A 57,671-nucleotide genomic window follows, 5' to 3' on the forward strand; every position below is an offset into this window, starting at 1 on the left:
AGAAGTGAAACGCCGTAGCGCCGATGGTAGTGTGGGGTCTCCCCATGCGAGAGTAGGGAACTGCCAGGCATCAAATTTAGCGTGCTGATATGGCTCAGTTGGTAGAGCGCACCCTTGGTAAGGGTGAGGTCCCCAGTTCGACTCTGGGTATCAGCACTGCCGAACTCAGAAGTGAAACGCCGTAGCGCCGATGGTAGTGTGGGGTCTCCCCATGCGAGAGTAGGGAACTGCCAGACATCAAATAAAAACAAAAGGCTCAGTCGAAAGACTGGGCCTTTTGTTTTATCTGTTGTTTGTCGGAGAGCGCTCTCCGGTAGCGAAAAAGCCCATCCTGACGGATGGGCTTTTTTACGTCTGTCGCCAGCCAATCGGATCGCTGCGCTTGTATGTCGACAAATATCCTGTCCGGATGCCAACACAGGATTGATTAAGTGCCTCTTGTCGGCTTTGCCTTCCTTGCTGATTTGATACATAGCGATTGCTAATACAGGGCATCTACATCGCGTAAAGAGTGTCATCACCTTATATTTAACAGGGCGTCATAGCGCCTTTGAAATAAAATGTAGTGCTATCTCTTTATTATATCTGGTGATTTTTATGCGATGCTGAATAAGAGGAGAATACGCGCAAGGAATAAAATAAACCCGCGTCAGCGTTATTAATAAAATAACAACTAGCGCGGGGCAAAAAACGTAGGTACGAGCCTTTACGACCGTTCTGTTACTTGGTCAGCGCGACGATACCCAGCGTCAGCCCTGCCAGAGCCGCTGCACCACCGGCGATGGCTCCTGCGGTTTCCCAGTTGTCTTGCGTTGTCCCTTTCATACAGGTGTTGGTGTGAACCAGACGGCCCTGGTCATCATAGACCGGAACGCAAGGTGAATCATGTGCACAGCCCGCAAGCAGAGTTGCCAGCAACGTCACCAGAATAAATTTTTTCATGATATAGCCTCTAAAGAGTCCGTTTCATTACGCCATCATGGACGTATTACGGAATGGCTTATTTTATCACCTGCATAGCCATGGTCTGATAGGGGAAATAATCTCAATTTATGAGTTACGTAAATATCGTGGAGAAGAAGTGATAAATGGGGGGGATTGTGTAGAAATGATGCAGATGAAAATAATGAAATAATCTGATAGTCAGAGTAATAAGCGAAATCAGCGATAACGTATTGAGTCTCCTGTCTTTATCTGGCGCTAAAAAAGGCGTCCGAAGACGCCTTTCACAGGATAGTTGCTGAGGTTAGTCCGTATGTTTGGTAAAGCGACGTCTGACGACCACGAAGAATACCGGTACGAAGAAAATGGCCAGCAGTGTTGCTGTTAACATTCCCCCCATAACCCCGGTACCTACCGCATTCTGCGCGCCGCTACCGGCACCATGGCTGATGACCAGCGGCATAACGCCAAGAATGAAGGCCAGCGAAGTCATTAAGATTGGACGTAGACGCATGCGTGATGCCTCAAGCGTTGCCTCAATGATCCCCTTGCCCTCTTTTTCCATAAGATCCTTGGCAAACTCAACGATCAAAATCGCGTTCTTCGCTGATAAACCAATCGTGGTTAACAGCCCTACCTGGAAGTAAACGTCGTTATTCAAACCACGTAGCGATGCTGCCAGTAGCGCACCGACAACCCCCAAAGGCACGACCAGCATAACGGAGAATGGGATAGACCAGCTCTCATAGAGTGCCGCCAGACACAGGAAGACGACGATCAGCGAGATCGCATATAGCGCAGGTGCCTGGTTGCCGGATAAACGTTCCTGATAGGACATACCCGTCCAGTCAAAGCCAATACCAGACGGCAGCTTGCTGGCCATTTGTTCCATCAGCGTCATGGCCTCACCGGTACTTTTACCCGGTGCGGCTTCACCCAAAATCTCCATGGAAGGCAAACCATTATAACGTTCCAGACGCGGTGAACCGTAAACCCAATGTGAAGTGACGAAGGCAGAGAACGGCACCATCTCGCCGTTAGCGCTTCGCACGTACATATTGTTGACATCACCTGGCAGCATACGGAATTTAGCATCCGCCTGAACATATACCTTCTTCACGCGGCCATGATCGATAAAGTCGTTAACGTAGTAACCCCCCAGCGCCGCTGAAATGGTTTCATTGATATCCGACAGAGAGATGCCCAGTGCCTGCGCTTTTTCCTGGTCGACATCCAGCTTGAACTGCGCGGTGTCTTCCAGTCCGTTTGGACGTACGCGAACCAACTGGTCTGGATGCTGCTGCACCATGCCCAGTAGCTGATTACGTGCCTGAGTCAGCGCGGTATGGCCAAGGTTACCCTGATCAATCAACTCGAAGTCAAAGCCGGTAGCCGTACCGAGTTCGATAATGGCTGGCATATTGAACGGGAAGACCATGGCGTCTTTAATCTGGCTGAAGGCCATGGTCGCACGTTTGATGATGGACTCTGCGCTGTTCTTATCACCGCTACGTTCATCCCACGGCTTGAGACTAACAAACGCCATACCGGAGTTTTGCCCCTGACCGCTGAAGCTGAAACCGTTAACGGTAAAGACGCTTGCCACATTGGCCTTCTCGTTATTCAGATAGTAGTGGGTAACGGTATCCAGTACCTTCTGCGTGCGTTCCTGCGTAGCGCCAGCCGGGAGCTGAACCATGGTCATGAATACACCCTGATCTTCATCCGGCAGGAAGGACGTAGGGAGACGGACAAACAGCACCGCCATCCCAACGACAATAAGAACATAGATAACCAGATAACGACCGGTGCAGCGCAGAATGCCGCTCACGCTGTTGGTGTAGTGGTTAACGCTCTGATCAAACTTATTGTTGAACCAGCCGAAGAACCCTTTCTTCTCATGGTGATCGGCTGACCCTGGTTTCAACAGCGTGGCGCACAGTGCGGGGGTCAGAATCAAGGCAACCAGAACCGACAGTGCCATGGCCGAAACGATGGTAATTGAGAACTGGCGGTAGATAGCGCCGGTAGAGCCGCCAAAGAAGGCCATCGGCACGAACACCGCCGATAGCACCATGGCGATACCGACCAGCGCGCCCTGAATCTGCGACATGGATTTCTCCGTCGCTTCAACCGGCGAAAGCTGTTCTTCGACCATCACACGCTCAACGTTTTCAACCACCACGATGGCATCATCGACCAATAGGCCTATTGCGAGCACCATCCCGAACATCGTCAGGGTGTTTATCGAGTAGCCAAACATCTCCAGTACGGCAAAGGTCCCCAGCAATACCACCGGCACGGCGATTGTGGGAATGAGCGTAGCGCGGATGTTCTGTAAGAACAGATACATAACGAGGAAGACGAGGATAATCGCTTCAAACAGCGTTTTGACCACTTCGTGAATCGAGATGGTGACGAATGGCGTGGTGTCGTACGGATAGACCACTTTCATTCCCTGCGGGAAGAAAGGCTGTAGCTCTGCCAGCTTGGCCTTAATTGCGTTCGCCGTATCCAGCGCATTCGCGCCCGTGGCAAGCTTAATCCCCAGCCCTGAAGCCGGTTTACCGTTAATACGGGCAACGACGTTGTAGTTTTCGCCACCTAGCTCAATGCGCGCGACATCGCTCAGATGAACGACAGAACCATCGGCGTTAACACGTAGGGTGACTTTACCGAACTCAACCGGATCTTTCAGACGTGTCTGCGCAATGATAGAAGCGTTAAGCTGCTGACCTTTCACTGAAGGTGTGCCACCCAACTGACCGGCAGCAATCTGATCGTTCTGTACCTTCAACTGATTGATCACGTCGACCGGCGTCAGGTTGTATTTGTTGAGCTGATTCCCGTCGAGCCAGATACGCATCGCGTATTGTGCGCCAAAAAGCTGGACGTCGCCGACGCCGTTCAGACGGCTGATCGGATCTTTAACGTTAGAGGCGATGTAGTCAGAAATGTCGTCCTGCACGGTATTCGGGTTATCGGAGATAAACCCGGCGACTAACAGGAAGCTGCTGCTTGATTTCTCTACGCTGATCCCTTGCTGCTGCACTTCCTGCGGCAGCAACGGCGTGGCCAGCTGCAGTTTGTTCTGCACCTGAACCTGGGCGATATCCGGATCGGTCCCTGAATTAAAGGTCAGAGTGATAGTCACCGAACCGGCTGAATCGCTGGTAGAGGACATATACATCAGATTATCGATACCGTTCATATTCTGTTCGATAACCTGAGTAACGGTGTCCTGCACGGTCTGGGCGTCAGCACCCGGATAAGTGGCGGAGATCGCCACGGCTGGCGGTGCAATCGTAGGATATTGCGCGATAGGCAACTGCAAAATAGCCAGCCCGCCGGCGATCATCAAAATGATGGCCAGAACCCAGGCAAAAACTGGACGATGGATAAAAAACTTAGACATGGGTTTGGTACCTTATTGCGCAGCCGGAGCCGCGGTATCCTCTTCTGCCTTCACGGTCACGCCAGGGCGTACTTTCTGTAGCCCACTGACGATAACTTTATCGCCAGCCTTCAGGCCGCTGGTGATCAGCCACTGGTCGCCAACTGCCTGCGCGGCCACAACGTTACGGGTTTCCACCTGATTTTTGTCATTGACCAGCAGCACGGTGGCATCGCCTCGCGGCGTACGGGTGACACCCTGCTGTGGAACCAGCATTGCGCTCGGATTTACCCCTTCATCGATGCGTGCTCGCACAAACATGCCCGGCAGCAGCGTATGCTGCGGGTTAGGGAAGATGGCGCGTAGGGTGATCGAGCCGGTGCTTTCATCAACAGTGACATCAGAGAATTGCAGAGACCCTTTCAGCGCGTAGGGCTGACCATTCTCCATTACTAACTGGACGCTCTTCGCATCGCTACCCTGTTGCAGGCTCTCCTGCTTCAGACGCATAAAATCGCTGCTGGACTGGGTCACATCGACGTAAATCGGATCGAGCTGCTGCACCGTGGCCATCGCGTTGGACTGCCCGTTGGTCACCAGCGCGCCTTCCGTCACGCTGGACTTGCCAATGCGACCGGTGATAGGAGAGGTCACTTTGGTATAAGCAAGATTGATCCGGGCACTCTCGACAGCGGCTTTTGCCGCCATGACGTCGGCATCGGCCTGACGCGCAGTCGCCACCGCCTGGTCATAATCCTGCTGACTGATGTATTTCGTCCCCAACAGCGGGACATAGCGTTTTACCGTCAGATGGGCAATGGCGGCGGCGGCCTCTGCTTTTGACTCGTCGCCTTTGGCGCTGTCATAAGCTGCCTGATAGGTTGCAGGGTCGATTTGGTAAAGCGATTGCCCGGCTTCAACGTCACTACCTTCCACAAAGTTACGCTTCAGGATAATACCGCTGACCTGTGGGCGAACCTCTGCGACACGGAACGCGGAGGTGCGGCCCGGCAATTCAGTGATGATGGAGAGTGGCGCATTGTTCACAACATGAACAGTAACCTGAGGCATGGGGGCATGCGCTTGCTGATCGCCTGAATTATCGCAGCCGCTTAATAATGCCGCAGAGATAATTAAGCTGGATAAGAGTGTAACTCTGGCGTGGCTCGTCATTGCGGTTCCTTATAGATTGATAGCCAGATTTGACTACAAATCTGTGAAAGAAAGGGTGAATAAAAAACAGTTCGTTATCCTACAAATAAACACCGTTGGATGTAAGAGATAGTTATTTTTGATGGAGTGGCAAGGCACGGAAACACAAAAATAGCAGGATTGGAGAATAAGCCAAGGCATAATACGGATGATTATATTCATATAGTGAATGATAATTTAATAAAACATGGATTCACTGTATTTATCTATTTTTCGGAGGCTATCAAACTTTTTGGTAAACACAGCGGTTAATCTGAATGGTAGATTGAATAGAGTAATATAAATTATTCACCGCTCATCCAACGGTAAGCGATACATTTCATGGCAAGAAAAACGAAAGAAGAGGCGCTCAAGACGCGTCAGATGCTGCTCGACGCGGCAATCGAACAGTTTGCGCGGCGCGGCGTCAGCAACACCACGCTGACTGATATTGCCGATGCTGCTGGCGTCACGCGGGGGGCGGTTTACTGGCATTTTTCAAGTAAGAGTGAGCTATTTAACGCAATGTGGCAGGAGCAACTCCCTCTGCGTGATTTAGTTCATCATAAATTGAAACAAATAGAGACTGGAAATCCATTATTGGACTTAAGGAATAAATTTGTATTAGGTTTGCAATATATTGCGGAAACGCCGCGTCAGCGTGCTTTGATGCAGATTCTGTATCATAAGTGCGAATTTAATAGCGACATGATGTCGGAGTGCGAAATCAGAAAGAAAATAGGATTTGGCTATGATTCCGTACGTAATATACTGCAGGGCTGTGTACGTAACCAGATCTTACCTAAAGATACAAATATTGAGATTATATTAATCGTTTTATATAGCGCGTTTAGCGGTTTGATTAAAAACTGGTTAATGGACCCGCAGCAGTTCGATCTCTATCAACAAGCGCCACTGCTGGTGGACAATATTATGTCCACGGTCTGCGCCCAAAGTTTCTGGGCGAGCCGACCTGCTCTGGTGGTTAATCAGTAATTCTGCACGCTTTCGGTCAGGGATGGCTGAAAAAATTTCATCTCACCATTCTCCCACTGTTTTCCATACGCAGTATCTGTCATCTTATTTGTTACTTACCGTGATCATAATGAGGTGTTTATGGACTTTATTTCCCGCCAGATTGGGGATTTTCAGGTAACCGCGCTGAGCGACGGGAATATGTCCGCCAGCCTGGATCTGCTCTCGGGTATCACGACGACCGACGCGGGAGAGATTCAGCGCAGCGCCGGCGTGGCTGAACCCGGCAACCTGCATATTTATGGCTATCTGATTCGCGGACGCGGGCGCACGATTCTGGTGGATTCCGGCACGGGGGGCGCAAACAACGTGGGTGGGCTGTTCAGGGATAATCTACAGGCGTTTGGCGTTGAGCCGCAGGCGGTCGATACGTTGCTGTTAACCCATGCGCATCCCGATCATATCGGCGGCTTGCTGGATGAAGCCGGAGCGGCTGTTTATCCGAATGCCCGGCTCTACATTCATCCGCTCGAAATCGCGTTCTGGCAGAATGATGAGCGTCTGGCGCAGGCTAACGAACGTGCGCAGCGTAACTTTATCCGGGCGCGCCAGACGTTGGCGGTATACGGCGAACGCGTTTCTTTACTCGACGACAAGCCGATTATCGAGGGGATTCAGCCGGTTCATCTGCCTGGTCATACGCCAGGGCATACGGGCTTCAGAATCGATACGCCGCAGGCCAGCCTGCTTATCTGGGGAGATATCGTCCACTTCCCCTATATTCAGACGGCACATCCCGATGTGTCCATTGCGTTTGATATCGACCCTGAGCAGGCAAAGTCTTCACGTAAACGCATCCTGGCGCAGGCGGCGCAGGAAAAACTGCTGGTGGCGGGAATGCACTTTGGGGGGAGTGGTTTTGCGCAGGTCATCCCTGAGGGACCAGGATACCGTATCGTCTATATGAAGGCGTAAAACAGGCAATAAAAAAGGCGCTTCCCCATGCCGAGTAGCGCCTTCAAAATCAAGCAATTAACTGATTAGTATCAGTTCATGCCGTATTTTTTCAGTTTCTTACGCAGAGTACCGCGGTTGATGCCCATCATCAGGGCTGCGCGGGTCTGGTTACCACGGGTGTATTGCATCACCATGTCCAACAGGGGCTGTTCTACTTCAGCCAGTACCAGCTCATACAGGTCATTAACGTCCTGACCGTTCAGTTGAGCAAAATAGTTCTTCAGTGCCTGTTTAACCGAGTCACGCAGGGGTTTTTGGGTTACCTGATCCTGAGAGTTAACGGTAGAAACGGTCAGTACGTCAGAATTTACGCGTTGTTCGAACATAGTTCTGTCAGCTCTTTATTTCTATTACGCAAAATTTTCGAAGTATGCCTCCAACGCCTCCAGCTGTTCGCTGGCATCCTCAATGGCGTTGAATGTGCGCCGAAACTGGTCATTTGGAGCGTGCTCCTGGAGATACCAGGAGACGTGTTTCCGCGCGATTCGGTACCCTTTTGCCTGACCGTAAAAGTCATGCAGTTCCCGAACGTGCGCACAAAGCAAGCGCTTCACCTCTGCCAGAGGCAGTGGAGGTAGCAGCTCCCCAGTGTCCAGATAATGCTGGATTTCCCGAAAGATCCAGGGTCTTCCCTGAGCCGCACGTCCTATCATCAGGGCATCAGCCCCCGTATAGTCGAGTACAGCTCTGGCTTTAAGCGGGTCAGTAATGTCGCCATTCGCGATAATCGGAATGGAAACGTTCTGCTTAACTGTCCGAATGCTGTCGTACTCAGCGTCTCCGTTAAACAAGCAGGCGCGGGTGCGTCCGTGAATAGTCAGAGCCTGAATGCCACAGTCTTCAGCCAGTTGGGCAATTTCTACACAGTTACGGTGCTCAGGAGCCCAGCCAGTGCGAATCTTGAGTGTGACAGGAACGTCCACCGCCTTAACAACCGCGTTCAGGATAGCCTTCACCTGATCCGGATATTGCAGTAGGGCTGAGCCTGCTAGCTTGCGATTCACCTTTTTTGCCGGACAGCCCATATTAATATCAATAATCTGGGCGCCGCTTTCCACATTAATGCGGGCGGCTCCGGCCATCTCTTCAGGATCGCTACCGGCGATTTGCACGGTACGAATACCTGGTTCATCCACGTGCACCATACGTAACCGAGATTTATCGCTCTCCCACACCTGCGGGTTGGAGGACATCATCTCTGATACGGTTAAGCCTGCTCCCATCTCGTAGCACAACGTCCGGAATGGTCTGTCAGTGATGCCAGCCATGGGCGCTGCGATCAGGCGATTTCTGAGCTGGTGTTGTCCGATACGCATGAGTTAAGAAATGACCATACTGTGACTGCAAGGCGGCGTATATTACGCATTTTTTGCACGAGATGAAAGGCCAAACTTTGAGCAATCCGATGTTGTAGATCAATGAATCTCAGTACTGAAAGCGAATCGACGATAAATTTCCATATTAATCATCAGATTATACAAAAGTGAATGTTTTGTGCGCATTCAGAAAATCATCAAACTTCTCTCGTATTCTTGCGCAACGGCGAGCGCTTGAGCGATAAAATGATGATTTAATGAACAATATTGGTTCGGTAAATGCGATCTGTCTCGCATTTATGAGGGGGATAAAACGTTCGGGGAGGGGAAAATGCGGCCAGCAGGCCGCATTCAGAGACGATTATTTTTTGCGGCCAGTAATGCGGCACCACTCTTCTTTTTCGACGACGGCGTCGAGGTCGAAGAGGTCGGCATACGCTTCACATACGCTTTCCGCCTGGCTGGCCAGGATGCCTGACAGGCCCAGCAGGCCGCCTGTAACCGGCAGCACGCTGATTAACGGCGCGAGTTCACGTAATGGGCCGGCCAGGATGTTGGCGACCACCACGTCGGCTTTCATGGCTTCTGGCTGGTCCTGCGGCAGATACAGCTCCAGGCGTTCGGAAACGCCGTTACGCTGGGCATTGTCGCGGCTGGCCTGAATGGCCTGCGGATCGATATCGATCCCGATGGCTTTCGCCGCGCCCAGCTTCAGCGCGGCGATCGCGAGGATCCCGGAACCGCAGCCGAAGTCGATCACCGTCTTGCCGGTCAGATCCAGTCCATCCAGCCACTGCAGGCACAGCGAAGTGGTTGGGTGGGTACCAGTGCCGAAGGCCAGACCCGGGTCGAGCATCACGTTAACCGCGTTCTCATCCGGCACGTCGCGCCAGCTTGGGCAGATCCACAAACGCTCGCCAAAGCGCATCGGGTGGAAGTTGTCCATCCACTCGCGCTCCCAGTCTTTATCTTCCAGCTGTTCGATTTTATGCGCAAAACCCGCGCCCAGCAGCGGATGTTGCTCAAGCAGGGAAACGACCTCTTTCATGTCGGTTTCTGCATCAAACAGGCCGATAACGTCGGTATCGCCCCACAGGCGAGTTTCACCCGGCAACGGCTCGAAGACCGGCGTGTCATGCGTATCCTGGAAGGTGATGGAGACCGAACCGGCTTCCATCAGCGCATCGCTAAGATCTTCGGCATGGGCGCCGGTTGTGTTCAGTTTCAGTTGGATCCACGGCATGGCAAAACTCTTTATTTATCAGTAGAAATTACGGCTGCTTGTGGGGCAGGTTGACCAAAACGGTTCCCGACCACAAACGCCAGCAAACTTAGCAGTAACGAAGGCACAATCGGATGGAAGCCCAGGTACTGAATATTAAACGTCGCCAGTACGGCGTACAGCACGCCACCCACGATCATCCCGCTCAGCGCTCCGGCTGCATTGGCACGCTCCCAATACAGGCCTAACACCAACGGCCACAGGAATACGGCTTCAAGCCCGCCAAAGGCCAGCAGGTTTAACCAGATAATCATCTCAGGCGGGCGCCAGGCGGCCAGCAGCAGCAATGCGCCCAGAATCAGCGTGATTGCTGCCGACATGCGCTTCAAACGACGCTCATTCTGCATCTGTTCCGGGTGCAGATTCAAATAGAGATCTTTGATGATCGTAGCGGAACTTTGCAGCAGTTGGGCATTAATTGTCGACATAATTGCCGCCATCGGCGCCGCCAGGAAAATCCCTGCCGCGAAGGGGGGGAGCACTTTCACCATCAATGTAGGAATGACCAGATCCGGCACCGTGAGGTCCGGAATAACCGCGCGTCCCAGCGCGCCGGCAAGGTGCATACCGAACATCAGGATCGCGACGACGATCGTCCCGATAATAATACCCCGGTGCACCGCCTTACTGTCTTTATAAGAGATGCAGCGCACTGCCGTGTGCGGTAAACCAATTACCCCAAAGCAGACCAGCACCCAGAACGAGGTCATAAAGGTCGGCGACAGAATATCATCCGCCCCTTGTGGCGAAACGAGTTTCGGGTCAATCGCTTCCAGTGTTTGCACCGCGTGGCTCAACCCGCCCGCTGCATGCACAATGCCAACCAGCAGTACGATGGTGCCGACAAGCATCACCAGGCCCTGCATGGTGTCGTTCAGCACGCTGGCGCGAAAGCCGCCGAACGCGGTATACAGTGCAATGCTGATACCAAAAATGAGCAGGCCGGTTTCATAGGGAATGCCCGCGGCGGTTTCCAGCAGGCGCGCGCCGCCGATAAACTGGACGGTCATCGCGCCGACAAAAGCAACCAGCAGACTCAGGCTTGCCAGCCAGACCAGCAGGCGGCTCTGATAGCGAGCAAACAGCATATCGTTGAGCGTCACGGCGTTATAGCGACGAGCAAGAATAGCGAACTTTTTGCCCAATACCCCCAGCGAGAGCCAGACGGCGGGTAGTTGAATCATCGCCAGCAGCACCCACCCAAGCCCGTACTTATAAGCCGCGCCCGGCCCGCCGATAAACGAACTGGCGCTGATATAGGTGGCCGTGAGCGTCATCGCCAGGACGATGCCCCCCATTGAGCGGCTACCGAGAAAATACTCATTGAGGAAGTTTCCGGTCGCTCGTTTACGCATGGCGTAAATCGACAGACCAAAAACGACGAGCAGATAGGCGATAAGCGGCAGAATGACTTCAAGCTGCATGGTCGTCATCCTCCAGCGGAATATCGCGATAGATAAATTTCACCATCGCCCAACACAACAAAATAAATACCAGCGGAATCAGCAGGCAGGCCATCTCAAACCAGTGCGGCAGGCCAGTGAAGCCCTGAACAGAGTTCGGTATGTAAGCGCTTGCTAACCACGCGGCAAGATAGAGAAGGGTTAGCCACAGCGCCCAGCGCGCCTCTTTATGGGCCTGAACAAAACGCTTGTCCATTTTTTGTCCCTTGTGGATGAAGAAAGCGGGGATTGTACCGCAAGGAAAAGATGAGGGGAGAGAAAAAGAAAAAAGGCCGGAAAATCCGGCCTTTTGCTGCGAGAACAGGATTATTTTTCCTGCAATCCGAGTTTTTTCTCCAGATAGTGGATGTTGGTACCACCATGCTGGAAGTTCTCGTCGCTCATAATGCGCATCTGCAGATCAACGTTGGTTTTGATACCGTCGATGATCAGCTCCTGCAGCGCATTCTTCATGCGAGCAATCGCCACGTCACGGGTCTCACCGTAGCAGATGAGTTTGCCGATCATTGAGTCATAGTACGGCGGTACGGTGTAGCCGGCGTAGATATGAGATTCCCAACGAACGCCAAAGCCGCCCGGCGCGTGGAAGCGGGTGATTTTACCCGGGCTTGGCAGGAAGGTGTCCGGGTCTTCGGCGTTGATACGGCATTCCACCGCATGGCCGCGAACCTGCACTTCTTCTTGCTTGATGGACAGCGGCTGACCGGCAGCAATACGCAGCTGCTCTTTGATCAGGTCAACGCCGGTGATCATCTCGGTAACCGGGTGCTCTACCTGGATACGGGTGTTCATTTCAATGAAGTAGAACTCACCGTTTTCAAACAGGAACTCGAAAGTACCCGCGCCGCGGTAGCCGATATCCACACACGCTTTCGCGCAGCGCTCGCCGATGTAGCGACGCAGTTCCGGGGTAATGCCCGGTGCCGGTGCTTCTTCGACGACTTTCTGGTGACGACGCTGCATGGAGCAGTCACGTTCAGCCAGATAGATAGCGTTGCCCTGACCATCAGCCAGTACCTGGATCTCGACGTGGCGAGGATTTTCCAGGTATTTTTCCATGTACACCATGTCATTGTTGAAAGCAGATTTCGCTTCCGCTTTGGTCATGGCAATGGACTGGGCCAGGTCGGAGTCGCTGCGCACTACGCGCATACCGCGACCGCCGCCGCCGCCTGAGGCTTTGATGATGACCGGGTAGCCGATGCGTTTCGCATGTGCGCGGTTAGCGTCCATGTCGTCGCCCAGCGGGCCGTCAGAGCCCGGAACGGTCGGTACGCCTGCTTTCTTCATCGCGGTGATCGCAGACACTTTGTCGCCCATCAGGCGGATGGTGTCGGCTTTCGGGCCGATGAAGATAAAGCCGGAACGTTCAACCTGCTCGGCAAAGTTGGCGTTCTCAGAGAGGAAGCCATAGCCTGGGTGAATCGCCACAGCGCCGGTGATCTCAGCTGCGCTGATGATAGCCGGGATGTTCAGATAGCTTTTTACGGATGGCGCCGGGCCGATACAAACCGTCTCATCCGCCAGCAGTACGTGTTTTAAATCGCGGTCCGCAGTCGAGTGCACAGCGACGGTCTTGATGCCCAGTTCTTTACAGGCACGAAGAATACGCAGTGCGATCTCGCCGCGGTTAGCGATGACAATTTTATCCAGCATCTTCGCCTCGTTACTCGATGACGACCAGCGGCTCGTCAAATTCAACCGGCTGACCGCTTTCTACCAGGATTGCTTTCACAGTCCCTGCTTTGTCAGCTTCAATCTGGTTCATCATTTTCATCGCTTCAACGATGCACAGGGTGTCGCCCACGTTAACTTTCTGACCAACTTCCACGAATGCTTTAGCATCCGGGCCTGGAGTGCGATAGAAAGTACCAACCATCGGGGAACGTACGATGTGACCACTGATTTCAGCTTTAGCCGGGGCTTCAGCTGCGGCTGGTGCTGCTGCCGCGACAGGTGCCTGCTGTTGCATAACAGGCGCTGCATAAGCCTGCTGCATCACTGGAATACCGGTGTTCGGCGCCGTGCGGCTGATGCGCACAGACTCTTCGCCTTCAGAAATTTCCAGTTCGTTGATGCCAGACTCTTCGACCAGCTCGATCAGTTTTTTAATCTTACGAATATCCATGAGTGGGTTCCGTACTCTTTGTTTAGTTTGATTGTGACAGGCGTTTTACCGCCGTCTGTAAAGCGTATGAATAGCCGTCAGCCCCGAGCCCGCAGATAACGCCGGAAGCGATATCAGACAGATACGAATGATGACGGAATGGTTCGCGCGCATGGACGTTGCTGAGGTGAATCTCGATAAACGGGATGCTCACCGACAGCAACGCATCGCGAAGGGCAACGCTCGTGTGCGTGAACGCGGCCGGATTGATCAGGATATAGTCAATATTGTCTTTAGCCTGATGAATACGGTCGATGAGGACGTACTCGGCGTTGGATTGCAGGCTGTCGAGCGTGACGTTCAAGGCTTCGGCTTCCGCGGTTAAGCGGCTTACGATCTGGGAAAGCGTCAGCGTGCCATACTTCTCTGGCTCACGGGTGCCTAACATATTCAGGTTCGGGCCGTTCAAAAGCAAAATGCGAAACTTGTCAGTCATTGTGCTGCTATCTCCTGCAATTCTCGGGTAAAAAACAAAATATACCTTCGATGCGCGATTGTCACCTTTTCAGAGGCTTAAAACCCCCGTCAGGAAAACCAAGGTCGCACATTATAACTATTTCGTAGCATTTGGCAGCTAAATACTGGTCTTATCAGGGAAGATTATCAACTGCTATCGTGTAAAGAACGTCTGACTATAAGTGAATTGTGGTAAACCGCACATATCGCGACATCATCGCCACCACTGGCGAAACTTCTTATAGCGACAGGCTAATAACACGATGGCGCAGCCGGCATAGATGAGCGGTTGTGGTGAGATAATCTTCACCGACCACAGATAATGTATCGGCGCGAGGATCGCGACAAGATAGACGAAGTTATGCAAAAGCTGCCAGCGTCGCCCGAGTTTTCGTTGCATCGCCTGCGTTGAGGTGACCGCCAGCGCCAACAGGATAAGCCAGCAGGCTAATCCCAGCAGCAGATAGGGTCGAGTTACAATTTCTTGCCCTAATAGCGACAGATTCTGGATCCCCAGTTCCAGCAGGCTGTAGCTGGTGAGGTGAATCGTCGCCCAGGTGAAACACCACAGACCCAACAAGCGGCGTGTGCGAATCAGCAACGGCTGTTTAGCGTAACGCGCCAGCGGGGCGACCAACAAGGTCGCCAGCAGCAATTTCAGAGCCATCCTACCGGTAAAGTGCTGGATATCCTTGACCGGATCGGCGCTGAGCTGCCCTTGAGAGACCGCCCAGAACAGCCACGCAAACGGCAAAAATGCGGCAAGATGCAGGCAAACTTTCAGCCAAATTATCTGTTTAGCCGTGAAACGCATTAAAAATTCTCCCGCAGATTCATCCCGCGATACAGCGAGGCCACCTCATCGGCGTAGCCGTTAAACAGCAGCGTCGGTTGGCGCTGTACGTCGAGAATGCCGCCAGAACCGATAAACCGTTCCGTTGCCTGAGACCAGCGAGGGTGATCGACATGCGGGTTCACGTTGGCGTAAAAACCGTATTCATCAGGCGCCGCCAGGTTCCAGGTGGTATCGGGGCGATCGCGGGTGAGCGTAATACTGACAATCGACTTAATGCCTTTAAAGCCGTACTTCCATGGCACCGTCAGGCGGATCGGCGCGCCGTTTTGCGGCGGTAATGCTTTGCCGTAAACGCCCACGGTGAGCAGCGTCAGCGGATTCATCGCTTCGTCCAGACGTAGCCCTTCTATATAAGGATATGCCAGGCCGCCGCCGATAAAGCGATCCTTCTGTCCGGGCATGGTTTCTGGCGAGTAGAGGGTTTTAAAAGCCACGTACTTCGCGTTGCTGGTGGGTTCGACGGCAGCCAGCAGCTTATGCAGCGGGAAGCCAATCCACGGCACCACCATCGACCACGCCTCCACGCAGCGCATTCGATAAATTCGTTCTTCCAGTGGAAAACGTTTGGTCAGGTCATCATGATCGAGCGTCAACGGTTTCGCCACTTCGCCACCGATCGTCAGTTTCCACGGGTTGGTCTGTAAACTTCCGGCGTTCGCTGCCGGATCGGCCTTATCCAACCCAAATTCATAAAAGTTGTTGTAGCCGGTGACTTTATTTTCTGGCGTCAGCGTCAGTTTGCTTTGCCATTGGGCGGGTTTATCGAAGGTAAGCGGCGCGCCTGAAGGGGCGGCAGGGCGGTCATTGCCCTTAAACCAGTCGGTCAGACTGGAGGCGTGCAGGGGAAGCGAGGCGGCAGCGGTGCCAATGCCCAGCATTTTCAACACCTGGCGGCGTTTGAGCATAAACACGGACTCGGCCGTGACGTCTGCTTCAGTCAGTTTTTTGCGATTCATAATGCTCTCCGTCATGCTTTTTTCTAAGCATGACGGAGGCCAGACATTAATGCGAATATGTCACGAAAAATTGCATTTTAGGCGATTTTGACCAGCGTACGGCCCTGAATCTGGTTGTTAATGATCTTGTCGGCAAATGCGGGCGCCTGGTCGAGGCTAATTTCCGTTGCGCTTTGGTGATAGAACGTTTCCGGCAGATCCGCCACCAGACGTTTCCATGCTTCGGCGCGACGGGCTGCTGGCGTCATGACTGAGTCAACGCCCTGCAAACGTACGTTACGCAGGATAAACGGCATGACCGTGGTGGGGAGTGCAAAACCGCCAGCCAGGCCGCAGGCTGCGACGCAACTGCCGTAGTTCATCTGTGCCAGTACTTTAGCCAGCACTTTATCACCCACGGTGTCTACCGCTCCGGCCCAGAGCTGTTTCTCCAGCGGACGGGTTTCGGCAAATTCGTCACGGCCCAGAATACGGCTCGCGCCCAGCGCGCGCAGGTAATCATGAGTGCTTTCGCGTCCGGAAACGGCGGCCACCTGATAACCCAGCTTATGCAGCAGAGCTATCGCGGTGCTGCCTACGCCGCCGCTGGCGCCGGTCACCACGATTTCGCCATCTTCCGGGCGCACGCCCGCGTCTTCCAGCGCCATCACGCACAGCATCGCGGTAAAGCCCGCGGTGCCGATAATCATGGCCTTACGTCCGTCCAGGCCTGCCGGCAGCGTTACCAGCCAGTCACCGTTGACGCGCGCGCGCTCGGACAGCCCGCCCCAATGGTTTTCGCCAACGCCCCAACCGGTCAGCAGCACCTGCTGGCCCGGTGTGAAGCGTGCGTCGTCACTGTGATGAACCGTACCGGCAAAGTCGATACCCGGCACCATCGGGAAGTTACGGATAATTTTCCCTTTGCCGGTGATGGCGAGCGCATCTTTATAATTCAAACTGGACCACTGGATGTCGACGGTGACGTTGCCCTGCGGCAGCAGACTGTCGTCAACGGCCTTCACTGCGGCGAGGGTTTTGCCATCCTGCTGTTCTAAGATGAGTGCCTGCATAACCTTTCCTTACATGGTCTGATAGTGAAAAAATTTACCGGGGACTATACTCGCTTATCATCATTTGATATCGATTTGGCGCAATAAATTGCCAGATCCGCCAGGTTTGGTAGTATGCCAGCCTGGTTTGATATGTTAGTGCTTACTTCTTGTAAGACACGGACGCTGGCACCCGGCCTCTGTCGGGGATGATTAACCCACGGAGTTAACTCAGGGATGCGATTAACGACGAAGTTCTCAGCCTTTTTTACGCTCTTAACCGGGCTTACCATCTTTGTGACGTTAATTGGCTCCTCACTGAGTTTCTATAACGGCATACAGTATAAGATAGCCACGCGCGTGCAGGCCGTCGCGACCGTGCTGGATAATCGACTGGTCAACAGCTCGTTTGAGACGCTCGACAACCAGCTCGATGAAATCATGGTGCCGCTCGACATCGTGCGTATCGACTTTACCCTGAACGACAAATCACTGTTCCACCATACCCGCAGCAGTAGTTATCTGCCGATGGGCAGCCACTATCAGTATCGCGAAATCACGGTGGCGTCGCTCAAACATCCCGGCATGAAGATTCATCTGGTGTATCTGGACCCGATGGCCAACTATTTCCGCTCGCTGATGACCACCGCGCCGTTGACTATCACGATTGCCTTTATGGTGCTGGTGGTCTTTATTGCCGTGCGCTGGCTGCGACGCCAGCTGGCGGGTGAAGAGCTGCTGGAGATGCGCGCCACGCGGATCCTTAACGGCGAGCGCGGCGCGAAGGCGAAGGGAAATATTCACGAATGGCCAGCACGTACCAGCTCGGCGCTGGATACGCTGCTGTCGGAGATTCAGTTTGCCGGCGAGCAGCGCAGTCGTCTGGATACGCTGATTCGCTCTTATGCCGCGCAGGATTCAAAAACCGGCCTGAGCAACCGTCTGTTTTTCGATAGCCAGTTGGCGACGCTGCTCGACGACCAGGAAAACGTGGGGGCGCACGGCATCGTCATGATGATCCGCCTGCCGGATTTCGACTTTTTGCGCGACAACTGGGGCCGCGCGGCGGCGGAAGAACACGTCTTTACCCTGATTAACCTGCTCTCCACCTTTATTATGCGCTACCCCGGCGCGTTACTGGCGCGCTACCGCCGCAGCGACTTTACCGTTCTGTTGCCGCACCGCACGCTAAAAGAGGCCGACAGTATTGCCGGGCAGCTCTTAAAAGCCATCGACGGTCTGCCGCTGGCAAAAATTCTCGATCGCGATGACATGATGCATATCGGCATTTGCGCCTGGCGCAGCGGGCAAACCACCGAGCAGGTGATGGAACACGCCGAAGCGGCGGTACGTAATGCCGTATTGCAGGGCAGCAACAGCTGGGCCATTTATGATGATTCACTACCGGAGAAAGGGCGCGGCAACGTGCGCTGGCGTACCCTGATTGAGCAAATGCTCAGTCGCGGCGGCCCGCGTTTGTATCAAAAGCCGGCCGTGAGTCTTGACGGCACCGTGCATCATCGAGAGCTGATGTGCCGGATCTTCGACGGTAAAGAAGAGGTCATTGCCGCCGAGTATCTGCCGATGGTGCTGGAGTTCGGACTGGGCGAAGAGTACGACCGTTTACAGATTACCCGTCTGCTTCCTTTCCTCAGCTTCTGGCCGCAAGAAAACCTGGCGATTCAGGTTACCGTAGAGTCATTGATCCGCCCGCGTTTTCAACGCTGGTTACGTGATGTATTAATGCAGTGCGAAAAATCGCATCGTCGACGGATTATTTTTGAACTTGCAGAGGTAGATGTCTGTCAACATATGACGCGTCTCCAGCCCGTCGTTCGTTTAATTCATGCGTTAGGCGTTCGGGTCGCGGTGACGCAGGCAGGTTTAGCCCTTGTCAGCACCAGTTGGATTAAGCAGCTTGAGATTGAACTGATTAAGATCGATCCGGTGCTGGTACGTGATATAGAAAAGCGCAGCCAGAACCAGCTGCTGGTACAAAGTCTGGTAGAGGCCTGTAAAGGAACATCAATACAGGTATTTGCCGCCGGTGTACGCAGCCGCGGTGAATGGCAGGTGCTGACAGAATGCGGAGTTTTCGGCGGCCAGGGAGATTTTTTTGCCTCTTCCCAGCCACTTGACGCAAATGTGAAAAAATATTCGCAAAGATATTCGGTTTGACCTGCTGTTTAACGTGTTTATCACGTAGAATAACGCGCGCGGTTTTTTCCGGGAGTGTGCATGTCTGCTCGCCAGGGAAAACGACGCATCACGCATGTGACGACCTTTGACAGGTACAAATCCAGGATGGAGCGGCAGTGAGTCTCCCTGCACTGAAGGAGTCAGGTTGGATTTGTAACAAAGGTAACGAACTGCACTAATTTTCACCGTTGCAGATGATTTTTGCGCCTTGTCGCTGCTGCGTGTGGTTGGTAAAGTAAGCGGATTTTGTTTTCCGCCCCAGCTTTCAGGATTATCCCTTAGTATGTTGAAAAAATTTCGTGGCATGTTTTCCAATGACCTGTCCATTGACCTGGGTACCGCGAATACCCTGATTTACGTAAAAGGACAAGGCATCGTATTGAATGAGCCTTCCGTGGTCGCCATTCGTCAGGATCGTGCCGGTTCACCGAAAAGCGTGGCCGCCGTAGGTCATGACGCTAAACAGATGCTGGGCCGTACGCCAGGTAACATCGCGGCTATTCGTCCGATGAAAGACGGCGTTATCGCTGACTTCTTCGTGACCGAAAAAATGCTCCAGCACTTCATCAAACAGGTTCACAGCAACAGCTTTATGCGCCCAAGCCCGCGCGTACTGGTCTGTGTACCGGTTGGCGCCACTCAGGTTGAACGTCGTGCGATCCGTGAATCCGCTCAGGGCGCTGGCGCCCGTGAAGTGTTCCTGATTGAAGAACCGATGGCTGCTGCTATTGGTGCTGGTCTGCCGGTTTCTGAAGCCACTGGCTCCATGGTTGTCGATATCGGTGGCGGTACCACGGAAGTGGCCGTTATCTCCCTGAACGGCGTGGTTTACTCCTCTTCCGTACGTATCGGTGGCGACCGCTTCGACGAAGCGATCATCAACTATGTTCGCCGTAACTACGGCTCTCTGATCGGTGAAGCCACCGCAGAACGTATCAAGCACGAAATCGGCTCCGCTTACCCGGGTGACGAAGTGCGTGAAATCGAAGTGCGTGGCCGTAACCTGGCAGAAGGCGTTCCGCGTGGCTTCACGCTGAATTCCAACGAAATTCTCGAAGCGCTGCAGGAGCCGCTAACCGGCATCGTGAGCGCAGTGATGGTTGCACTGGAACAGTGCCCGCCAGAACTGGCTTCCGACATCTCCGAGCGCGGTATGGTTCTGACCGGTGGTGGCGCGCTGCTGCGCAACCTCGACCGCCTGTTAATGGAAGAAACCGGTATTCCAGTTGTCGTTGCTGAAGATCCGCTGACCTGCGTAGCGCGTGGCGGCGGCAAGGCGCTGGAAATGATCGACATGCACGGCGGCGACTTGTTTAGCGAAGAGTAGTCAGCATGAGGTTCAGGGTAGCCAGAAGGCTACCCTCAATTTCACTGACACGAGAATACGCATAGCCTATGAAGCCCATTTTTAGCCGTGGCCCGTCGCTGCAGATTCGCCTTATTCTGGCGGTGCTGGTGGCGCTGGGTGTCATTATCGCCGACAGCCGCCTGGGTATGTTCAGTCAAATCCGAACATACATGGATACTGCCGTCAGTCCTTTCTACTTTGTTTCTAATGGTCCTCGTGAACTGCTCGATAGCGTCTCGCAAACGCTGGCTTCACGCGATCAGCTCGAACTCGAAAACCGTGCACTGCGTCAGGAACTGCTGCTGAAAAACAGCGACCTGCTGATGCTGGGTCAGTACAAGCAAGAAAATGCCCGTTTACGTGAGCTGTTAGGTTCACCGCTACGCCAGGACGAACAGAAAATGGTGACGCAGGTGATCTCAACGGTAAACGATCCCTACAGCGACCAGGTGGTTATCGACAAAGGCAGCGTGAACGGCGTTTACGAAGGCCAGCCGGTGATCAGCGATAAAGGCGTTGTGGGTCAGGTTGTGGCCGTCGCCAAACTCACCAGCCGTGTGCTGCTGATTTGCGATGCTACCCATGCGCTGCCCATTCAGGTGCTGCGTAACGATATCCGTGTGATTGCCGCCGGTAACGGTTGTACCGACGATCTCCAACTGGAACATCTGCCTGCCAACACCGATATTCGTGTGGGCGACGTGCTGGTGACATCGGGCCTGGGCGGGCGTTTCCCGGAAGGCTACCCGGTTGGCGTTGTTTCGTCGGTTAAGCTGGATACGCAGCGTGCGTACACGGTGATTCAGGCGCGTCCAACCGCAGGCCTGCAGCGTCTGCGTTATCTGCTGCTGCTGTGGGGTGCCGATCGTAACGGCACTAACCCGATGACCCCGGAAGAGGTGCATCGCGTGGCGAATGAACGCCTGATGCAGATGATGCCTCAGGTGCTGCCGTCGCCAGAAACCATGGGGCCGCAGCTTCCCGCTCCGGCAACGGGGTTAACCACGCCGCCTGCGGGTACGCCGCCACCGCAACCCTCCGCAGGGGGGCAATAGTGGCAAGTTACCGTAGCCAGGGACGCTGGGTAATCTGGCTCTCGTTTCTTATCGCACTGTTGCTACAAGTTATGCCCTGGCCGGACGACCTCACGGTTTTCCGGCCAAACTGGGTGCTGCTCATTCTGTTGTACTGGTCACTGGCGCTGCCGCATCGGGTGAATGTTGGCACGGGGTTCGTGATGGGTGCCATACTGGATCTGATCAGTGGCTCAACGCTTGGCGTGCGCGCGCTGTCGTTGAGCATTGTGGCGTATCTGGTGGCGCTGAAATATCAGCTGTTCCGTAACCTCGCGCTCTGGCAGCAGGCGCTGGTGGTTATGTTGCTCTCGCTTGCCACGGATATTATTGTTTTCTGGGCAGAGTTTTTAGTGATCAACGTCTCTTTCCGCCCTGAAGTGTTCTGGAGTAGTGTAGTAAACGGCGTGCTCTGGCCGTGGATATTTCTTTTGATGCGTAAAGTTCGTCAGCAATTTGCCGTTCAATAAGGTCGTTATGGTATCTCTCTATCTTGCTTCAGGTTCTCCACGTCGTCAGGAACTGCTCACTCAGTTAGGGGTGACCTTTGAGAAAGTGGTTCCGGGTATTGAAGAAGTGCGCCGTCCTCATGAGGATGCACAGCACTACGTGGCGCGACTGGCGCGCGAGAAAGCGCAGGCGGGTGTCGCCTTAGCGAGCGAAGATCTCCCGGTTCTGGGAGCAGATACCATTGTTATCCTCAACGGTGAAGTGCTGGAGAAACCGCGCGATGAAGCACATGCGGCAGCGATGCTGCGTAAGCTTTCGGGGAATACCCATCAGGTGATGACTGCTGTTGCGCTGGCCGATAGCCAGCAAACGCTCGACTGTCTGGTGGTCACTGAGGTGACCTTCCGGACGCTCTCTGATGACGATATCGCAGCGTATGTTGCGAGCGGAGAACCTTTAGATAAAGCAGGTGCATACGGTATTCAAGGGCTGGGTGGCTGTTTCGTCAGGAAGATAAATGGCAGCTATCACGCCGTAGTCGGCTTACCGCTGGTGGAAACGTATGAGTTGCTGAGTAACTTTAACTCGCTACGTGAAAAAAGGGATACACATGACGGCTGAACTATTAGTGAACGTGACGCCATCGGAGACGCGGGTGGCGTACATCGATGGCGGCATTTTGCAGGAAATTCATATTGAGCGTGAAGCGCGACGCGGAATAGTAGGCAATATCTACAAAGGTCGTGTTAGTCGTGTCTTACCGGGTATGCAGGCGGCTTTTGTAGATATTGGTCTCGATAAGGCGGCGTTCCTTCACGCCTCCGATATCATGCCGCATACCGAATGCGTGGCGGGTGAAGAGCAAAAGCAGTTCACGGTCCGCGATATTTCTGAACTGGTGCGTCAGGGACAGGATCTGATGGTGCAGGTGGTGAAAGATCCGCTGGGAACCAAAGGCGCGCGTCTGACCACCGACATCACCTTACCTTCTCGCTACCTGGTCTTTATGCCTGGCGCTTCTCACGTCGGCGTGTCACAGCGTATTGAAAGTGAAGCCGAACGCGACCGCTTAAAGAAAGTGGTGGCCGATTACTGCGATGAACAGGGCGGATTTATCATTCGTACCGCCGCGGAAGGGGTGTGCGAGGAGGATTTAGCCTCCGATGCCGCCTACCTTAAGCGCGTGTGGACGAAAGTGATGGAGCGTAAAAAACGTCCACAGACCCGCTACCAGATGTATGGCGAGCTTGCGCTGGCACAGCGTGTGCTCCGTGACTTTGCTGACGCTCAGCTGGATAAAATTCGCGTTGATTCCCGTTTGACCTACGAAGCGTTAATGGAATTCACGGCTGAATATATGCCTGAAATGACCAGTAAGCTTGAGCACTACAGCGGTCGCCAGCCTATCTTCGATCTCTTCGATGTTGAAAATGAAATCCAGCGTGCGCTGGAGCGTAAAGTGGAACTTAAGTCAGGCGGCTATCTGGTTATCGACCAGACCGAAGCGATGACCACCGTGGACATCAATACCGGGGCCTTTGTCGGCCACCGTAATCTCGATGACACTATTTTCAACACCAATATTGAAGCCACTCAGGCGATTGCGCGTCAGCTGCGTCTGCGTAATCTTGGCGGCATTATCATCATCGACTTTATCGATATGAATAATGAAGATCACCGTCGCCGGGTGCTGCACTCGTTGGAACAGGCGCTGAGTAAAGACAGGGTCAAAACCAGCGTGAACGGGTTCTCGCCGCTGGGGCTGGTGGAAATGACTCGTAAGCGCACTCGTGAAAGCGTCGAGCACGTGCTGTGCACCGAATGCCCAACCTGCCATGGTCGCGGCACGGTGAAAACCGTTGAAACGGTATGCTATGAAATCATGCGTGAAATTGTGCGCGTTCATCACGCCTACGACTCCGATCGCTTCCTGGTCTATGCTTCTCCTTCGGTGGCGGAAACGCTGAAGGGTGAAGAATCCCACGCGCTGGCGGAAGTGGAGATCTTTGTGGGTAAGCAGGTCAAAGTTCAAATCGAACCGCTCTATAACCCGGAGCAGTTTGATGTGGTCATGATGTAATAACGCAGCCTGCTGCGACCCAAGGAGAGATGCGTGAGGCGATTGCCGGGGATTTTACTGCTCACCGTTGCCACACTGGTTGTCGTTGTCGCGCTGCTGGTGAGCGGCCTGCGTCTGGCACTGCCGCATCTGGATAAATGGCGTCCGGCGCTGCTGGGTAAAATTGAAACGGCGACCGGGCTGCCGGTCTCCGCCTCACAAATCCAGGCCAGCTGGCAGAACTTTGGCCCGACCCTCGATGTTCGTGATATCAAAGCCGGGTTGAATGACGGCGGCGAACTCTCCATCAAACGCGCCTCGATGGCGCTGGACGTCTGGCAAAGCCTGTTGCACATGCGTTGGCAGTTCCGCGAGCTGACATTCTGGCAGCTGCAAATTCACACCAATACGCCGTTGCAGAAAAACGACAGCGACGATGGCCTGAAGGGCGATCGCATCGGCGATCTCTTCCTACGCCAGTTCGACCACTTCACCTTACGCGACAGTCACCTCAGTTTCCTGACCCTCTCCGGCCAGCGTGCCGAACTGGCGGTGCCGCAGCTCACATGGGTGAATGACAAAAACCGTCACCGTGCCGAAGGTGAGCTGAGCCTTTCCAGCCTCACCGGACAGCACGGGGTGATGAAAGTGCGCATGGACTTGCGCGATGAAAACGGCCTGCTCAATAAAGGGCGGCTCTGGTTGCAGGCTGATGATATCGATGTGAAGCCGTGGCTTGGGCGGTGGATGCAGGACAACATCGCGCTGACCAGCGCGCGCTTTAGTCTTGAAGGCTGGGTGTCGCTGGATAAAGGTGAAGTGGCCAACGGCGACGTGTGGCTGAAAAAGGGCGGCGCCAGCTGGCAGGGCGACCAGCAAACGCATCAGCTCTCGGTGGACAACCTCACCGCGCATCTTTCTCGGGAAAAAGAGGGCTGGGAATTCCGCATTCCCGATACCCGCATCACCATTGATGATACGCCATGGCCGCGCGGCGCGCTGGCGCTGGCATGGATCCCGGCTCAGGAAGTCGGCGGGCCAGACGCTAAGCGCAGCGATGAACTGCGTATACGTGCCAGCCATCTGTCGCTCGCCGGGTTAAACGGCCTGCTGCCAATCGCCGAGAAGCTCTCGCCGGAAGTGGCTGATATCTGGCGTACGGCTCAGCCGAGCGGCATGGTTGATGCCCTGGCGATGGATATTCCTCTCCAGGAAACCAGCAAAACGCGCTTTAACGCGAGCTGGGACAATCTGGCCTGGAAGCAGTGGAAGCTGCTGCCGGGGGCTGAACATGTTTCCGGCAGCATATCGGGCAGCGTCGAGAACGGCGCGCTGCACGTCGCCATGCAAAAAGCGCTGATGCCTTACGAGCATGTTTTCCGCGCGCCGCTGGAGATTGCCAACGGCACGGCTACGCTGAACTGGGTGAACAACGACAAAGGTTTGATGCTGGACGGGCGCAATATCGACGTGCAGGCGACCGGCGTTCGTGCCGCCGGCGGCTTCCGCTATCTTCAGCCAAAAGACGATCAGCCCTGGCTGGGCATTCTCGCCGGGATCAGTACCGATGATGGCGGCCAGGCGTGGCGCTACTTCCCGGAAAACCTGATGGGTAAGAAGCTGGTTGATTACCTGAGCGGCGCAATCAAAGCCGGCAAGGCGGAAAACGCCACGCTGGTGTATGGCGGGAACCCGCACCTGTTCCCTTATAAGCACAACGAAGGCCAGTTCCAGGTCTACGTTCCACTGCACGATGCGACCTTTGCCTTCCAGCCAGACTGGCCAGCGCTGACCAATCTTGATATTGAGCTGAACTTTATTAACGAAGGCCTGTGGATGAAGGCGGACAAAGCGACGCTCGGCGGCGTGACCGCCAGCAATCTTGAGGCGGCCATTCCGGATTACGAAAAAGAGAAGCTGCTGATTGACGCCGATATCAACGGCCCGGGCAAGGCGGTTGGTCCGTATTTCCAGGAAACGCCTCTGCACGACTCGCTGGCGGCGGCCCTTGAAGAGTTGCAGATTGACGGTGATGTGAGTGCACGCTTACATCTCGATATCCCGCTCGACGGCGAACAGGTCACCGCGAAAGGCAACGTAGCACTGAATAACAACAGCCTGTTTATCAAACCGTTGGATAGCACGCTGCATAACCTGAAAGGCAAATTCAGCTTTGAAAACGGCAACCTGACCAGTGAACCGCTGACGGCAACCTGGTTTAATCAGCCGCTGAACATCGATTTCACCACCACCGAAGGGGCGAAAGCGTATAAGGTTGGCGTGAATATGCAGGCCGACTGGCAGCCCGTTAAAATGGGCGTGCTGCCGAAACAACTCAACGATGCGTTGAAAGGCAGCGTGCCGTGGAAAGGCAATGTCGCGATTGAGCTGCCGTATCACGGTAGCGCCACCTATAAAGTCGGTATCACAGGCGATCTGCAGAATGTGAGTAGTAACTTACCTTCGCCAGCCAACAAAACGGCGGGTCAGGCGCTGCCGCTTAAAATTGACGTCGACGGCAATCTGCGCAGTTTCGACCTGACTGGCAACGTCGGTCAGAGTAACCACATTAACAGCCGCTGGCTGCTGGGTAATAAGCTGGCGCTCCAGAGCGCCATCTGGACCTCGGACAGCCGCACGATACCGCCGCTGCCGCAGGCGCCGGGAGTTGAACTGAATTTACCGCCGATGGATGGCGCGCAGTGGCTGGCCCTGTTCCAGCACGGCGCGGCGGATAGCGTGAGCTCCGCTGCCTCGTTCCCGGAAAGCGTCACGCTGCGCACGCCGTCGCTGGCCTTTGCTGGCCAGCAGTGGAACAACCTGAGTCTGGTCTCAAAACCGACGGCTGACGGAACGCGCGTGGAAGCGCAGGGCCGCGAAATTAACGCCAGCCTGACGATGAAGAACAACTCGCCGTGGCAGGCCGCGGTGCGCTATCTCTACTACAACCCGTCGTCGAACCCGCTGGCGCAGACAGCCAGCAGCGGAAGCGTGAACGCCACCGCCAGCAGCAGCGCTATCGACTTCCATGGTTGGCCCGATCTCCAGCTGCGCTGCGCTGAGTGCTGGCTATGGGGGCAGAAATACGGGCGAATCGACGGTGATTTCAGCGTCAAAGGCGATACGCTCTCGCTGGCAAATGGCCTGGTGGATACTGGTTTTGGTCGCTTGACCGCCGAGGGCGTGTGGGTGAATGCGGCCTCTGGCCAGCGAACCTCGCTGAAGGGCAAAATTCACGGTAACAACGTTGATGATGCGGTGGCCTTCTTCGGCGTTTCCACGCCAATTCGCGACGCGTCCGTTGATGTAGACTACGATTTACATTGGCGTGATAAACCATGGCAGCCGGATGTCGCTTCGCTGAACGGTATTCTCAAATCGCGCGTCAGCAAAGGGCAGTTTACCGATATTTCTACCGGCCACGCCGGGCAGTTGCTGCGCCTGCTGAGCGTCGATGCGTTGTTGCGTAAGCTGCGCTTTGACTTTAGTGACACCTTCAGTGACGGGTTCTACTTTGACTCCATCCGCAGCACCGCGTGGATTAAGGACGGGGTGCTGAATACTGATGATACGCTGGTGGATGGCCTGGAGGCGGATATCGCCATGAAAGGCTCGGTTGACCTGGTGCGCCGCGAGTTGAATATGGAAGCGATTGTCGCGCCGGAAATCTCGGCGACGGTCGGCGTGGCGACGGCTTTCGCGGTGAACCCGATTATCGGCGCGGCGGTGTTTGCCGCGACCAAGGTACTGGGGCCATTGTGGAACAAGGTCTCGATCCTGCGTTATCGCATCACCGGCCCGATCGACAAGCCACAAATTAACGAAGTGCTGCGCCAGGCGCGTAGCAATAAATAGCCGTGATTTGACGCAAGCCCTGAATTGCCTCAATCTCATACGACAAACACCCGGAATACAGGCCCGCTATGCTTAAGGCACGCGGGCATTAGTGAGTAACGAAATAATGAGTCTAAACCTGGTAAGTGAACAATTGCTGGCGGCGAATGGCCTGAATCATCAGGACCTGTTTGCCATTCTTGGTCAACTCACGGAGCGCCGTCTGGACTATGGCGATCTCTATTTTCAGTCCAGCTATCACGAATCCTGGGTTTTAGAAGACCGTATCATTAAAGACGGTTCTTACAACATCGACCAGGGCGTCGGCGTGCGTGCGGTCAGCGGTGAGAAAACTGGCTTTGCCTACGCCGACCAGATTAGCCTGCTGGCGCTGGAGCAGAGCGCGCAGGCGGCACGTACCATCGTGCGCGATGCGGGTGACGGTAAAGTACAAACCCTGGGAGCGGTTGAACACCCGGCGCTGTACACCTCGCTGGATCCGCTACAAAGCATGACGCGCGAAGAGAAACTGGATATTCTGCGCCGCGTCGACAGCGTCGCGCGTGCCGCAGACTCGCGGGTGCAGGAAGTTACCGCCAGCCTGACCGGCGTGTATGAGCTGATTCTGGTGGCGGCAACCGACGGTACGCTGGCGGCGGATGTGCGTCCGCTGGTGCGTCTGTCGGTCAGCGTGCAGGTGGAACAAGACGGTAAACGCGAACGCGGCGCCAGCGGCGGCGGCGGTCGTTTTGGCTATGACTATTTCCTGGCTGACCTCGACGGTGAAGTCCGCGCCGACGCGTGGGCGAAAGAAGCCGTGCGCATGGCGCTGGTCAATCTGTCGGCAGTCGCTGCGCCGGCGGGTACGCTGCCGGTGGTGCTTGGCGCGGGCTGGCCGGGCGTGCTGCTGCACGAAGCGGTGGGCCATGGTCTGGAAGGCGACTTCAACCGTCGCGGCACTTCGGTCTTTAGCGGGCAGATGGGCCAACTGGTGGCGTCTGAGCTGTGTACGATTGTGGATGACGGTACGATCGGCGATCGTCGCGGTTCCGTGGCGATTGACGATGAAGGCGTGCCGGGTCAGTACAACGTCCTGATAGAGAACGGCATTCTGAAAGGTTACATGCAGGACAAACTCAACGCGCGCCTGATGGGCGTGGCGCCAACCGGTAACGGGCGTCGTGAATCTTATGCGCATCTGCCGATGCCGCGTATGACCAACACCTACATGCTGGCGGGCAAATCCACGCCGCAGGAAATTATTGAATCCGTGGAGTACGGCCTGTATGCGCCTAACTTCGGCGGTGGCCAGGTGGATATCACCTCCGGGAAATTCGTCTTCTCAACGTCGGAAGCCTACCTGATTGAAAACGGTAAGGTGACTAAGCCGGTGAAAGGGGCCACGCTGATTGGTTCCGGTATCGAAACCATGCAGCAGGTGTCGATGGTCGGTAACGATCTGAAGCTGGATAACGGCGTAGGCGTTTGTGGTAAAGAAGGTCAGAGCCTGCCGGTTGGCGTTGGCCAGCCGACGCTGAAGGTGGATAACCTGACCGTTGGCGGCACCGCCTGACCTGAAAAGTGATATGCGTGAATGGCGCGACTCCCGGAGTCGCGCCATTTTTTTTAGCGAATATGATCCAGCGGAATCTCGGGGTCCGGCTCATGAGTAATACGGTTACGTAAATCACGACGAATGATTTCAATAGACCAGAACCAGATCAGGTGCCCGACGATTTCGGAGACGTGCTCGTACCAGGGAAGTTCAAAAAGCGGCGGTGTTAATCCCATCAATGGGAATGAGATCATATGGACGAAAAGTTGGGCTAAGGCCCCTGCAAGCAGACCCTGCCAGAGTTTAATTTTCGGGAAGACTTCCGCGACTACGCAATAGCCAACAGCGAAGACGATAGAGAAAATAATATGTGTGACGCCAACCCAGTTAAATATATGACCGGCAAATGTATATACCACCGCGTTAGGGTCGGCAACACCTAACCAATCGCGTAGAAATACATAGGGTGGGTTCAGAAAATTACGCGAACAGTCAATTTGACCGGCCGCTCTGATCAATTGTTCCGGCCCGCATGCGCTGCTAAATAAATCAGTAGGGCTACGTGGAGGCAGCGGAACTTCTGCACCCCATTTGACGAAGGCCGAGACAATCCCAGCGATTAAACCAATGAACGCGGCGAGTCCATAGCGCCGGCGTGAAGGCGGCGTCATTTCAAATAGATTCATAGATGGCCCTTGTCTAAAGTAATCCTGAATATTGCATGCTTATTATTTATATCTGCAACTAATATAATAGTCTCAATTTCAGATATAAATAATAAGATAGGTGACGCTCGGCGGTAGTGTCAATTCGCTAATCTTGATAGTCCAAAGGTGGATATTTTAGATTAGCGATAACGATGTGGTGAAGATATTCAGATAAAGTATATCTATAGTCTTTTTTAAGGTTTAAAGACATATCCCTGCACTACTCTTTCCTTCTTCCGCGCATTCCCTGAAATAATTCCGCCACTTCAACAAAATACTCGGTCAGGTAGTTGATGCAGACTTGCACTTTTAGCGGCAGTTTGTCTTTCTCGGTATACAGGGCATACACCGGACGGGGATCGGACTGATAGCGTGGGAAGAGAATTTCCACGTCCCCGCGGTTGATCTCCTCGATCACCCACATCAGGGGCACGTAGGCCAGCCCGGCGCCTGCCGAAAGCCAGCGGGTGAGCGTCATGGGATCGTTGGTAACAAAACGTCCTTCGGGAATGAGGCGCGTGGAAATGCCTTCCGGGGCGATCAACTCGAATTCGTTATCCGGGCGTACACTGTACTCCAGCCACGAGTGATTGGCGAGGTCGGCGGGTTTCTCCGGCACTCCCGCCTGTTGCAGGTAGCTTTTCGCGGCGCATACCACCATCGGCATCGCGCCTAACCGACGTGAAAAGAGGCTGGAATCTTGTAAGGATCCGACGCGAATGACCACGTCCAGCCCGTCGGCAATCAGGTCTGGCGCGGGAATGCCGGTGACCAGATTGACCGTTAACTCGGGATACTTTTTCAACATATCGGCGGTGATCCGTGCGAGAACATTTTGTGCCATAGTTGAAGAGCAGCCGATACGCAGCGTTCCAATCGGCGTGTTATTAAACGCGTAAAGCTGTTCGTGAACATCCTGGACTTCGTGCAGCATGCGGCGGCAGCCCTGGTAGTAAATTTTACCGGCTTCGGTTAAACCAATGCTCCGCGTACTGCGATTAAGCAGTTTGACCTGGAGCTCATCTTCCAGTTTAGAGACAGTCTGGCTGATGGAAGAGACGCTCATTTGTAGCTGTCGTGCCGCGGCGGTAAAGGAGCCATGCTCGACAACCTTGGCAAACACCGACATCCGTTTTAATCGTTCCATTGTTCACTCTGGCTTAAAAGTGATTTGCATCACACTATGTAGATAAGGCTATAACAGTTACGTTAATATACTGTTAGTTGCATAACTAAAGTTTCAATCTCACCTGCACGCTAGTCTAGTAAGGTCAACATGAGCCTGTTTCCTGTCATCGTGATTTTCGGTCTCTCTTTTCCACCGATCTTCTTTGAGCTGCTGTTGTCGCTCGCCATTTTTTGGGTGGTGCATCGAGTGCTGGTGCCAACCGGGATCTACGATTTTGTCTGGCATCCCGCGTTGTTCAACACGGCACTGTATTGCTGCCTGTTTTATCTGATATCACGTTTGTTCGTTTGAGGTAGATGTGAAAACACTAACAAGAAATATCTCCCGTACCGCGATTACGGTGATACTGGTTATCCTGGCGTTCATCGCTATTTTCCGCGCCTGGGTCTATTACACCGAATCCCCCTGGACTCGCGATGCGCGCTTTAGCGCGGACGTCGTGGCTATCGCTCCCGACGTGTCGGGCCTCATTACCGGTGTACAGGTCAAGGATAACCAACTGGTTACCAAAAATCAGGTTCTGTTTGTGATTGATCAGCCGCGCTACCAGAAGGCGCTGGCCGAAGCAGAAGCCGATGTCTCCTACTACCAGGCGCTGGCTGAAGAGAAAAGCCGTGAAGCCGGGCGTCGTAACAAGCTGGGCATCAATGCGATGTCGCGTGAAGAGATCGATCAGTCTAACAACGTGCTGCAAACCGTTTTGCATCAGTTAGCGAAGGCGCAGGCAACCCGCGATCTCGCGCGTCTTGATCTTGAGCGTACCGTAATTCGCGCGCCAGCAGACGGCTGGATAACCAACCTGAACGTCTATGCCGGTGAGTTTATTACCCGAGGTTCCACGGCGGTGGCGCTGGTTAAACAGCACTCCTTCTACGTGATGGCCTATCTGGAAGAGACCAAGCTGGAGCGCGTGCGCCCTGGCTACCGTGCGGAAATTACGCCGCTGGGCAGTAACCGTGTGTTAAAAGGAACCGTTGACAGCATGGCGGCGGGCGTCACTAACGCCAGCAGCAGCGTCGACAGTAAAGGGATGGCGACCGTTGATTCCAACCTGGAATGGGTACGCCTGGCCCAGCGCGTGCCGGTCCGTATTCATCTTGATGACGAACCGGGTAACCTGTGGCCAGCGGGCACGACCGCTACGGTGGTGATCACCGGTGAAAAAGATCGCGATGCCAGCCAGATGACGTTCTTCCAGAAACTGGCGCTGCGCCTGCGTGAATTCGGTTAATCGCCATGGGCATCTTCAGTATTGCCAACCAGCACATCCGCTTTGCCATCAAACTGGCCTGCGCGGTGGTGCTGGCGCTGTTTGTCGGCTTTCACTTTCAGCTTGAAACTCCGCGCTGGGCGGTGCTGACCGCCGCGCTGGTAGCCGCCGGTCCGGCCTTTGCTGCGGGGGGCGAACCTTACGCGGGGGCGATTCGTTACCGCGGGATGCTGCGTATTGTCGGCACCTTTATCGGCTGTATCGCCGCGCTGGTGATCATTATCACCATGATCCGCGCGCCGCTGCTGATGCTGCTGGTGTGCAGCATTTGGGCCGGTTTCTGCACCTGGATCTCGTCGCTGGTGCGCGTCGAGAACTCCTACGCCTGGGGGCTTTCCGGCTATACGGCGCTGATTATCGTTATTACCATTCAGGCCGAACCGCTGTTAACGCCGCAGTTCGCAGTAGAGCGCTGTAGCGAGATCGTGATCGGTATCGTCTGCGCGATCGTCGCCGATCTGCTGTTCTCTCCGCGTTCGATCAAAAAAGAGATCGATAACGAATTGGATTCGATGCTCATCGATCAATACCGCCTGATGCAGCTGTGCATTAAGCACGGTGACAGCGATGAGATGGATCGCGCCTGGCTTGCGCTGGTGCGCCGCGCTACCGCGTTGGAAGGTATGCGTAGCAACCTGAATATGGAGTCATCACGCTGGACGCGCGCTAACCGTCGCCTGAAAGCGCTAAATACTGTCTCACTGACGATGATCACCCAGGCCGTTGAAACGTTTATCATGCAGAATTCGCGCCCGGAGCTGGTGACAGACGCTTACCGCGAGCTGTTTGAGGAGCCGGTCGAGACGGTGCAGGATGTACATCGTCAGCTTAAGCGCATGCGTCGCGTACTGGCGTGGACCGGCGAACACGATACGCCGGTCACCATCTACAGTTGGGTCGGTGCGGCCACGCGCTATCTCCTGCTCAGACGTGGTGTGGTTGGCAACGCCAAAATCAGCGCCCGCGAAGAAGAAATTCTGCAAAGCGAAGTGGTGGTGAGGCCGGAATCCGCCGAACGTCATCATGCGATGGTCAACTTCTGGCGTACCACGGTTTCCTGCGCGCTGGGTATTTTATTCTGGCTATGGACCGGCTGGACCTCAGGTAGCGGGGCGATGGTGATGATCGCCGTGGTGACCTCGCTGGCGATGCGTCTTCCCAATCCGCGCATGGTTGCGATCGACTTCCTTTACGGGACGATTGCCGCTTTGCCGATCGGCGCGCTCTATTTCCTGGTGATCATGCCCGCCACCCAGCAAAGTATGTTCCTGCTGTGCCTGAGCCTGGCGGTGATGTGCTTCTTTATCGGCATTGAGGTGCAGAAACGGCGGCTGGGCTCGCTTGGCGCGCTGGCCAGTACCATCAACATTTTGGTGCTGGATAACCCGATGACTTTCCACTTCAGCCAGTTTCTCGACAGTGCGCTGGGGCAGATTGTCGGTTGCTTTATGGCGCTGATCGTCATTCTGCTTATTCGCGATAACTCGCGCTTGCGCACTGGCCGTGTGTTGCTGAACCAGTTTGTGTTTGCCGCCGTTTCGGCGATGACCACCAATATGGCGCGGCGCAAAGAGAACCATCTGCCGGCGTTGTATCAGCAGCTCTTTTTACTGCTGAACAAGTTTCCCGGCGATGTCGCCAAGTTCCGCCTGGCACTGACGCTTATCATTGCGCACCAACGCCTGCGCGATGCGCCGATTCCAGTCAATGACGATCTGTCGGCTTTCCACCGCCAGTTGCGCCGCACCGCCGATAAGGTGATTTCGGCCAGCAGCGACGATAAACGCCATTACTACTTCTCGCGGTTGCTGGATGAATTGAGCGTTTACCAGAATAAGCTTCGCGTCTGGGAAGCGCCCGAGCAGGTGACGCAGCCGGTTGAACGGCTGGTGGCGATGCTGCATAAGTATCAGAGCGCTTTAACCATCAATTAGTCAACTTCCCGGGCCGAATAGACCCGGGAAATTTACCACCACGCGGCCTCGTGTGCCCCCAGCGGCATCGCTGGCTGCGAGAAGCGCATCGGTGTATGCGCCAACGACAGCGCGCTATTGAAGTAACGCAGTTCGCCAAACGGCCCCTGTTCCACTGCCATCGCGCTCGCGATGGCTTGAGCATCCGGTGGCGGTACGTGACGCCACTCAGCCAGGCTTCCCAGCTCCTGTAACCATGTTGCCGTTCGACACAGCGATACATCCACCTGCCATGCGCCGCCTTCGTGACGTTGACGCTCCAGCGCCATCAACACGCCGAGTGTCGCCAGGTAGCCGCTCAAATAGTCGTTGGGATAGGTTGGCCCCAGCTGCGGCTGGCCTCCTTCGCCCTGCGCCACCGCCATTCCCGTCACCGTTTGAGCCAGTTGTTCAAACCCTGGACGGTCTTTCCATGGCCCCCGATGTCCGTAGCAGTTGAGGTTCACGGTGATAATGTGCGGATTGTTGCGCGCCAGTTCCTCATTGCTGAGCCCATAGCGGGCGAGCGCGCCTGGGCGATAGCTCTGCACAAACACGTCGCCATCGCGCACCAGCTGCGCCGCTCGCCTTGCCCCATCGGCGCTGGACAGTTCGAGGTAGGCGTTGCGTTTACCGTGATTGGTATCGACGTCAAACGGCAGAATACGTGGGCGATAGGGAGATGAGATATGCAGCACGTCAGCGCCCATTTGCGCCAGCCCGCGGGTGGCAGTCGGCCCGGCAATCACATGCGTGAAGTCCAGCACCCGCAGCGACTGGAGAACTCGCTCATTGCCGTACTGGCGAGGTTTAGGGGGGCTGTCGGTCAGACGCGTGAAGCGGATTAGCGGCTCCTGGCTGACCGCCTGCCCCTGAGGATGCGCCAGCCATTCATCATGACTGCGGGCGATTGCCGCGCACAGCCCGGCGCGGGCTATCGTCTCTTCGAGCGCCTCGGCGTTCCAATTTGCGACCGCCTGCGCCACTCTGGCGCGGTTATTCGGCACATCAAGGATATCGAGAATGCCGTCACGCAGCCGCGGGTAGCCGCCGTGCAGGAAAATCCAGCGGTTGTCCTGGGTCAGATAGAAATCGGTAGTGGGATAGTCGGGATCGTTGTACTGCCAGTTATACCCGTTCTGTTGCTGAAAGGTCACCGCGTGGGTCGATGCGGCGGCACAGTGGGCGTTAACGTGAATGTCCTGCTGAGTACCTCTCAGCAGATCCAGCATAATCCCCTGCAGCGCCAGTATTGATGCGGCGGCGTCACCGATGGCAAACGGCGTGGGATAAATTGGCCCACAACCGCTTAACGTCACCTTATTCGTAGCGAAATGCGCCAAACCGAGTTCCTGGCGCAGCTTATTGAAAACAGGATATTCACTCATCACAGCACGCTTCCCCGTCATTAATGCGACTTTCGTTATTCTGGCAACTATTGCCGTAAAAGCGATAGCTATACTTAACTGGAAACACTTTTCAGGAGGGTGTAATGACCACGCAAGCGCTACAGGACAATGACCTTTTTCAAACAGGCTATCTGGTCAATGGCGAATGGCGCCATCTCGACGCCACCTTTGACGTGCTGAACCCAGCAACGGGCGAGGTGGTAGCAAAGGTAGCGAAGGCCGGAAAGCATGAGACCGAACAGGCGATTGCTGCCGCGGCAAAAGCGTTCCCACAGTGGCGGGCAAAAACGGCAAAAGCGCGCTCGGAGCTGCTTTATCGCTGGTATCAGCTGATGATTGAAAATAAAAGCTGGCTGGCGCGTCTGATGACCATTGAACAAGGCAAACCGCTGAAAGAGGCGGAAGGGGAAGTGGATTACGCGGCGAGCTTTATCCAGTGGTTTGCCGAACAGGGCAAGCGGGCAAATGGGGAGATCATTCCCCCGGCGAAACCCGGCTCGCGCATTCTGGCGACGCGTGAACCGATTGGCGTGGTGGCGGCGATTACGCCGTGGAACTTTCCGATGGCGATGCTGACCCGTAAGCTCGGTCCGGCGCTGGCCGCGGGCTGTACCGGGGTGATTAAACCTGCCAACAACACGCCGCTTTGCGCGTTCGCGCTGCTGGCGCTGGCGAAAAAAGCCGGGATCCCTGACGGGGTGCTGAACGCGGTGGCGGGGAACACGGCGGAAATCAGCGACGCCATAATGGCGAGCCACGACGTGCGTAAGATCTCCTTCACCGGCTCGACGGCGGTGGGGAAAACGTTGGTGCGTAACGCTGCGGAAACCATGAAGAAAGTCTCGATGGAGCTGGGGGGCAATGCGCCCTATATCGTCTTTGAGGATGCGGATATCGACGCGGCGGTACAGGGGGCGGTAGCCAATAAATTCCGCAACGCCGGGCAGGTGTGCGTCAGCGTGAACCGTTTCTATATTCACGATAGCGTCTATGACCGTTTCACCAGCCAGCTTGCCGCCGCCGTGAAAGCGCTGAAAGTCGGCAACGGTCTGGATGATGGCGTGGTCGTTGGCCCGCTGATTGAAGCGGCGGCAGTGAAAAAAGTGCGTGAGCACGTAGAAGACGCCGTCTCGAAGGGGGCGAAGGTGCTGGCTGGCGGTCAGCCTCATGAGCTGGGCGGCAACTTCTGGCAGCCGACGGTGCTGGGCGACTGTCAGGAACAGATGCTGCTGGCGCAGGAAGAGACGTTTGGCCCGCTGGCGGCGTGCTTCCGCTTCCGCGATGAGGATGATGTTATTCACCGGGCGAATGATACGCCCTACGGCCTGGCCGCCTATTTCTATACGCAAAACCTGTCTCGCGTGTTCCGTGTCTCGCAGGCGTTAGAAAGCGGGATGATCGGTATTAACGAGTGTGCAGTGTCAACTGAGCTGGGGCCATTCGGCGGCGTTAAGGAGTCCGGGCTGGGGCGTGAAGGCTCGGTGCTGGGGCTGGAAGAGTACCTTGAGGTAAAAACGCTGCACATTGGGGGACTTTAGTTTGCAGGATGGGAGAGGGCGTGAGATGAAAATCTATACTTTTGATTTTGACGAGATAGAGGATCAGGGCGATTTTTATCGGGAGTTCGCTCAACTCTTTGCCCTCGATCGTGAGTCGATTCGCGATTTGGACGCACTTTGGGATGCGGTCACCGGCCCACAAATGCCGTTACCGCTGGAGATTGAGTTTATCCATCTCGACGACAAGCAGCGTCGTCGCTATGGCGCGCTGATTCTGCTGTTTGATGAAGCGGAAGAAGAGCTGGAAGGGATGCTGCGGTTCAACGTGCAACGAGCATAAAAAAGCCCTCGCATAAGGGCGAGGGCAAGTCGTCGGACAAGACGACGAGGGTTTATTTGTACAGCTCAGCCGTAGCGTGCCAATGGTCGCCGGTACGGGCTTCAATAATGCGGTAGCTGCTGGCGCCTTGTTTTTCGGCTTTAGCGGCTAATGCGCTGCGCATATCCATCGGATCGCTACCGATCTGAGAAACAGAAACGGTGCCGACGGATTGCAGATTCTGTGCCTGCTCCGCGTTAACCTGTTGCACTGCGGCACTTGCGCCGAAGGACAGAACGGATGCCAGACCAAGGGATGCGATGATCATTGCGCTTTTCATAATGTTTTACTCCTCACCATATTCTTCATTCTTCAGCGGTGAGAGGATGTTGTTTCTGATTCCTGGGACCGCTGGGTATTAAACTTTTCTACACTGCCGACGTGCTGCCTGACGCGAACTTATTTGTACAGTTCAGCCGTTGCGTGCCAATGAGCGCCGGTACGCGCTTCAATGATGCGATAGGATGATGCACCTTGTTCTTCCGCTTTTTTGTTCAGCATTTCGTGCATATCCATCGGAGATGAACCGACGGAACCGATGGAAACGGTGCCGATTGACTGACGGCTTTGTGCTTGATCGCTGCTGATAGAGTCAGCGGCAAACGCACCGAAAGAGATAACGGAAAGGATGCTCAGAGCGGCAACAGTTGTTTTGATTTTCATGATACTCACCTCGTCGAATTTTTTTGGAAGGTCTTTGTTTTGTGACCCTCATCACGAAATTAAGTATACACTAATCACATAAAATATTAATACCCAGCTAATGGTTTCGCGTGTAATTAGATGTCAAAAATCGTCATTTTTAGAACAGATACGTATAAAAAAAGAGACATTTTGGTAAAGTTAAGTGTTAATAGTGAGCAAAATCAAATAGATATTAGAATTTGATTTTTTGTGCGCTTATGAACGGATATATTCACTGGATCTATGATTGTGGGCAGAAAATCGCACTTAATGTTAACGAGACGGGAGTGAAACGTAGGGGAATTTGCAGTTAAAGCAGCTCCTCTGGTGGACCAGAGGAGAAAGGAAGAGGGATTACAGCTCCTGCTCGAACAGAACCTGGATGGCCTCGTAGAGATCTTTAACGGTGAACCCGCGTGCCGGCGTGGTGAAAATCGTGTCGTCACCGGCAATACTGCCGAGAATGCCTTCCGCTTTGCCCAGAGAGTCAAGCAGGCGAGCGATCAGCTGTGCAGCGCCGGGGCTGGTATGGATAACCACGACCGCATCGTTGTAATCAATATCCAGCACCAGATTCTTCAGCGGGCTGGTGGTTGTCGGCACGCCCAGCTCGGCCGGCAGGCAGTAAACCATTTCCATTTTAGCGTTGCGGGTACGCACGGCGCCAAACTTGGTCAGCATACGAGAAACTTTGGACTGGTTAATATTATCGAAACCTTCTTCCTGCAAGGCCTGAACAATTTCGCCCTGAGAGCTAAATTTTTCTTCCTTCAGTAATGCTTTAAAGGCTTTAACTAATTCTTCTTGTTTAGTTGAACTTCGCATAAGTCACCCGAGTATGGTGGTGAAATTAACATTATTATGCATATAGGTGAATTTTTATGCAAAATAATTTGCTCCAGAGGCTAAGCCAAATAGAGAAAGGGCGGATTTTATCAAAAATTAGACCTAAGAAACATGCCTATATCACGGGATCCAAATAAGTTAAAAGTAAATGAAATGTTATTAAATTGCTGTTGTTTTACGCAACATGCTGAGTATATTGTAATCGATAGTTGATGAAAATTTGGTTTCGTAGAAAGGCCTTTTTCTGGGAGTAGTGCGGATGCTGTTGAATGGCCCGCATTCTGTAAGCAATTATATTGTAATTATTTACCTTGTGAATTAAGGTCGCCGCAATGGAGTAACAACTGGTATCTCCTGCGTTGGTTTATGCGGTCCACGACAGGTTGTTACCTGAAAGTCATTAACCATAATAAGGAGTTTAGGATGAAAGTCGCAGTCCTTGGTGCCGCCGGCGGTATTGGCCAGGCGCTTGCCCTACTACTAAAGACCCAACTGCCTTCAGGTTCAGAACTCTCTCTCTATGATATTGCCCCCGTCACGCCAGGTGTGGCGGTCGATCTCAGCCATATTCCGACGGATGTTAAAATCAAAGGCTTCTCCGGTGAAGACGCTACACCTGCGCTGGAAGGGGCTGATGTGGTCCTGATTTCTGCCGGTGTGGCGCGTAAGCCCGGTATGGATCGCTCCGATCTGTTTAACGTTAACGCCGGGATTGTCAAAAACCTGGTGCAACAAATCGCCAAAACTGCCCCGAAAGCCTGTATTGGTATTATCACCAACCCGGTGAATACCACAGTGGCCATTGCCGCTGAAGTGCTGAAAAAGGCGGGCGTATATGACAAGAACAAACTGTTCGGCGTGACCACGCTGGATATCATCCGTTCCAACACTTTCGTGGCGGAGCTAAAAGGTAAAAGCGCCAGCGAAGTTGAAGTGCCGGTGATAGGCGGCCACTCTGGCGTGACCATTCTGCCTTTATTATCGCAAATCTCCGGCGTGAGCTTCTCCGATCAGGAAGTGAACGACCTGACCAAACGCATCCAGAACGCGGGCACCGAAGTGGTGGAAGCGAAGGCGGGTGGCGGCTCGGCTACGCTCTCCATGGGCCAGGCGGCGGCGCGTTTCGGCCTGTCTCTGGTTCGCGCCCTACAGGGCGAGAAGGGCGTGGTTGAATGTGCCTATGTCGAAGGGGACGGCCAGTACGCGCGCTTCTTCTCGCAGCCGCTGCTGTTAGGTAAAAACGGGATTGAAGAACGTCAGTCGATTGGCAAACTGAGCGCTTACGAACAGCAGGCGCTGGAAGGTATGCTTGAGACGCTGAGAAAAGATATTCAGCTGGGTGAAGATTTCATCAATAAATAAGGCGTGACGCCTTAGACGTGACAAAGGGGCCAATGGCCCCTTTGCTTTTTCTGCTGTTTAGCCCGACGCCGGATATTCCTGAATGGTGACCTGCATGGTCAGTTTCTTATCATCACGCATCACGACCACCGGAATGACCGATCCCGGACGAATCTCGGCGACCTGGTCCATGGTTTCCAGCGCGGAAATCGCCGGTTTGCCGTTGACCGAAATAATCACGTCGTTGTTCTGAATACCCGCCTGTGCCGCCGGGCCATCCGGGGCTATCTCATTGACGACAATCCCCTGAATTTGATCGATACCGCCGCCCTGTGAATGCAGCGGGGCAATTTCTCGTCCGCTGATGCCGATAAAGCCGCGAATCACGCGTCCGTCACGAATCAGCTTATCCATAATTTTGGTTGCCAGCTGGAACGGAATGGCGAAACTCAGCCCCTCCGGGGTTTCACCGTCGTTACTCTTATCGAAAGAGAGGGTGTTAATGCCCATCAGCTCACCCAGCGAGTTGACCAGCGCGCCGCCGGAGTTACCGTGGTTGATAGAGGCATCGGTCTGCAGGAAGTTCTGTCGACCACTTGGGTTGAGGCCGATACGACCTGTCGCGCTGATAATCCCCTGGGTAATGGTCTGCCCGAGGTTGTACGGGTTGCCGATGGCCAGCACTACGTCACCGATGTGCGGTGTGCGCTTCGGGTTAATGGGGATGACCGGCAGGCCGCCGGTGGCGTTGATCTTCAGCACCGCCAGATCGGTCAGGCTATCGGAGCCGACCAGCAGGGCTTCAAACACGCGACCATCCTGGAGGGCGACGATGATCTGATCGGCATCGTTGATCACATGTTTGTTGGTAATAATGTAGCCGCGCTCGTCCATGATCACCCCGGAGCCGAGCGTTTTGATTTCCAGCTGATTATTGGTGTTGCTGTTCAGACTGCGGTTATAGACGTTCACCACCGCAGGGGCAGCGCGGCGCACCGCCGTGTTATAGCTGGCGGGGGCTTCATCTGTACTGCTAAAGCGCTCGGTGGATAACGGATTCCACTGACGCAACGAAGGGACGGTGACAATGAGTATGCCGCCAACCAGTAAACCAAGTGCAACCGAACGTAAGAGCTTTACAAGCATGATACAGGCATCGTTGATGAGGAAACTGGACGAAGCATACCACGAGAAAAACCGGACATACATTCCAGGCTATGCCCGGTTTTTCGTGGATTAGCGCAGAAGCAGGTAAATACTTTCATTACCGCGTATGACATTCAGCGCGATAACCGCCGGTTTCGCTTCCAGCACTTTGCGCAGTTCGGCAATCGACTGTGTCGGCTGGCGGTTGATACCGATGATGACGTCATCTTTATGCAGGCCGATTTGCGCGGCAGGGCTACCTTTTTCCACGCCAGAAATGACAACCCCTTTAGTGCCGCTTTTCGCCTGGCCATCGCTGAGCGATGCCCCTTCCAGCGCCGGGATAATCAGCTGTGCGCTGGCGGTTGATGAGGCGCTCTTATCCAGCGTCACCTCCACTTCCAGTGGTTTACCATCGCGGAGCAGGCCCAATTTGACCTTCGAACCCGGTTCCGTGGTGGCGATGCGCGAACGCAACTCGGCGAAACTGTTCAGCGGCTTGCCGTTCAGGCTGGTAATCACGTCGCCGGATTTAATTCCCGCTTTTGCTGAACCGGAGCCAGGCAGCACTTCGCTAACGAATGCCCCGCGCTGCACATCGAGATTAAACGCTTTGGCGATGTCGGCGGTCATCTCCATTCCGCGGATGCCGAGCAGGCCGCGTTTGATTTCACCGAACTGAATCAGCTGTTGAGCGAGGGTCTGTGCCATGTTGCTCGGGATAGCGAAGCCGATACCGACGCTGCCGCCTCCGGGGGCCAGAATGGCGGTGTTAATACCGATCAGCTCGCCGTTCAGGTTTAGCAGCGCGCCGCCGGAGTTGCCGCGGTTGATAGCCGCATCGGTCTGAATGAAGTTCTCCAGCCCTTCCAGATTGAGGCCGCTACGGCCCAGCGCCGAGACGATACCGGATGTGACGGTCTGCCCCAGGCCGAACGGGTTCCCGACGGCCACGGCGAAGTCGCCCACGCGCAGTTTGTCGGAATCGGCGATGGCGATTTGCGTCAAATGGCTGGCTTTCTGGATTTGCAATAGCGCGATGTCGCTCTGGTCGTCGCTGCCGATAAGCTTCGCTTCAAACTCACGGCCATCGTTCAACTGAACGCTGATTTTCTGCGCGTCGCTGATGACGTGATTGTTGGTTAGCACGTAGCCTTTAATGGCATCAATAATGACGCCGGAGCCCAGACCTTCAAACTGCTGGGTGGGCTCATTAGCCGTGTTGCCGCCATCGTCGCCAAAGAACTTTTTGAGCTCGTCTGGCACCTGTTGATTCACGGGGGCCGTTCCTTCTACCTGAACGCTCACCACCGCAGGCAGCACTTTCTCCAGCATCGGCGCGAGGCTAGGTAGCGCGCCCTGGCCTGGAACCTGTGTCGGCAGCGACGCGAACACCGGCGCTGGAGCTGCGAGGGATAACCCAACGCTTAACGCCAACGCACTTAACAGTAAAGTTGATTTATTCATTGATGCTGGCCCTCATGACCCTGGATGCAAGAACACGACTTCCCGAAAAGACTGATGTTATTGAAGTAAATATAGACGGCGTAGGCAGAAGAGGACGGGCGCATGCCATGCGCCCGTAAAATATTTGTGGAATGCAGATTAATCGCGTTTTGCACCGCTACGCAGCAGACCGGATGCGCCGTCGGAGTAGTCGCGCGGCATCTGTACCGGCGCCTGATCGTTTCCGGCTTCGGACTCGGCCAGACGGTTGCGGAACGGGTTGGCTTCCGCAGACATGCCCGGCAGCAGATTGCTGGAGCTTTTCGCCATGTGCTGGTAGATCTGGCGATAGTCATCGGCCATGTTATCGAGCAGCTCGGCGCTGCGGGCGAAATGGCTGACCAGCTCTTCGCGGTACTCTTCCAGCTCGGCTTTGTTTTTCTCCAGCTCGTACTGCAACGCCTGCTGCTGGCGTAATTTACGATTACCAAAACGCATGGCTACGGCACCGATGATGATACCGACAACTAACCCAATTAGCGCGTATTCCCAGGTCATGAACATCTCCCATTGTTTTGTTGTTCCGTAGGGTATTGGCGGCTTCGGCAACTCCATACCAGCGCCCGATAGTGCCACTATAACCGCTAATCCTGTAGAAGTGGAATCCTGACGCATCATCGCGTAGTGTAGAACGGACTTTTTTTAGTCAATCGTGAAGTAAGACATACCGGTTTTCAAAGGAATAACAATTAGATCATGCAAAGCCAGTCCCCCACATCGCGCTACCTTCAGGCCCTCGAGGAGGGCAGCCATCAACCTGACGATGTTCAGCGCGAGGCGGTAAACCGTCTCGATACCATTTACCAGGAACTCCAGCATAAAACGCCCGTCTCCGCCCCTGTCGGTGGCCTGCGCGCGCGTTTTGGCAAACTGCTCGGCAAGAAAGAGCCTGACGCGCCGAGCGCCGTACGTGGCCTGTATATGTGGGGCGGCGTGGGGCGAGGGAAAACCTGGCTGATGGATATGTTCTATCAAAGCCTACCGGGCGAGCGGAAGCAGCGCCTGCACTTCCACCGCTTTATGTTACGCGTGCATGAAGAACTGGCCGCGCTCCAGGGGCACACTGACCCGCTGGAAATTGTGGCCGAACGCTTTAAAGCCGAGACCGACGTGTTGTGTTTTGATGAATTTTTTGTTTCCGATATTACCGATGCCATGCTCCTTGGCGGCCTGATGAAGGCGCTGTTCGCGCGCGGTATTACGCTGGTCGCGACCTCCAACATTCCGCCGGATGAACTGTATCGCAATGGGCTACAGCGCGCGCGCTTCCTGCCGGCGATCGAGGCGATTAAAGAGCACTGCGATATCATGAATGTCGACGCGGGCATCGACTATCGTCTACGCACGCTGACGCAGGCGCACCTGTGGCTTTCGCCGCTCAACACAGAGACCCGCCAGCAGATGAATAAACTGTGGCTGGCACTGGCGGGGACGCCGCAGATGAACCAGACCACGCTGGAGATTAATCATCGTCCGCTGCCGACTCTTGGCGTAGAAAACCAGACGCTGGCAGTCTCCTTTAATACCCTGTGCGTCGACGCACGCAGCCAGCACGACTACATTGCGCTGTCGCGTCTGTTCCACACCGTGATGTTGTTTGACGTGTCTGTGATGACGCCATTGCTTGAGAGTGAAGCGCGCCGCTTTATCGCGCTGGTGGACGAATTCTACGAACGCCATGTGAAGCTGGTGGTGAGCGCTGAAGTCGAGTTGTACAACATCTATCAGGGGGAGCGACTGAAATTTGAGTTTCAGCGCTGCCTGTCGCGTTTGCAGGAGATGCAGAGCGAAGAGTATCTGAAGCGTGCGCATATGCCTTAAAGCTCCCCTCTCCCCGTGGGAGAGGGGCTGGGGGTGAGGGCATCAGGCTGTGCATCCCCAAACCCTGAAAAACCCGCAGCAAATCACATAAAGGGGTCGACCTTTGACCCCGACTTCTCTATAATCTTGCGACCCCACGTTACAAGAGAGTTTTTTTCCCAAAACTTTCTCTGCGCCGGCATAGGCTATTCGAAGGGGTAGGTTTGCTGGACAATGTCGTGTGAACCTCAACTGACTAAACGTTTGGGTGTTCACCAACGTGTAACTTATTTATTTGGGTAAGCTTTTAATGAAAACTTTTACAGCTAAACCAGAAACCGTAAAACGCGACTGGTATGTTGTTGACGCGACCGGTAAAACTCTGGGCCGTCTGGCTTCCGAACTGGCTCTGCGCCTGCGCGGTAAGCACAAAGCGGAATACACTCCGCACGTAGATACCGGTGATTACATCATCGTTCTGAACGCTGACAAAGTTGCTGTAACCGGCAACAAGCGTACTGACAAAGTGTACTATCACCACACCGGCCACATCGGTGGTATCAAAGAAGCGACCTTTGAAGAGATGATTGCCCGCCGTCCTGAGCGTGTGATTGAAATCGCGGTTAAAGGCATGCTGCCAAAAGGCCCGCTGGGTCGTGCTATGTTCCGTAAACTGAAAGTTTACGCTGGCAACGAGCACAACCACGCGGCACAGCAACCGCAAGTTCTTGACATCTAATCGGGATTATAGGCAATGGCTGAAAATCAATACTACGGCACTGGTCGCCGCAAAAGTTCCGCAGCTCGCGTTTTCATCAAACCGGGCAACGGCAAAATCGTTATCAACCAACGTTCTCTGGAACAGTACTTCGGTCGTGAAACTGCCCGCATGGTAGTTCGTCAGCCGCTGGAACTGGTCGACATGGTTGAGAAACTGGATCTGTACATCACTGTTAAAGGTGGTGGTATCTCTGGTCAGGCTGGTGCGATCCGTCACGGTATCACCCGCGCTCTGATGGAGTACGACGAATCCCTGCGTGGCGAACTGCGTAAAGCTGGCTTCGTTACTCGTGATGCTCGTCAGGTTGAACGTAAGAAAGTCGGCCTGCGTAAAGCACGTCGTCGTCCGCAGTTCTCCAAACGTTAATTGCTTTCTGCTTCGGCAGACAACAATTTGCGAAAAAACCCGCTTCGGCGGGTTTTTTTATGCCTACAAGACGGGGCTGCCGCGCTCTTTTTCCGCTTTTCAGGAATCCCCTCACCACAAGTCGTTCAAAATCTGGTAGACTATCTTCCAATTTTCTGCCCAAATGCGCGCGATTGTTCATTTTTTGTTTAGTTTGTGAACGAGAATGTCGTTTAGCGTGTAGCTGAGGCTTGTCATCTGGCTAGCCGCCGTTGTGGCTGGTAGCAGTAAAAATTCTGAATATACCTGGAGGTTTTCATGGCTGTCGCTGCCAACAAACGTTCGGTAATGACGCTGTTTTCTGGTCCTACTGACATCTATAGCCATCAGGTCCGCATTGTGCTGGCTGAGAAGGGTGTCAGCTTTGAGATAGAGCACGTGGAAAAGGACAATCCACCGCAGGATCTGATTGACCTCAACCCGAATCAAAGCGTTCCGACACTCGTAGATCGTGAGCTGACGCTGTGGGAATCACGCATCATTATGGAATACCTTGATGAGCGTTTCCCGCATCCGCCGCTGATGCCGGTTTACCCGGTTGCACGTGGTGAAAGCCGCCTGTACATGCACCGTATCGAGAAAGACTGGTACTCACTGATGAACACCGTGATGACCGGTTCCGCCGCGCAGGCTGACGCCGCGCGTAAACAGCTGCGTGAAGAGCTGCTGGCGATCGCGCCGGTCTTCACCCAGAAGCCGTTCTTCCTGAGCGATGAATTCAGCATTGTCGACTGCTACCTGGCGCCGCTGCTGTGGCGTCTGCCGGTAATGGGCATTGAGCTGAGCGGTGCTGGCGCGAAAGAGCTGAAAGGCTATATGACGCGCGTCTTCGAACGTGACTCTTTCCTCGCCTCCTTAACGGAAGCCGAGCGCGAAATGCGCCTTGGCCGGGGTTAATTGAATGGAAGTTTCGCAACTTTCTCCGCGCCGCCCGTACCTGCTGCGTGCATTCTATGAGTGGCTGCTGGACAACCAGCTGACGCCGCACTTGGTGGTAGATGTTATGCTGCCAGGCGTGAATGTGCCGATGGAATACGCGCGTGACGGGCAGATCGTGTTGAACATCGCGCCGCGTGCGGTGGGGAATCTTGAGCTGGCCAACGATGAAGTGCGCTTCAATGCGCGCTTTGGCGGCGTGCCGCGTCAGGTTTCCGTTCCGCTGGCTGCCGTGCTGGCGATCTACGCCCGTGAGAACGGTGCCGGAACCATGTTTGAGCCAGAAGCCGCATACGATGAAAATGTTGAAGGCTTCAACGACGGCGAAGACGTGGATAACGGCGCAAGCGAGACCGTGATGTCGGTGATTGATGGCAATAAGCCGGATAGCGACGACGGAGACGATCCCGACGATACGCCACCACCGCCTCGCGGCGGGCGTCCGGCGCTTCGCGTTGTGAAATAGAAAACAGGCCCATACGGGCCTGTTTTGTTATGGCTATCGTTTAAACGTGACTTTTTCTGGCATGTCGAGGTGAAGCGTCGTCTGGCTTGGCACCGTTTCGGCAATCACCCGACCATGGCGGATAGAGTAACGGGCTGGCGTCTGGCGACGTACGGCATCAAAACCGTTTTCCGCAGGGAGAACCACCAGGTTAGCACTGTTACCGACCTCAAGACCATAATCCTGCAGATGCAGCGTTTTCGCGCTGTGGGTCGTTATCAGGTTCAGCCCATCATTAATCTGCCCGTATCCCATCAGCTGGCACACGTGTAATCCCATATGCAGCACCTGCAGCATATTCGCGGTACCCAGTGGATACCACGGATCGAAGACGTCGTCATGACCGAAGCAGACATTGATATCCGCCTCCAGCATCTCTTTGACGCGCGTGACGCCGCGGCGTTTCGGATAGGTGTCAAAACGCCCTTGCAGGTGAATGTTCACCAGCGGATTGGCGACAAAGTTAATGCCGGACATCTTTAACAGGCGGAAAAGGCGGGAAGCGTACGCACCGTTATAGGAGTGCATTGCCGTCGTGTGGCTGGCAGTCACGCGAGCCCCCATCTCATCACGGTGCGCCAGCGCCGCGACGGTTTCAACGAAGCGTGATTGCTCATCGTCAATTTCATCGCAGTGTACGTCGATGAGTCTGTCGTATTTTTGCGCCAGGGCGAAAATTTTATGCAGCGATTCAACGCCATATTCACGGGTAAATTCAAAGTGGGGAATGGCGCCAATGACGTCGGCGCCCAAACGTACCGCTTCTTCTAACAGCACCTCACCGTTGGGATAAGAAAGAATGCCTTCTTGCGGGAACGCGACGATTTGCAGCTCTACCCACGGCGCGACTTCTTGCTTCACTTCCAGCATGGCTTTCAGCGCCGTCAACGTGGGGTCGGAGACGTCAACGTGAGTACGAACGTACTGGATACCGTTGGCCATCTGCCACTTCAGGGTTTGCATGGCCCGCGCTTTTACATCTTCGTGAGTGAGCATCGCCTTGCGTTCGGCCCAGCGTTCAATACCTTCAAACAGCGTTCCTGACTGGTTCCAGTTTGGTTCGCCAGCGGTTTGCGTGGTGTCCAGATGGATGTGCGGTTCAACAAACGGAGGGATTGCCAGACCGCCTTCAATATCCAGCACATTGCTCTGTGGCGCCGACGCCGTTTCCTGAGGTTCAAAACGGCTAAAGCGCCCATTTTCAATGGTGATTTGCCACAATCCTTCACGCCCCTGCAAGCGGGCCTGACGAAGGGTAATATTATTCTGCATGGCTAACCTCCGAGGATTTAGCAAAGCTACGATTAAAGAGTGGGTTCAGCAGGATATAGCTGAATACGCCGCCGAGGACGGCGTTGACCGGGACAATTCCGGGAATATAGTGACCCGCAGCGATACCCAGTGCAACGGACAGAATGGCCACCCAGTTCACGGTAATAAATTGCGCTTTGTTGAAGTCGGCATATTTGCGGTGGTTCAACAGATAGTCGGCGATGATCACGCCCCCAATGGGGGGAATCGCCGCCGACAGAAAGGTCAGCCAGCCGACAAAGTTATTGTAAAGCCACAGTGCGCACAGCGTCCCAATAATACCGTTCGCCACCGACAGCGTGCGGCTGGAAAGACCGGTAATGTTGGCAAAGCCCAGACCAGATGCGTACAGCGCATTGTCATTGGTGGTCCAGATATTCAGGCCGAGTACCACAATCGCCGGCAGCAGCAGGCCCTGGGCTATCATCACGTCAGAAATATCCGCTTGCCCGACAGCGGCAGCGCCCGCAGCCCCGAAGATAAACATCAATGAGTTGCCGAGGAAGAACGCCACCATCGCAATCAGCACCGCCCCTTTGGCGTTGCGGCCAAAGCGAACGAAGTCGGCGGTTAAGGTACCGGCGCTGACAAACGAGCCGACAACCAGCGCGAGTGCGGTGGAGAAATTGAGCGGCGTCTGCGGCACAATCGTTTTTAAGTGGTCTAAACCGCCAACGTCGCTCACCGCCAGCCAGACCGAGTAGCTGCCCAGAATGACAATCGCAGGCACGGCGATAATCGAGAGAATAGTCAGTGCCGAGATACCGAAGAAGATGGTCAGGGTCATCAACAGCCCGGAAACCGCAATCAGGATATTGACGTCAATGCCCGTTGCTTTGCCCACCGGGATAGCAAACATAGCCACGCCGACGCCAAACCAGCCTACCTGCGTGCCTCCGAGCAGCATGGAGGGAAGCCATGAACCTTTTACGCCAAAGGAGTAACGAGCAAGAAGGTGGGTAGAGAGTCCGGTTTTTGCGCCGATGAAACCAAGAAATGCGGTGTAGATACCGAGGAGGAGGTTACCGAAGAAAACTGCAAGGAAGAAATCATGATAGGAAAGACCGGTACCGAGTGTTCCTCCGGTCCACATACTGGCGGAAAAAAACGTTAACCCCAACATCACAAAGGTGAGTGGAACTACGCCTTTCCGCGCCGCCAGAGGGACGGGCCCCTGGCTATAATTGTTGTCCTGCGACACAATGCCTCCATGAATTTTGCCCAAAAAATCCGCCGCATAATATACAGTTCTCAGAATAAAGCAAACGTTTCCGCGTGATTTTTTGTCGGTTATTATTCATGAGGATGATGATTTCGCCGCTTTCCCTCGGTTTACAGTCAATCCACTCCTGTGGGGTGAGGTGCCAACATGGCTTGTGAACGAATGAGTTCGTCAGCAAGTAGTCGTTCGTCAGGCAACTGCACTTTGTACTCGCTCGCCATGATGGTATTCGGCAGGCCAGTCAGCGCGTAATGCGCTTCCCCCGCGCCTTTCCCCGCGCACAAAATCAGCCCGACGGGCGGGTTTTCTCCCGGCATTGTCCAGTGCTCTTTGGCATAGTTCAGGTACATATTCATCTGCCCGGCATCCGCATAACCAAATTTGCCTACTTTCAGGTCAACGAGCAGCAGGCAGCGCAAACGGCGATGGAAGAACAGCAGATCGACGCGGAACCAGCTATCGTCTATGCGTAATCGGCGTTGGCGGCCAACAAAAGCAAAATCGTCACCGAGCTCCAGCATAAAGTCCATCAGGTGGCTGAGCAGGGCATCTTCGAGATCCGACTCTGAATACGCGTCCTTCAGGTTAAGAAACTCCAGAATGAACGGGTCGCGTATGGCTTGCTCCGGCAAAGCGTTGGGTTCGGCGGGTGCTGGTTGCTGCAACATGGCGGATTTGTCGTGTGACAGCAGCGTTCGTTCGTAAAATTGAGTGGCGATTTGCCGATCGAGCTGCCGCACGGACCAGCCGTTACGTAGCGTCTCTTTCTCGTAAAAAGTGCGGGCATCGGGATTTTTTACCGAGAGTAAACGCACGTAAGCTGACCAGGGAAGTGGGAAAATTTTTGCGAGTTGTAACAGACGTGAAGATTCTGCAGACACTGTCTGCGGAATTTCAATACTCTGAAAACATAGATAAAATGTTCTCATTTGCCACAAATTCCGGGTGGAAAAACCACGCTTATAGCGCAGGCTTAAATCTGCGGATAACCGCTCAATGAGCTGAATACCATAAGCCGCCCGTGCTTCGCCGCCCTGTTCAAACTCGACAATTCTCCTGCCGATTTCCCAGTAGGTTGCCGTCATCAACGCGTTAATACTGCGGACAGTCTCAGTGTGGGCTGTATCTACTAAGCGAATAATACCGTCATGGATTTGCTGATAATCGTCAGCGTGTTGTGGTGGTGTAGGCGTAGTCATGTCATCCCTGGCGCGAGAGTTGCGAAATAAAAAGATATCGCTACCAATACGCTTCAGGCATAGCCCGGTCAATCCAGGAGAGGTGTATTACATTGCGTTGCAGCTGAATTTGCGAGCGGCTTTCGAAGAATGAATTCGTATGTATTTAGCAGAAAAATATTGGCTCCCCATCCATCAGCGTGAAGCTGGGGCAGGGGAGCCAGCAGGAATTACACTTCCAGGTAGTTCATGATCCCGTCAGCCGCTTTACGACCTTCGGCAATCGCCGTTACCACCAGATCCGAACCGCGCACGATGTCGCCACCGGCAAAGATTTTCGGGTTGCTGGTCTGGAAGGCGTTGTCGCTGCCTTCCGGGGCGATGATGCGGCCCTGAGAGTCCAGCTCGACGCTGTGCTTCGCCAGCCATTCCATGCTGTGCGGACGGAAACCGAACGCCATCACCACCGCGTCGGCAGGAACCACGTGCTCGGAACCGGCGACGATTTCCGCGCGACGGCGGCCTTTGGCATCTGGCTGGCCCATCTCGGTACGTGCCATTTTCACGCCGCAGACTTTGCCGTTGGCATTCACTTCTACGCCCAGCGGCTGCACGTTGAACTGGAATTCCACGCCTTCTTCACGCGCGTTTTTCACTTCGCGTTTGGAACCCGGCATGTTCTCTTCATCACGACGGTAGGCACAGGTAACATGCGTTGCGCCCTGACGAATGGAGGTGCGTACGCAGTCCATCGCGGTGTCGCCGCCGCCCAGTACCACCACGCGTTTGCCTTCCATGCTGACGTACGGTTCTTCAGTCGTTTCGCCGAAGCCCATGATCTGCTTGGTGTTGGCAATCAGGAACGGTAGGGCGTCGAATACGCCGGAAGCGTCTTCGTTCTCCAGCCCGCCGCGCATTGACTGATAGGTACCCACGCCGAGGAACACGGCATCGTAATCTTTCAGCAGGTCGTCGAGCTGTACGTCACGGCCCACTTCGACGTTGAGTTTGAATTCAATGCCCATGCCGGTGAAGATCTCACGGCGGCGGGTCATGACTTCTTTCTCCAGCTTGAAGGCCGGGATACCGAAGGTCAGCAGACCACCGATTTCCGGATGACGGTCGAAGACCACCGCCTTCACGCCGTTGCGGGTCAGCACATCGGCGCACGCCAGGCCCGCCGGGCCCGCGCCGATGATGGCGACTTTCTTGCCGGTTTGCTTCACGCCGGTGAGGTCCGGACGCCAGCCCATCTCGAATGCTTTATCGTTGATATAGCGTTCAATGTTGCCGATGGTCACGGCGCCAAACTCATCGTTCAGCGTACAGGAGCCTTCACACAGGCGATCCTGCGGGCACACACGGCCACAGACTTCCGGCAGAGTGTTGGTCTGGTGTGAAAGTTCCGCCGCTTCAAAAATACGCCCCTCGTTCGCCAGCTTCAGCCAGTTCGGGATGTAGTTATGGACCGGACATTTCCACTCGCAGTACGGGTTGCCGCAGGACAGGCAGCGATCTGCCTGCGCTTTGGCCTGGCCTTCGGAAAACGGCTCGTAGATCTCGATAAACTCGATCTTGCGGATCTTCAGCGGTTTCTTCGGCGGATCAACGCGCTGCAGGTCGATAAATTGATAAACGTTCTGACTCATGATGACCTCTTACTGCGCCTGCACGCGCAGCTCGGCTGCGCTACGACTACGGTGACCCAACAGCGCTTTCACATCGCTGGATTTCGGCTTAACCAGAGCAAACTTCGCGGAATAAGACGGCCAGTGCGCCAGAATCTCTTCACCGCGGGAGGAGCCGGTCAGCTGTACGTGTTCGGTGATCAATCCACGCAGATGTTCTTCGTGAATCGCCAGCGAGTCGACGTCCAGCACTTCTACCAGTTCCGGGTTCACGCGTTTACGGAAATCACCGTCTTCATCCAGCACATAGGCGAAACCGCCCGTCATACCGGCGCCGAAGTTCACGCCCGTTTTGCCCAGCACGCAGACGATACCGCCGGTCATATATTCACAGCCGTTGTCGCCGATGCCTTCCACCACGGTAATCGCCCCGGAGTTACGCACGCCGAAACGTTCACCCGCGCGGCCCGCGGCGTACAGACGACCACCGGTCGCGCCGTACAGGCAGGTGTTGCCGATGATGCTGGCTTCATGGCTGCGGAAGGATGAACCCACCGGCGGACGAATCGCCAGCAGACCGCCCGCCATGCCTTTACCGACGTAGTCGTTGGCATCGCCGGTCAGGTACAGCTCAACGCCGCCGGCGTTCCACACGCCGAAGCTCTGGCCCGCGGTACCGTTGAAGTGCGCTTTGATCGGATCCGCCGCCAGCCCCTGGTCGCCGTGCGTCTGGGCAATGTAGCCAGACAGCGATGCGCCAACGGAACGGTCGGTGTTGCGGATATCAAACCAGAAGGTTTTGCTCTGGCGCTCATCAACAAACGGTTTTGCCTGCTGCAACAGCTGCGCGTTCAACACGCCGTTATCAAACGGTGGATTGTTCTCGGTGCAGTACAGCGCTTTGCCAGGATGCGGCTCCGCGGTTTCCAGCAGACGAGACAGCTCCAGCTTCTGCTGCTTGGCGGTGAAGCCATCCAGCTCTTTGAGCAGGTCGGTACGGCCAATCAGGTCAACGAGGCGGGTGACGCCCAGTTCAGCCATCAGCTCGCGGACTTCACGGGCAATAAATTCAAAGTAGTTAGTTACTTTGAACGGTAGGCCGTGATAGTGGTTCTTACGCAGTTTCTCATCCTGAGTCGCAACACCGGTTGCGCAGTTGTTCAGGTGGCAAATACGCAGGTATTTACAGCCCAGCGCGACCATCGGCCCGGTACCGAAACCGAAGCTTTCCGCGCCGAGGATCGCCGCTTTAATGATGTCGACGCCCGTTTTCAGGCCGCCGTCCACCTGCAGACGAATCTTGTGACGCAGGCCGTTAGCGACCAGCGCCTGCTGCGTTTCGACCAGACCCAGTTCCCACGGACAGCCGGCGTATTTCACCGAAGACAGCGGGCTTGCGCCGGTGCCGCCGTCGTAGCCGGCGATGGTGATGAGGTCTGCATAGGCTTTTGCCACGCCGGTAGCGATGGTGCCAACGCCCGGTTCGGAAACCAGCTTCACGGAGATCATCGCTTTCGGGTTGACCTGTTTGAGGTCGAAAATCAGCTGCGCTAAGTCCTCGATAGAGTAAATATCGTGGTGCGGCGGCGGAGAAATCAGCGTCACGCCCGGTACGGAATAACGCAGTTTGGCAATGTACGGGGTGACTTTATCACCCGGCAATTGACCACCTTCGCCCGGTTTCGCGCCCTGAGCGACTTTAATCTGAATGACGTCGGCATTGACCAGGTACGCTGGGGTGACGCCAAAGCGACCGGAGGCCACCTGCTTGATGCGCGACACTTTGTTGGTGCCGTAACGCGCCGGGTCTTCGCCGCCTTCGCCGGAGTTCGAGTTGCCGCCGATGCTGTTCATCGCTTCGGCTAGCGCTTCGTGTGCTTCCGGGCTCAGTGCGCCGATAGACATCGCTGCGGTATCGAAACGTTTGAACAGGTCGCTCGCGGGCTCTACATCGGCCAGGTTGACGGTCTCGCCGTTTGGCGTGATGGCCAGCAGGTCGCGCAGCGTCGCGGCAGGGCGGTTGTTGACCAGCTCTGCATAGGCTTTGTAATCGCTGTATTCGCCGCTCTGTACTGCCTGTTGCAGGGTGCGTACCACGTCCGGGTTGTAGGCATGGTATTCGCCGCCGTGAACGTATTTCAGCAGGCCGCCCTGTTCCAGCGGTTTACGCGCCAGCCAGGCACGCTTCGACAGGTTCAGCAGATCCTGCTGGAAGTCGTCGAACGACGCGCCGCCGATGCGGCTAACCACGCCCTGGAAGCAATTTTCGACCACGTCATCGTGCAGACCGACCGCTTCAAACAGCTTAGAGCAACGATAGGAAGCAACGGTCGAGATGCCCATTTTGGACATGATCTTATACAGACCTTTGTTGATGCCGTTACGGTAGTTCAGCATCACCGTGCGGTAGTCTTTTTCGATAGCATGGGTATCGATCAGACGACCCAGAGTTTCATAGGCCAGGTACGGATAGATTGCCGTGGCGCCAAAGCCGAGCAGTACCGCAAAGTGGTGCGGGTCGCGGGCGCTGGCGGTTTCCACGATGATGTTCGCGTCGCAGCGCAGGCTCTTATCCACCAGGCGAGCCTGGATTGCGCCCACCGCCATTGGCGCCGGTACCGGCAGGCGGTTTTTGGCAATGTTACGGTCGGACAGCACCAGCAGGACGGTACCGCTGCGCACCATCTCTTCGGCCTTGTCGCACAGGGCTTTCACCGTGGCTTCGAGGCTGGTTTCCGTCACATCGAAGGTGATGTCCAGCGTGTCGGCGCGGTAATGATCCTCTTTCATCGTGGTGAGCTGATTGAAATCGGAGTACAGCAGAATGGGCGATTTGAAGCTCAGACGGTGCGCCTGGCCTTCCGCTTCGCAGAAGACGTTCATCTCACGACCAATGCTGGTTGCCAGCGACATCACGTGCGCTTCACGCAGCGGATCGATTGGCGGGTTGGTTACCTGCGCAAACTGCTGGCGGAAGTAGTCGTAAATAATACGTGGCTGGCTGGAGAGCACGGCGAACGGGGTATCGTCACCCATCGAGCCGACGGCTTCCTGACCGTTTTCGCCGAGTACGCGAATCACGGAATCCAGCTCTTCAGCGCTGTAGTTAAACTGTTTCTGGTAGCTGGCAAGGGTATCGTCGTCCAGCTCACGGCTGCCCACCTGATCGTCGGCCAGATCTTCAAACGGCACCAGACGGCGAACGTTTTTCTCCATCCACTCTTTGTACGGATGGCGGCTTTTCAGATCGTTGTCGGTTTCGGCAGAGTGCAGAATGCGGCCGCTGCGGGTGTCGATAACCATCAGCTCGCCTGGGCCGACGCGGCCTTTTTCCACCACTTCGTCAGGCTGGTAGTCCCAGATCCCGACTTCAGAGGCGCAGGTGATGAGTTTGTCTTTGGTAATGACGTAGCGCGCCGGGCGCAGGCCGTTACGGTCGAGGTTACAGGCGGCGTAGCGACCATCAGACATGACGATCCCTGCCGGGCCGTCCCACGGCTCCATGTGCATGGAGTTAAAGTCGAAGAACGAACGCAGGTCCGGATCCATATCCGGGTTGTTCTGCCAGGCTGGTGGTACCAGCAGACGCATGGCGCGGATGATGTCCATCCCGCCCGCCAGCAGCAGCTCAAGCATGTTATCCATGGAGCTGGAGTCGGAGCCGGTTTCGTTGACGAACGGCGCGGCGTCGTGCAGGTCAGGGATCAGCGGCGTCTGGAACTTATAGGTACGCGCGCGCGCCCATTGACGGTTACCGGTGATGGTGTTGATTTCGCCGTTGTGCGCCAGGTAGCGGAACGGCTGTGCCAGCGGCCAGCGCGGCACGGTGTTGGTGGAGAAGCGCTGGTGGAACAGGCAGATGGCCGATTCCAGACGCAGGTCCGCGAGGTCCAGGTAGAAGCGCGGCAGATCCGCCGGCATACACAGACCTTTATAAATGTTCACCAGATTGGACAGGCTACAAACGTAGAAGTCTTTATCTTGCAGGAGGCGCTTTTCGATGCGGCGGCGGGCGATAAACAGGCGGCGTTCCATATCGCGTGGGCGCCAGCCCGCAGGGGCGTTAACGAAAATTTGCTCTATACGAGGCAGAGAGGAGAGGGCGATTTCACCGAGTACACCTTCGTTGGTGGGCACATCGCGCCAGCCAACAATAGACAGGGTTTCACGCTGCAGTTCTTCTTCTACAACATGGCGGGCGGCAGCGGCCAGTTCAGGATCCTTATTCAGGAACAGCATCCCAACGGCATAGTTTTTGGCTAATCGCCAGCCACGTTCTTCAGCAACGATGCGGAAGAAACGGTCAGGTTTTTGCAGCAGCAAGCCACAACCGTCGCCGGTTTTACCGTCGGCGAGGATCGCACCGCGGTGCTGCATACGGGCCAGTGCGTGTATCGCGGTACGCACTACCTT

At 54.9% G+C, this 57,671-nt stretch carries 49 protein-coding genes, 1 tRNA gene and 1 rRNA gene (2 of these 51 running past the window's edge); 23 read left to right on the forward strand and 28 right to left on the reverse strand.

Going from position 1 to position 57,671, the window contains the following annotated elements; genetic code table 11:
- Together rrf and GY169_RS02680 are read left to right on the forward strand one after the other, a co-directional pair.
- Positions 1-69 (forward strand): 5S ribosomal RNA (gene rrf, locus GY169_RS02675); it begins 178 nt to the left of the window's first position.
- A gap of 14 nt (positions 70-83) precedes the next feature.
- A tRNA-Thr gene (locus GY169_RS02680) sits at positions 84-156 on the forward strand.
- 564 nt (positions 157-720) lie between these two features.
- Here the strand turns inward: GY169_RS02680 and GY169_RS02685 are convergent.
- The 3 genes from GY169_RS02685 to GY169_RS02695 form a co-directional block, all read right to left on the reverse strand.
- Positions 721-942 (reverse strand): lipoprotein, encoded by a 222-nt coding sequence (locus GY169_RS02685; protein ID WP_035891258.1) that lies wholly within the window; start codon positions 940-942, stop codon positions 721-723.
- 304 nt (positions 943-1,246) lie between these two features.
- Positions 1,247-4,357: an efflux RND transporter permease subunit gene (locus GY169_RS02690; protein WP_167574931.1), complete on the reverse strand. Its 3,111-nt coding sequence runs from the start codon at positions 4,355-4,357 to the stop codon at positions 1,247-1,249.
- A gap of 12 nt (positions 4,358-4,369) precedes the next feature.
- Positions 4,370-5,509: an efflux RND transporter periplasmic adaptor subunit gene (locus GY169_RS02695; protein ID WP_167574932.1), complete on the reverse strand. Its 1,140-nt coding sequence runs from the start codon at positions 5,507-5,509 to the stop codon at positions 4,370-4,372.
- A gap of 360 nt (positions 5,510-5,869) precedes the next feature.
- Here GY169_RS02695 and envR point away from each other — a divergent pair, with 360 nt between their 5' ends.
- Together envR and GY169_RS02705 are read left to right on the forward strand one after the other, a co-directional pair.
- On the forward strand, positions 5,870-6,523 hold the full coding sequence (gene envR / locus GY169_RS02700) for an acrEF/envCD operon transcriptional regulator (RefSeq protein WP_167574933.1): 654 nt from the start codon (positions 5,870-5,872) through the stop codon (positions 6,521-6,523).
- A 120-nt stretch (positions 6,524-6,643) separates the two neighbouring features.
- A complete protein-coding gene (locus GY169_RS02705; RefSeq protein WP_167574934.1) occupies positions 6,644-7,477 on the forward strand; it encodes an MBL fold metallo-hydrolase in 834 nt (277 codons plus the stop codon).
- 71 nt (positions 7,478-7,548) lie between these two features.
- Here the strand turns inward: GY169_RS02705 and fis are convergent, their stop codons facing one another.
- From fis to GY169_RS02760, 11 genes are all read right to left on the reverse strand, one after another.
- Positions 7,549-7,845, reverse strand: a complete 297-nt coding sequence (fis, locus tag GY169_RS02710; protein WP_000462905.1) for a DNA-binding transcriptional regulator Fis — start codon at positions 7,843-7,845, stop codon at positions 7,549-7,551.
- Positions 7,846-7,869: 24 nt separating this feature from the next.
- Complete coding sequence (gene dusB / locus GY169_RS02715) at positions 7,870-8,835, reverse strand: tRNA dihydrouridine synthase DusB (RefSeq protein ID WP_064541703.1); 966 nt, start codon at positions 8,833-8,835, stop codon at positions 7,870-7,872.
- Positions 8,836-9,196: 361 nt separating this feature from the next.
- The gene (gene prmA / locus GY169_RS02720) at positions 9,197-10,078 is read right to left on the reverse strand and encodes a 50S ribosomal protein L11 methyltransferase (RefSeq protein WP_163446540.1); all 882 of its coding nucleotides are present in this window, start codon (positions 10,076-10,078) and stop codon (positions 9,197-9,199) included.
- A gap of 11 nt (positions 10,079-10,089) precedes the next feature.
- Positions 10,090-11,541, reverse strand: coding sequence for a sodium/pantothenate symporter (gene panF, locus GY169_RS02725; protein WP_163446539.1), 1,452 nt, complete (start codon positions 11,539-11,541; stop codon positions 10,090-10,092).
- On the reverse strand, positions 11,531-11,776 hold the full coding sequence (locus GY169_RS02730) for a YhdT family protein (protein ID WP_064541711.1): 246 nt from the start codon (positions 11,774-11,776) through the stop codon (positions 11,531-11,533). Before GY169_RS02730 ends, panF begins: the two co-directional genes overlap by 11 nt.
- A gap of 110 nt (positions 11,777-11,886) precedes the next feature.
- Positions 11,887-13,236 carry an acetyl-CoA carboxylase biotin carboxylase subunit gene (gene accC, locus GY169_RS02735; RefSeq protein WP_163446537.1) on the reverse strand — a complete coding sequence of 450 codons (1,350 nt, stop codon included), beginning with the start codon at positions 13,234-13,236 and terminating at the stop codon, positions 11,887-11,889.
- A 10-nt stretch (positions 13,237-13,246) separates the two neighbouring features.
- A complete protein-coding gene (gene accB / locus GY169_RS02740; RefSeq protein WP_163446536.1) occupies positions 13,247-13,708 on the reverse strand; it encodes an acetyl-CoA carboxylase biotin carboxyl carrier protein in 462 nt (153 codons plus the stop codon).
- 22 nt (positions 13,709-13,730) lie between these two features.
- The gene (gene aroQ / locus GY169_RS02745) at positions 13,731-14,183 is read right to left on the reverse strand and encodes a type II 3-dehydroquinate dehydratase (protein ID WP_064541720.1); all 453 of its coding nucleotides are present in this window, start codon (positions 14,181-14,183) and stop codon (positions 13,731-13,733) included.
- A 234-nt stretch (positions 14,184-14,417) separates the two neighbouring features.
- Positions 14,418-15,017, reverse strand: coding sequence for a protein-methionine-sulfoxide reductase heme-binding subunit MsrQ (msrQ, locus tag GY169_RS02750; RefSeq protein ID WP_167574935.1), 600 nt, complete (start codon positions 15,015-15,017; stop codon positions 14,418-14,420).
- Positions 15,017-16,015 (reverse strand): protein-methionine-sulfoxide reductase catalytic subunit MsrP, encoded by a 999-nt coding sequence (gene msrP / locus GY169_RS02755; RefSeq protein WP_065356172.1) that lies wholly within the window; start codon positions 16,013-16,015, stop codon positions 15,017-15,019. Before msrP ends, msrQ begins: the two co-directional genes overlap by 1 nt.
- Positions 16,016-16,092: 77 nt before the next feature.
- Positions 16,093-17,067, reverse strand: a complete 975-nt coding sequence (locus GY169_RS02760) for an MDR family oxidoreductase (protein WP_167574936.1) — start codon at positions 17,065-17,067, stop codon at positions 16,093-16,095.
- Positions 17,068-17,283: 216 nt separating this feature from the next.
- On the opposite strand from GY169_RS02760, the gene csrD reads away from it, so the two are divergent.
- From csrD to tldD, 8 genes are all read left to right on the forward strand, one after another.
- A complete protein-coding gene (gene csrD / locus GY169_RS02765) occupies positions 17,284-19,224 on the forward strand; it encodes an RNase E specificity factor CsrD (protein ID WP_163446533.1) in 1,941 nt (646 codons plus the stop codon).
- A gap of 304 nt (positions 19,225-19,528) precedes the next feature.
- The gene (gene mreB / locus GY169_RS02770) at positions 19,529-20,572 is read left to right on the forward strand and encodes a rod shape-determining protein MreB (protein WP_000913396.1); all 1,044 of its coding nucleotides are present in this window, start codon (positions 19,529-19,531) and stop codon (positions 20,570-20,572) included.
- Between the two features lie 68 nt (positions 20,573-20,640).
- Positions 20,641-21,648: a rod shape-determining protein MreC gene (mreC, locus tag GY169_RS02775; protein ID WP_163446532.1), complete on the forward strand. Its 1,008-nt coding sequence runs from the start codon at positions 20,641-20,643 to the stop codon at positions 21,646-21,648.
- Positions 21,648-22,136: a rod shape-determining protein MreD gene (mreD, locus tag GY169_RS02780; protein WP_064541739.1), complete on the forward strand. Its 489-nt coding sequence runs from the start codon at positions 21,648-21,650 to the stop codon at positions 22,134-22,136. Before mreC ends, mreD begins: the two co-directional genes overlap by 1 nt.
- A gap of 7 nt (positions 22,137-22,143) precedes the next feature.
- Positions 22,144-22,737 (forward strand): Maf family protein, encoded by a 594-nt coding sequence (locus GY169_RS02785; RefSeq protein ID WP_167574937.1) that lies wholly within the window; start codon positions 22,144-22,146, stop codon positions 22,735-22,737.
- The gene (rng, locus tag GY169_RS02790; protein ID WP_064541745.1) at positions 22,727-24,196 is read left to right on the forward strand and encodes a ribonuclease G; all 1,470 of its coding nucleotides are present in this window, start codon (positions 22,727-22,729) and stop codon (positions 24,194-24,196) included. Before GY169_RS02785 ends, rng begins: the two co-directional genes overlap by 11 nt.
- Before the next feature lie 33 nt (positions 24,197-24,229).
- A complete protein-coding gene (yhdP, locus tag GY169_RS02795) occupies positions 24,230-28,030 on the forward strand; it encodes an AsmA2 domain-containing protein YhdP (protein ID WP_167574938.1) in 3,801 nt (1,266 codons plus the stop codon).
- Positions 28,031-28,136: 106 nt separating this feature from the next.
- Entirely contained in the window at positions 28,137-29,582 is a 1,446-nt protein-coding gene (gene tldD / locus GY169_RS02800; protein WP_163446529.1) for a metalloprotease TldD, read from the forward strand.
- Positions 29,583-29,635: 53 nt separating this feature from the next.
- On the opposite strand, the gene GY169_RS02805 is transcribed toward tldD, so the two are convergent.
- Together GY169_RS02805 and aaeR are read right to left on the reverse strand one after the other, a co-directional pair.
- Entirely contained in the window at positions 29,636-30,250 is a 615-nt protein-coding gene (locus GY169_RS02805) for a YagU family protein (protein WP_163446528.1), read from the reverse strand.
- Between the two features lie 241 nt (positions 30,251-30,491).
- The gene (aaeR, locus tag GY169_RS02810) at positions 30,492-31,418 is read right to left on the reverse strand and encodes an HTH-type transcriptional activator AaeR (protein WP_167574939.1); all 927 of its coding nucleotides are present in this window, start codon (positions 31,416-31,418) and stop codon (positions 30,492-30,494) included.
- 129 nt (positions 31,419-31,547) lie between these two features.
- On the opposite strand from aaeR, the gene aaeX reads away from it, so the two are divergent.
- From aaeX to aaeB, 3 genes are read left to right on the forward strand one after another with little or no spacing between them, the layout of a single operon-like run.
- Complete coding sequence (gene aaeX / locus GY169_RS02815) at positions 31,548-31,751, forward strand: p-hydroxybenzoic acid efflux pump operon protein AaeX (RefSeq protein WP_064541762.1); 204 nt, start codon at positions 31,548-31,550, stop codon at positions 31,749-31,751.
- A gap of 7 nt (positions 31,752-31,758) precedes the next feature.
- Complete coding sequence (gene aaeA, locus GY169_RS02820) at positions 31,759-32,691, forward strand: p-hydroxybenzoic acid efflux pump subunit AaeA (protein ID WP_163446526.1); 933 nt, start codon at positions 31,759-31,761, stop codon at positions 32,689-32,691.
- Between the two features lie 5 nt (positions 32,692-32,696).
- Positions 32,697-34,664 carry a p-hydroxybenzoic acid efflux pump subunit AaeB gene (gene aaeB / locus GY169_RS02825; RefSeq protein WP_163446525.1) on the forward strand — a complete coding sequence of 656 codons (1,968 nt, stop codon included), beginning with the start codon at positions 32,697-32,699 and terminating at the stop codon, positions 34,662-34,664.
- A 32-nt stretch (positions 34,665-34,696) separates the two neighbouring features.
- Here aaeB and GY169_RS02830 read toward each other — a convergent pair whose 3' ends face one another.
- On the reverse strand, positions 34,697-36,025 hold the full coding sequence (locus tag GY169_RS02830) for a CoA transferase (RefSeq protein WP_167574940.1): 1,329 nt from the start codon (positions 36,023-36,025) through the stop codon (positions 34,697-34,699).
- Between the two features lie 149 nt (positions 36,026-36,174).
- Here GY169_RS02830 and GY169_RS02835 point away from each other — a divergent pair, with 149 nt between their 5' ends.
- Entirely contained in the window at positions 36,175-37,629 is a 1,455-nt protein-coding gene (locus GY169_RS02835) for an NAD-dependent succinate-semialdehyde dehydrogenase (protein WP_167574941.1), read from the forward strand.
- Between the two features lie 25 nt (positions 37,630-37,654).
- The gene (locus GY169_RS02840; protein WP_167574942.1) at positions 37,655-37,930 is read left to right on the forward strand and encodes a barstar family protein; all 276 of its coding nucleotides are present in this window, start codon (positions 37,655-37,657) and stop codon (positions 37,928-37,930) included.
- Positions 37,931-37,982: 52 nt separating this feature from the next.
- Here GY169_RS02840 and yhcN-B read toward each other — a convergent pair whose 3' ends face one another.
- The 3 genes from yhcN-B to argR all read right to left on the reverse strand — a co-directional run bounded on the left by yhcN-B (position 37,983) and on the right by argR (position 39,478).
- A complete protein-coding gene (gene yhcN-B / locus GY169_RS02845; protein ID WP_064541780.1) occupies positions 37,983-38,249 on the reverse strand; it encodes a DUF1471 family stress response protein YhcN-B in 267 nt (88 codons plus the stop codon).
- 119 nt (positions 38,250-38,368) lie between these two features.
- A complete protein-coding gene (gene yhcN, locus GY169_RS02850) occupies positions 38,369-38,632 on the reverse strand; it encodes a peroxide/acid stress response protein YhcN (protein WP_065356166.1) in 264 nt (87 codons plus the stop codon).
- Positions 38,633-39,007: 375 nt separating this feature from the next.
- The gene (argR, locus tag GY169_RS02855) at positions 39,008-39,478 is read right to left on the reverse strand and encodes a transcriptional regulator ArgR (protein WP_035891195.1); all 471 of its coding nucleotides are present in this window, start codon (positions 39,476-39,478) and stop codon (positions 39,008-39,010) included.
- A gap of 444 nt (positions 39,479-39,922) precedes the next feature.
- Here argR and mdh point away from each other — a divergent pair, with 444 nt between their 5' ends.
- Complete coding sequence (gene mdh, locus GY169_RS02860; RefSeq protein WP_163447761.1) at positions 39,923-40,861, forward strand: malate dehydrogenase; 939 nt, start codon at positions 39,923-39,925, stop codon at positions 40,859-40,861.
- Between the two features lie 57 nt (positions 40,862-40,918).
- Here mdh and degS read toward each other — a convergent pair whose 3' ends face one another.
- The 3 genes from degS to zapG all read right to left on the reverse strand — a co-directional run bounded on the left by degS (position 40,919) and on the right by zapG (position 43,990).
- Complete coding sequence (gene degS / locus GY169_RS02865) at positions 40,919-41,986, reverse strand: outer membrane-stress sensor serine endopeptidase DegS (RefSeq protein ID WP_163447762.1); 1,068 nt, start codon at positions 41,984-41,986, stop codon at positions 40,919-40,921.
- A gap of 90 nt (positions 41,987-42,076) precedes the next feature.
- Positions 42,077-43,453, reverse strand: a complete 1,377-nt coding sequence (gene degQ, locus GY169_RS02870) for a serine endoprotease DegQ (protein ID WP_163447763.1) — start codon at positions 43,451-43,453, stop codon at positions 42,077-42,079.
- 138 nt (positions 43,454-43,591) lie between these two features.
- A complete protein-coding gene (gene zapG / locus GY169_RS02875; protein WP_064541800.1) occupies positions 43,592-43,990 on the reverse strand; it encodes a Z-ring associated protein ZapG in 399 nt (132 codons plus the stop codon).
- Positions 43,991-44,188: 198 nt separating this feature from the next.
- Here zapG and zapE point away from each other — a divergent pair, with 198 nt between their 5' ends.
- From zapE to sspB, 5 genes are all read left to right on the forward strand, one after another.
- Positions 44,189-45,313, forward strand: coding sequence for a cell division protein ZapE (gene zapE, locus GY169_RS02880; protein ID WP_167574943.1), 1,125 nt, complete (start codon positions 44,189-44,191; stop codon positions 45,311-45,313).
- Positions 45,314-45,602: 289 nt separating this feature from the next.
- Positions 45,603-46,031 carry a 50S ribosomal protein L13 gene (gene rplM / locus GY169_RS02885; protein WP_064541805.1) on the forward strand — a complete coding sequence of 143 codons (429 nt, stop codon included), beginning with the start codon at positions 45,603-45,605 and terminating at the stop codon, positions 46,029-46,031.
- Between the two features lie 15 nt (positions 46,032-46,046).
- Positions 46,047-46,439, forward strand: a complete 393-nt coding sequence (gene rpsI, locus GY169_RS02890; protein WP_000829815.1) for a 30S ribosomal protein S9 — start codon at positions 46,047-46,049, stop codon at positions 46,437-46,439.
- Between the two features lie 297 nt (positions 46,440-46,736).
- On the forward strand, positions 46,737-47,375 hold the full coding sequence (gene sspA, locus GY169_RS02895; RefSeq protein ID WP_064541808.1) for a stringent starvation protein SspA: 639 nt from the start codon (positions 46,737-46,739) through the stop codon (positions 47,373-47,375).
- Positions 47,376-47,379: 4 nt separating this feature from the next.
- Positions 47,380-47,880: a ClpXP protease specificity-enhancing factor gene (sspB, locus tag GY169_RS02900; protein ID WP_163447765.1), complete on the forward strand. Its 501-nt coding sequence runs from the start codon at positions 47,380-47,382 to the stop codon at positions 47,878-47,880.
- A gap of 33 nt (positions 47,881-47,913) precedes the next feature.
- On the opposite strand, the gene GY169_RS02905 is transcribed toward sspB, so the two are convergent.
- The 5 genes from GY169_RS02905 to gltB all read right to left on the reverse strand — a co-directional run.
- The gene (locus tag GY169_RS02905; protein ID WP_167574944.1) at positions 47,914-49,191 is read right to left on the reverse strand and encodes a cytosine deaminase; all 1,278 of its coding nucleotides are present in this window, start codon (positions 49,189-49,191) and stop codon (positions 47,914-47,916) included.
- Positions 49,181-50,431 (reverse strand): cytosine permease, encoded by a 1,251-nt coding sequence (gene codB, locus GY169_RS02910; protein WP_163447767.1) that lies wholly within the window; start codon positions 50,429-50,431, stop codon positions 49,181-49,183. The genes GY169_RS02905 and codB overlap by 11 nt, the downstream gene beginning before the upstream one ends.
- 137 nt (positions 50,432-50,568) lie before the next feature.
- Entirely contained in the window at positions 50,569-51,651 is a 1,083-nt protein-coding gene (locus GY169_RS02915; RefSeq protein WP_167574945.1) for a YhcG family protein, read from the reverse strand.
- Positions 51,652-51,860: 209 nt separating this feature from the next.
- The gene (gltD, locus tag GY169_RS02920; protein ID WP_064541823.1) at positions 51,861-53,279 is read right to left on the reverse strand and encodes a glutamate synthase subunit GltD; all 1,419 of its coding nucleotides are present in this window, start codon (positions 53,277-53,279) and stop codon (positions 51,861-51,863) included.
- Positions 53,280-53,288: 9 nt separating this feature from the next.
- On the reverse strand, positions 53,289-57,671 hold the 3' portion of the coding sequence (gene gltB / locus GY169_RS02925) for a glutamate synthase large subunit (protein ID WP_167574946.1). Its footprint extends 78 nt past the window's final position; only the last 4,383 of its 4,461 coding nucleotides appear in the window; its start codon lies off the right edge, out of view — the gene reads right to left on this strand; the stop codon is at positions 53,289-53,291.

The organism is Kluyvera genomosp. 3, from assembly GCF_011765685.1.
Lineage (GTDB): Bacteria > Pseudomonadota > Gammaproteobacteria > Enterobacterales > Enterobacteriaceae > Kluyvera > Kluyvera georgiana_A.

Excerpts from the sequence above, each read along its gene's own strand:
- GY169_RS02685 (WP_035891258.1), bottom strand. The coding sequence starts at position 942 with ATGAAAAAATTTATTCTGGTGACGTTGCTGGCAACTCTGCTTGCGGGC.
- GY169_RS02690 (WP_167574931.1), bottom strand. The coding sequence starts at position 4,357 with ATGTCTAAGTTTTTTATCCATCGTCCAGTTTTTGCCTGGGTTCTGGCC.
- GY169_RS02695 (WP_167574932.1), bottom strand. The coding sequence starts at position 5,509 with ATGACGAGCCACGCCAGAGTTACACTCTTATCCAGCTTAATTATCTCT.
- envR (WP_167574933.1), top strand. The coding sequence starts at position 5,870 with ATGGCAAGAAAAACGAAAGAAGAGGCGCTCAAGACGCGTCAGATGCTG.
- GY169_RS02705 (WP_167574934.1), top strand. The coding sequence starts at position 6,644 with ATGGACTTTATTTCCCGCCAGATTGGGGATTTTCAGGTAACCGCGCTG.
- fis (WP_000462905.1), bottom strand. The coding sequence starts at position 7,845 with ATGTTCGAACAACGCGTAAATTCTGACGTACTGACCGTTTCTACCGTT.
- dusB (WP_064541703.1), bottom strand. The coding sequence starts at position 8,835 with ATGCGTATCGGACAACACCAGCTCAGAAATCGCCTGATCGCAGCGCCC.
- prmA (WP_163446540.1), bottom strand. The coding sequence starts at position 10,078 with ATGCCGTGGATCCAACTGAAACTGAACACAACCGGCGCCCATGCCGAA.
- panF (WP_163446539.1), bottom strand. The coding sequence starts at position 11,541 with ATGCAGCTTGAAGTCATTCTGCCGCTTATCGCCTATCTGCTCGTCGTT.
- GY169_RS02730 (WP_064541711.1), bottom strand. The coding sequence starts at position 11,776 with ATGGACAAGCGTTTTGTTCAGGCCCATAAAGAGGCGCGCTGGGCGCTG.
- accC (WP_163446537.1), bottom strand. The coding sequence starts at position 13,236 with ATGCTGGATAAAATTGTCATCGCTAACCGCGGCGAGATCGCACTGCGT.
- accB (WP_163446536.1), bottom strand. The coding sequence starts at position 13,708 with ATGGATATTCGTAAGATTAAAAAACTGATCGAGCTGGTCGAAGAGTCT.
- aroQ (WP_064541720.1), bottom strand. The coding sequence starts at position 14,183 with ATGACTGACAAGTTTCGCATTTTGCTTTTGAACGGCCCGAACCTGAAT.
- msrQ (WP_167574935.1), bottom strand. The coding sequence starts at position 15,017 with ATGCGTTTCACGGCTAAACAGATAATTTGGCTGAAAGTTTGCCTGCAT.
- msrP (WP_065356172.1), bottom strand. The coding sequence starts at position 16,015 with ATGAATCGCAAAAAACTGACTGAAGCAGACGTCACGGCCGAGTCCGTG.
- GY169_RS02760 (WP_167574936.1), bottom strand. The coding sequence starts at position 17,067 with ATGCAGGCACTCATCTTAGAACAGCAGGATGGCAAAACCCTCGCCGCA.
- csrD (WP_163446533.1), top strand. The coding sequence starts at position 17,284 with ATGCGATTAACGACGAAGTTCTCAGCCTTTTTTACGCTCTTAACCGGG.
- mreB (WP_000913396.1), top strand. The coding sequence starts at position 19,529 with ATGTTGAAAAAATTTCGTGGCATGTTTTCCAATGACCTGTCCATTGAC.
- mreC (WP_163446532.1), top strand. The coding sequence starts at position 20,641 with ATGAAGCCCATTTTTAGCCGTGGCCCGTCGCTGCAGATTCGCCTTATT.
- GY169_RS02785 (WP_167574937.1), top strand. The coding sequence starts at position 22,144 with ATGGTATCTCTCTATCTTGCTTCAGGTTCTCCACGTCGTCAGGAACTG.
- rng (WP_064541745.1), top strand. The coding sequence starts at position 22,727 with ATGACGGCTGAACTATTAGTGAACGTGACGCCATCGGAGACGCGGGTG.
- tldD (WP_163446529.1), top strand. The coding sequence starts at position 28,137 with ATGAGTCTAAACCTGGTAAGTGAACAATTGCTGGCGGCGAATGGCCTG.
- GY169_RS02805 (WP_163446528.1), bottom strand. The coding sequence starts at position 30,250 with ATGAATCTATTTGAAATGACGCCGCCTTCACGCCGGCGCTATGGACTC.
- aaeR (WP_167574939.1), bottom strand. The coding sequence starts at position 31,418 with ATGGAACGATTAAAACGGATGTCGGTGTTTGCCAAGGTTGTCGAGCAT.
- aaeX (WP_064541762.1), top strand. The coding sequence starts at position 31,548 with ATGAGCCTGTTTCCTGTCATCGTGATTTTCGGTCTCTCTTTTCCACCG.
- aaeB (WP_163446525.1), top strand. The coding sequence starts at position 32,697 with ATGGGCATCTTCAGTATTGCCAACCAGCACATCCGCTTTGCCATCAAA.
- GY169_RS02835 (WP_167574941.1), top strand. The coding sequence starts at position 36,175 with ATGACCACGCAAGCGCTACAGGACAATGACCTTTTTCAAACAGGCTAT.
- GY169_RS02840 (WP_167574942.1), top strand. The coding sequence starts at position 37,655 with ATGAAAATCTATACTTTTGATTTTGACGAGATAGAGGATCAGGGCGAT.
- yhcN-B (WP_064541780.1), bottom strand. The coding sequence starts at position 38,249 with ATGAAAAGCGCAATGATCATCGCATCCCTTGGTCTGGCATCCGTTCTG.
- yhcN (WP_065356166.1), bottom strand. The coding sequence starts at position 38,632 with ATGAAAATCAAAACAACTGTTGCCGCTCTGAGCATCCTTTCCGTTATC.
- argR (WP_035891195.1), bottom strand. The coding sequence starts at position 39,478 with ATGCGAAGTTCAACTAAACAAGAAGAATTAGTTAAAGCCTTTAAAGCA.
- mdh (WP_163447761.1), top strand. The coding sequence starts at position 39,923 with ATGAAAGTCGCAGTCCTTGGTGCCGCCGGCGGTATTGGCCAGGCGCTT.
- degS (WP_163447762.1), bottom strand. The coding sequence starts at position 41,986 with ATGCTTGTAAAGCTCTTACGTTCGGTTGCACTTGGTTTACTGGTTGGC.
- degQ (WP_163447763.1), bottom strand. The coding sequence starts at position 43,453 with ATGAATAAATCAACTTTACTGTTAAGTGCGTTGGCGTTAAGCGTTGGG.
- zapG (WP_064541800.1), bottom strand. The coding sequence starts at position 43,990 with ATGACCTGGGAATACGCGCTAATTGGGTTAGTTGTCGGTATCATCATC.
- zapE (WP_167574943.1), top strand. The coding sequence starts at position 44,189 with ATGCAAAGCCAGTCCCCCACATCGCGCTACCTTCAGGCCCTCGAGGAG.
- rplM (WP_064541805.1), top strand. The coding sequence starts at position 45,603 with ATGAAAACTTTTACAGCTAAACCAGAAACCGTAAAACGCGACTGGTAT.
- rpsI (WP_000829815.1), top strand. The coding sequence starts at position 46,047 with ATGGCTGAAAATCAATACTACGGCACTGGTCGCCGCAAAAGTTCCGCA.
- sspA (WP_064541808.1), top strand. The coding sequence starts at position 46,737 with ATGGCTGTCGCTGCCAACAAACGTTCGGTAATGACGCTGTTTTCTGGT.
- sspB (WP_163447765.1), top strand. The coding sequence starts at position 47,380 with ATGGAAGTTTCGCAACTTTCTCCGCGCCGCCCGTACCTGCTGCGTGCA.
- GY169_RS02905 (WP_167574944.1), bottom strand. The coding sequence starts at position 49,191 with ATGCAGAATAATATTACCCTTCGTCAGGCCCGCTTGCAGGGGCGTGAA.
- GY169_RS02915 (WP_167574945.1), bottom strand. The coding sequence starts at position 51,651 with ATGACTACGCCTACACCACCACAACACGCTGACGATTATCAGCAAATC.
- gltD (WP_064541823.1), bottom strand. The coding sequence starts at position 53,279 with ATGAGTCAGAACGTTTATCAATTTATCGACCTGCAGCGCGTTGATCCG.